We start from the raw sequence: 56,159 nt of genomic DNA on the forward strand, positions 1-56,159 counted from the left end.
ACTTCGTGCCCGGCGCCCACCATCTTCTGGCGAGCACGATCGGCGAGCAGCCCTGGCGCTTGATCAGCTTCGCATTGGCCGCCTTCGTGCTGTTCGGTCCGGGCTTGCGCTTCTATCGCAAGGGCGTGCCGAACCTCGTTCGGCGCACGCCGGACATGAATTCCCTGGTGGTGCTCGGCGCGACGGCCGCGTTCGCTTATTCGACCGTCGCCACCTTCATGCCCGGGCTGCTGCCGGCCGGAGCCAACCACATCTATTTCGAAGCCGCCGCCGTGATCGTCACCCTGATCCTGGTCGGACGCCTGTTCGAGGCCCAGGCGAGGGGCCGCACGAGCGAGGCGATCAAGCGTCTGATGACGCTGCAGGCGAAGACCGCGCGCGTGGAGCGGGCGGGCGTCGTCCTCGAGGTTCCCGTCTCCGAGGTCCTGGTCGGCGACATCGTCGTGGTCCGGCCGGGCGAACGGGTGTCGGTGGACGGCGAGGTCCTGGACGGGGCCTCTTACGTCGATGAATCCATGATCACGGGCGAGCCGATCCCGGTCGAGAAAGGTCCGGGCGCCGCTGTGGTTGGCGGCACGGTCAACAAGACCGGGACTTTCCGCTTCCGCGCCACCAAGGTGGGCGCAGCCACCCTGCTCGCCCAGATCGTGCGGATGGTGGAGGCCGCCCAGGGCGCCAAGCTGCCGATCCAGGCTCTCGTCGACAAGGTCACCAGCTGGTTCGAGCCGGCTGTCATCGTCGGCGCTGTCCTGACCTTTGCCGCCTGGCTGGTCTTTGGCCCCAGCCCGGCGCTGAGCTTCGCGCTGGTCAACGCCGTGGCGGTGCTGATCATCGCCTGCCCGTGCGCCATGGGCCTGGCGACCCCCACTTCGATCATGGTCGGCACCGGCCGCGCCGCGGAGCTGGGCGTCCTTTTCCGCCGTGGCGAGGCCCTGCAGAGCCTGCGCGACGTCCAGGCGGTCGCCTTCGACAAGACAGGGACACTGACGCTCGGTCGGCCGGTCCTGACGGATGTCCGCGTCACGGATGGATTCGCGGAGTCCGATCTCCTGCGCCTGGTGGCGGCGGTCGAAAGCCGCTCGGAACATCCGATCGCCCAGGCGATCGTCGAGGCGGCCCAAGCCCGCGGCCTGCAGCTGCCCGAGACGTCCAGCTTCGAGGCCCTTCCCGGCTTCGGCGCTGAAGCGCTCGTCGATGGCCGGCGGATCCAGGTCGGCGCGGACCGCTTCATGGCGAAACTCGGCGTCTCGGTCGCCGCTTTCGCCGCCGACGCGGATCGCCTCTCGGGTGAGGCTAAGACGCCGATCTACGCGGCGGTCGACGGCGAGCTCGCCGCCATCCTCGCCGTGGCCGATCCGATCAAGGACACCACGGCCGAGGCCCTGGCGATGCTGCACGCAGCGGGTCTGAAGGTGGTGATGATCACCGGAGACAATCGGCGCACCGCGCAGGCAGTCGGCGCGGCGCTCGGCTTGGACGAGGTGGTTGCCGAGGTGCTGCCCGATGGCAAGGTCGCCGCCGTGAAGAACCTTCAGCAGCGCTATGGTCGCGTGGCCTTCGTCGGCGACGGGGTGAACGATGCCCCGGCCCTGGCGAGCGCCGACGTCGGGATCGCCATGGGGGCCGGAACAGACATCGCCATCGAGAGCGCCGACGTGGTGCTGATGCGCAGCGACCTGCGCGGCGTGACCACGGCGATCGCGCTCAGCCGTGCGGTGCTGCGGAACATCCGCCAGAACCTCGCCTGGGCGTTCGGGTACAACGTGGTGCTGATCCCCGTCGCCGCCGGCGCCCTTTACCCCGCCTTCGGCCTGCTGCTGTCCCCGATGGTGGCCGCTGGCGCCATGGCGCTGTCCAGCGTCAGCGTCCTGACGAACGCGCTTCGCCTGCGAGGCTTCCGCGACGCCGCCTTGCAAGGAGCACGGCCATGAACATCGGTCAGGCCTCGAAGGCCTCGGGCGTCACCACCAAGATGATCCGCTACTACGACGAGATCGGCCTGGTGCGCCCCGCGAGCCGGACCGACTCCAACTATCGCGAGTACGACGCCCGCCAGATCAACGAGCTTCGCTTCATCAAGCGCGCGCGTAGTCTCGGCTTCTCGATGGACGAGATCACGCAACTGCTGTCGCTGTGGCGGGATCGCGAGCGGCCGAGCCGCGAGGTCAAGGCGATCGCCGACCGACACGTCGCCGATCTCGACGCCCGGATCGCCGAAATGCAGGCCATGGCGGACACCCTGCGGCACCTGTCGCACTGCTGCGCCGGCGACGATCGTCCGGACTGCCCCATCCTTGCCGACCTGACGGCCGGGGCCGAGCCGACCACGCCGCTCGAGCGAGTGAAGGCAAGAGCGCGATAAGCTTAGCTGCGGCAGAGACAGGCGAACTGACAAAACTCGGAACTGCGAGCTTCAATACAGAGTTGACGGATCGCTCACCCGTTGTTGCGGGGAGAAACATTCCCATCGCTGTAATCTTGCGCAGGAACGGCCAATGTCACACAAACTATCCCATGGCTGGAGGGATGTTCCCATCCAGGAGCTGGCCAGTCAGTATCTCGCCCAAGACGGTCTAACATTCGATTTCGATGCCGGTCGCGAGCGCTACGACTATCAGGTCTCGATCGGGGATGAGGGGAACGACGCCCTCGTCGGACGCGGCGACCGCGATCACTTCTGGGGACTTGGCGGCAACGACCTGCTGAGCGGGGACCGCGAAAACGACGTGCTCTATGGCGACTCCGGCGCCGACACCCTCAGCGGGGGCGACGGCGCTGACCGGCTCACGGGCGGCATGGACGGAGACCGGCTCTATGGCGGCAGGGACGCTGACGCCCTGATGGGCGGCATGGGCAACGACTACCTGGACGAGGGCGCGGGCCATGGCGACCTGGAGGGCGGGATGGGCGACGACACGCTGGTCGGCGGGCTCGGACCCGACGCCTTCGCGGTCGACCCCACCAGCGGCGACGATGTGATCCGCGACTTCACCGCGGGTCCCGGCATGTTCGACCACCTCGCGCTGCGGGACCTCCGGTGGGAAGATCTGAGTTTCGAAGACACCCCTGCGGGTGTGCGTGTCAGCTGGCAGGGCGGCTCCGTGCTGCTGGAGGGCGTGCGTCAGGCGGATCTCGCGCAGGACGACTTCATGTTCGCGAACGCGCCGGATCTTCCGCCCGCCTCGCGCCCGGCGACGGCGCCGACCCCCGAGCGGCCCACAGCCAGCGTCGAGGGTCCGGACCCCAGGCACGGAAACCTGCCTGGCGAGCGTTTCGACCAAGCCGCCGACGCGGCGATGCGGGATGGTGATGTCGCGCTCACCTTTACAGGCGACGAAAGCTATCAGGTGCTTGTCGGCGAGCGGGAAGCCGATCACCTGACCGGCGGGGAGAGCGTCGACAACATCTTCGGTCGGGATGGCGCCGACACTCTGCTCGGCGCTGGCGGCGACGATGTGCTGCAAGGTGATGCTGGCGACGACCGACTGGAAGGCGGCGACGGCATGGATCGCCTCGATGGCGGCATGGGCGCCGACACCCTGATCGGCGGCGCCATGGTCGACGACATCATGGGCATGGAGGGCGCGGACTCGATCGACGCCGGCGCCGGCCACGACATGATCGAAGGCGGCATGGGAAACGACACCATCACCGGCGGCACGGGGGCCGACGCCTTCATCGTCGATCCGCACAGCGGCTTCGACGTCGTCACCGATATGGAAGTCCGCGGTGAGGCGCAGGGCGCGTTCGACCACCTCGCGCTGCGCGATATCCGGCCGGATCAGGTGTCCGTCGTGGATCGCGCGGAAGGGGCGTTCGTGTCCTGGAACACCGACCGCGACGCCGATCCGGAAGGCGGCGTCCTGCTGCTGGGCGTGTTCAGGGCCGATCTCCGGCAGAGTGACTTCATGTTCATCGACGAGCCCGGCTTCGTCCCGGGGATCAGCACCGCCGGTTCGGATTGGATTTTCCCGGCATGACGTGGGGCGGGTCGTCGCTTGACGCGCGGCGGCCCGCTCACCGCGAGTTGGCGACAAAGGTGGGGACGCCGGCACCGCGGGAGCCTGCAAGGCGTTCGCTCATGTGCCGACGATGCCTGCGTTTAGCGGCCGGGAGCGCTCAGCGGCCGGGAGGGCTCAGCGGTCCTCATGCTCCATCGCGACTGACACGAGTTCTGCGCCGCATGTGGCAGCCGCCCCTTCAATTTCCGTTCGCTGTTTGGATCCTCGAAGTCGCGCAGATTGCGCGCTCAACCGAACAGCGGCGTGAAGGCTTGCCCTTCCGCGCCTCAGGGATCATTTTCGCCTGCAGAAAGGACCGCCTTCTGCGCCATTGGCCCACCTTGCTCGCGTTCGTCGCGGCGATGCTGCTCGCATACGCCGGCGGACCGACTTTGGCCAAGACCGCGGCCTGCGATCCCTGCCCGCCGGATTGTCCGATGATGGCGGACGCCGCCCATAAGCCGTCTTCAGACCCTGCCGGGCAGAAGGAGAAAGCGCCTTGCGAGCGCAGCGTCCTCTGCCCCGCTGCGGTCGTTGTCGGGCCGGCTCCCATGGCGCCGGTCGAAGTCCAGCAAAGCGCGACCCTGATCGCCGTCCGCTGGACCGACTCTCCGCCGGCGCCATCTCGCCCGCCTGACCGAAGTCTAAGACCGCCCATCCACGCCTGATCCCCTGATCCCGGCTCGCCCGTGCGAGTCGTCGCAGGCGCATGCGCGCCGTTCCAGGAGATCAGAGCATGTCAGCTCGAAGAGGTTGGTTGGCCATCGTGGCCGCCGCCTGCGTTACGACCCCTGCTGTTGCGGGGCCCCTGACCTACGAAGAGGCGCTCGCGCGAGCGCGCCAGACGGCTCCTGCGCTTGCCGCCGCCGACCTCAAGGCGCGGGCGGCCCGGAGCAGCGCGGTCGCGGCGGGACGTCTGCCAGATCCTCAGCTGAGGTTCGGCGTGGAAAATTACCCGATCTCCGGCCCCATGGCGGGCCGGTTCGGCGCCGACGAGATGACCATGGCGACGGTCGGCGTCATGCAGGAGTTCCCGAATGCCGGGCGGCGGCGCGCGGAGGCTGCGGGCGCCCGCGCCGATGTCGCCATGGCGGAAGCGCAACGGGCGGTCACGACGCGTGAGGTCCAGCTCGGCGCTGCGTTGGCTTGGGTCGATCTGCATTACGCCCAGAGCCGCTTGGCGGCCTTGGATGCGATCCTGCGGCAGATCGAGCCCATCTGGCGCTCGGCCCCGGCCGGGGTGGCGTCGGGCGCGGACCGCGCGGCCATGGCGCTCGGTCCGATCCGCGCGCGAGCCGCCCTGCAGGACCAGCGCGATGAGCTCGCGGCCGCCGCCGGGCGGGCGAAGGCCGAGCTCTCACGCTGGACCGGCGACCTGGACCCAACCGTCGCCGGACCGCCGCCGTCGCCGGACATCGAGCCGGGGAGTCTGCGGGCCGGCCTTGAGGCGCATTCCACACTGCGGGCCTACGACTCGGCGCGAGCAAAGGCGCAAGCCGATGTGGACGTCACGCGGGCGGCAAAGCGGCCGGACTTTGCGCTGGAAGCCAGCTACGGGCGCCGCGACCCGATGTTCGGCGACATGGTCTCGGCGGGCGTGACGGTGCGGCTGCCCCTCTTCGCGGGTCAGCGGCAGGATCCGCTGATCGCCGCGCGGCGCGCCGATGCGGCTCGCGTGGATGCGGAGGCGGAAGTCGCGCGCCGCAGCCTGCGCGCCGGGCTCGACGGAGATCTCGCCGACCACCTGATGCACCATGAACAGTGGATGCGGTCCAAGGATGTCGTTCTGCCCGCGGCACAGCGGCAAGCTGATCTGGAGACCGCCAGCTACGGCGCCGGGCGCGCGGGGCTCGGCGACGTCCTGCAGGCGTTCACCGAGTTGGCCGAAGCCCGGCTCACCCTGCTCGAACGCGAGGCGGCGGTGGCCCGCGACGCGGTGCGCATCACCCTCACCTATGGAGCCGACGCGCCATGAGCATCCCCATCACGCGCGCGCAGCTGGCGGCCGGGGGCATGATCCTGCTCCTGCTGGGCGGCGCTGGCGGCTACGGCCTCTCGAGGCTGAGCTCATCCGACAAGCCGGCGCCGGCCCCAACCAGCGCCGGCCGCCAGGTGCTCTATTGGTACGACCCGATGGTCCCCAGCCAACGGTTCGACAAGCCGGGCAAATCCCCGTTCATGGACATGCAGCTGGTGCCCAAGTACGCCGACGAGGCGGGGGCGGACGCCGGTGTGCAGATCGATCCGGCGAGGGTCCAGAGCCTCGGCGTACGTCTGGCGACAGCCGAACCGGGGCGCCTGCCTAGCGAGATCACCGCCCCGGGGGTCATTGACTTCAACGGGCGCGACCTCGTGGTGGTCCAGGCGCGGGCCGGCGGCTTCGTGCAGCGTGTCTATGCGCGTGCGCCCGGCGACATCATCGCCGCGGGCGCGCCGCTCGCCGACGTGCTCACGCCGGAGTGGGGCGGCGCCCAGACGGAGTTCCTGGCCGTTCGCCGCACCGGCGATCCGGCCTTGATCGCGGCCGCGCGCCAACGCCTGGCGCTGCTCGGCATGTCGCCCAGCCTGATCGCCTCGGTCGAACGCAGTGGTCGGCCGCAGACGGTCGTCCGCATCACAGCGCCGGGTGGCGGCGTGATCCGAACGCTGAGCGTGCGCAATGGCATGACGGTGAGCCAGGGCCAGACGCTCGCTGAGATCAGCGGGCTGGGGAGCGTCTGGCTCAACGTTTCGGTGCCCGAAGCCATGGCCGGCCAAGTCCGCCCCGGACAGACCGTGACGGTCACGCTCACCGCCTTCCCGGGCGAGCAGTTTGCCGGGCGTGTCTCAGCCATTCTGCCGGAAGCGGCCGCCGAGAGCCGCACCCTGACCGCGCGGGTCGAACTGCCGAACCGCGGCGGGCGCCTGCGGCCGGGCATGTACGGACAGGCGCAGTTCGCGGGCGCCGCCTCGCCCGCGCTGCTTGTCCCCTCCGAAGCGGTGATCCGGACGGGTCGCCGCGCACTCGTCATGCTGGCCCAGCCTGGGGGACGATTCCGTCCGGCCGAGGTGCAGGTCGGCCGCGAGGCGGGAGATCGGACTGAGATTCTGGCAGGCCTCCACGCGGGCGAACAGGTGGTCGCCTCCGGCCAGTTCCTGCTCGACTCAGAGGCCAGCCTTGCCGGCGTGCAGGCGCGGCCGATCCCGTCGACGCCGCCCGCGGCGGCCCCATCGACCGCCTACGAGACGACCGGACGGATCGAGCGGTTGCAGGGCCGGTCGATCACGCTCAGCCACCAGCCGGTCCCGGCCTTGCAATGGCCGGCGATGACCATGAGCTTCACCCTCGCCGACCCGAAGCTGGCCAAGGGTCTGAAGACCGGCGATCCGGTGCGCTTCGCCTTCGACCAGGCCGGCGGCGTACCTACCGTGCGGCGGATCGCCAAGCTGGATGCGGCCGGTTGATCGCCGCCCTTATCCGCGCCTCCGTCCGGGGACGGTTCTTCGTGCTGATCGCGGCCGCCGGCCTGTTGCTGGCCGGGCTCTGGGCGGTCCGCTCCACAGCGGTGGACGCGCTGCCTGACCTCTCCGACGTCCAGGTGGTGATCCGCACCAGCTACCCGGGACAGGCGCCTCAGCTCGTCGAGAACCAGGTCACCTATCCGCTCGCCACCACCATGCTCTCGGTCCCCGGAGCCAAGACGGTGCGGGGCTACTCCTTCTTCGGCGACAGCTTCGTCTATGTGCTCTTCGAAGATGGGACCGACCTCTATTGGGCGCGGTCGCGGGTGCTGGAATACCTCAACCAGGTGCAGGGGCGGCTCCCCGCGTCCGCCAAGCCGGCGCTTGGACCCGACGCCACCGGGGTCGGCTGGATCTACGAATATGCGTTGGTCGACCGCAGCGGGCGACACGACCTCTCCCAGCTTCGCAGCCTGCAGGACTGGTTCCTCCGCTATGAGCTGAAGAGCCTGCCCGGCGTCGCCGAGGTGGCGAGCGTCGGCGGGATGGTCCGCCAGTATCAGGTGGTCCTCGACCCGACCAAGCTCGCCGCCTATGGCGTCACCCACACTGAGGTGGTGGGCGCGCTGCGCAACGCCAACCAGGAAGCCGGCGGTTCGGTGCTCGAGCTGGGCGAAGCCGAATACATGGTCCGCTCAGGCGGCTATCTGGCGAGCCTCGACGACTTCCGCGCGGTGCCGTTGCGCGCGGCGGCAGGTGGCGTGCCAGTGCGCCTGGGAGATGTCGCCACGGTACAGGTTGGCCCGGAGATGCGGCGCGGCATCGCCGAGCTGGATGGCCAAGGCGAGGTGGCCGGCGGCGTGGTGATCCTGCGTTCTGGAAAGAACGCCCGCGAGACCATCGGGGCGGTGAAGTCGAAGCTGGCCGAACTAAAGGGCAGCCTGCCGGCCGGCGTGGAGGTCGTGACGACCTACGACCGGTCGCAGCTGATCGACCGCGCCATCGCCAATCTGACGCAGAAGCTGGTCGAGGAGTTCATCGTCGTCGCGATCGTCTGCGGCCTCTTCCTGTGGCACGCGCGCTCGGCGCTGGTGGCGATCCTCACCCTGCCGCTCGGCGTGCTGGCGGCTGTCCTGGTGATGCGCGGCCAGGGCGTGAACGCCAACATCATGTCGCTGGGCGGCATCGCCATCGCCATCGGCGCCATGGTCGACGCCGCCGTGGTGATGATCGAGAACGCGCACAAGCACCTCGAGCGGTGGACTCATGAGCATCCGGGCCGGACGCTCCGCGGCGAGGCCCGTTGGAAGGTGGTGACCGAGGCGGCCGCAGAGGTCGGGCCGGCCCTGTTCTTCAGCCTGGTGATCATCACCCTGTCCTTCGTGCCGGTGTTCACACTTCAGGCGCAGGAGGGCCGGCTCTTCGCGCCGCTGGCTTTCACGAAGACCTACGCCATGGCGGCCGCCGCGATCCTGTCGGTGACCCTCGTGCCGGTGCTGATGGGCTACCTGATCCGCGGTCGCATTCCCGCCGAGCAGGACAATCCGCTCAACCGGGCGCTGACCCGGGCCTACCGGCCAGCGCTCGACTGGGTCCTGCGGCGCCCTAGGACCACGCTGTTGCTGGCGGCCTTGGCCTTCACCACGACGGCCTGGCCGCTCAGCCGCCTGGGCGGCGAGTTCCTGCCGTCGATGGACGAGGGCGACCTGCTCTACATGCCCTCAGCCCTCCCCGGGATTTCGGCCGCCAAGGCCGCCGAGCTGCTGCAACAGACGGACCGGCTGATCCTCACGGTGCCTGAGGTGAAGACCGTGTTCGGCAAGGCCGGACGGGCGGAGACCGCCACGGACCCCGCCCCGCTGGAGATGTTCGAGACCACCATCCAGTTCAAGCCACGCGACCAATGGCGGGCGGGCATGACGCCTGAGAAGCTGGTCGAAGAACTCGACCGGACCGTGAAAGTCCCCGGTCTCGCCAATGTCTGGGTGCCGCCGATCCGCAACCGGATCGACATGCTGGCGACCGGGGTGAAGAGCCCGATCGGGGTGAAGGTCTCAGGACCAAACCTCGCCGAACTCGACCGCATCGCCGGCCGCATCGAAGCGGTCGCCAAGACCGTGCCGGGGGTGAGCTCCGCCCTCGCCGAGCGCTTGACCGGCGGACGCTACGTCGATGTCGACATCGACCGCGCCGCCGCCGCGCGCTTCGGGCTCAACATCAGCGACGTGCAGGCCATCGTGTCTGGCGCAATCGGCGGCGAGACCGTCGGCGAGACGGTGGAAGGCCTCGCCCGCTATCCGATCAGCGTGCGCTACCCGCGCGAGCTGCGTGACAGCCTGGAAGGCCTACGTTCGCTGCCGATCGTCACGCCGGCCGGGCAGCAGATCACGCTCGGAACCGTCGCCCGGGTGCAGATCGCCGACGGCCCGCCGATGCTGAAGACGGAGAACGGCCGCCCCTCAACCTGGGTCTATGTGGACGTGCGTGGACGCGATCTCGCCTCGGTGGTCGGCGACCTGCAGACGGCGGTCGCCCGTGACGTGAAGCTCACGCCGGGGGTCAGCGTCGCCTACTCGGGTCAGTTCGAGTACCTGCAGCGGGCGGCCGATCGGCTGAAGATCGTCGTGCCGGCGACCTTGGCTATCATCTTCCTCTTGCTCTACCTGACCTTCGGCCGCTTGGACGAAGCGGCGCTGATCATGGCCACCCTGCCGTTCGCGCTCACCGGCGGGATCTGGGCGCTTTATCTGCTCGGCTATCACCAGTCGGTGGCGACGGGGGTGGGCTTCATCGCCCTGGCCGGCGTCTCCGCCGAATTCGGCGTGGTGATGCTGATCTACCTGAAACACGCCCTGCAGGAGCGTGGTCCCGATCCCACGCCGAGCCAGGTCGCCGAGGCGGTGCGCGAAGGGGCGCTGCTTCGGGTGCGGCCGAAGGCGATGACTGTCGCAGTTATCCTGGCGGGCCTCTTCCCCATCCTGATCGGCCATGGCGCCGGTTCGGAGGTCATGGGCCGCATCGCTGCGCCCATGATCGGCGGCATGCTCACCGCCCCCTTGCTTTCCATGCTCGTCATCCCGGCAGGGTACCTCCTGCTGCGGCGTCGGCGCACGGATCCCCCAGCTTCAACCCCTAAAGGAGACTACCCATGAAGCGCGCTTATCTCATCGCCGGCGTCGTCAGCGCCGTTCTCGCTCTGGCCGCCTGCGGCCAAAAGACCGAGACCCAGGCGGAAGCCTCCACGGCCCCGGCCGAACCTGCCGCGGCGCCCGCCGCCACCGACAGCATGGCGGGCATCAACATGGCTTCGGCCGAGGCCGCCAAGACCGCCAAGGGGACCGGGACCGTCACCGCCGTGGATGCGGCGAGCGGCGCCATCACCATCAACCACGGGCCGATCCCGGAGGCCAACTGGCCGGCCATGACCATGGCCTTCAAGGCTGCGCCGGCCCTGACCCAAGGGCTCAAGGCCGGCGACAAGGTCGCCTTCGACTTGAAGCTCGAGAACGGCGGCGGCGAAGTCACCGCGATCCAGAAGCAGTAGGCGCCGCGCCTGTCGGACCACGGGGGATGGCTCAAGCTCAGCGCACCTGGGGGTGAGCCATCCCATCTGCGGCTGCGATGGCCCAGCGCCTGCCTTGGTGCGCGGATTGCGCCGTCACACCAGGTCTCGGGCAATCTCGATCAGGGTCCAGGCATAGGCCCCCACGGTCGGTATCGCAGTCGTGGCGACCCCGAAGGCGCGTCCACCAGCGCCTTGCGGGTAGCCGTGCAAGAAGGTCACGCGGCCGAGGCCAAAGAGGGCTACGGCGCACGCAATATAGGCGAGCGGCGCCTCGCCGGAGGTTGTGGCGAGCGCCAAATGGCCAACCACCGCAATGAAGGCCTGCTCTAGGGTGTTCTGCAGAAAGGCCGCTGGGACTGCGAGGCGCGCGCTCGGCTGGCTGTACGCGGAACCGGCGTTGTCCTCGACGGAGGTGAACCGCACCTTCGCCACCATGCGCACGGCCAGAACGACCCACAGCGCGATCAGCAGGTCGGCTTTCAGCGCAAACGCGAGGCGCTCGGCGAGGTCCTGCGGAAAGGCGAGGCGTCGGGGGAGCCCCACGCAGGCGAGCACCAGGGTTGATCCGCAGACGGCGAAGGCTAGGAGCGCTCCGAGTTTCACGGTGCGCTGTTCCTTTGGCAGATCAACCCTTGGCCGCGTGGGCGGCTTGGTCATTGCGGTGACCTCTTCGCGCGGGCCCAAAGCCGATAGGTGTCCCCGAAGATCTCAGGGTGATCGAGCTCATGGCGATGCAAGGCGCGAAGATCACGCAAGGCGCCCGAGCGGGGGTTCTGCGCCAAGTATCGCGTCCGGTCGGCGGTATGGCCGAACTGGACGCCGAGGAACTCGAGACCCGCCACCCCGAACATCTCCCCGATCTGAGGCAGGGTGAAACGGTGCTCGTTCACGTGGAACAGGAGGTCACGACAGTCTGAAAGGGTCCAGAAGTCAGACGCGGGGCTCATTACGGCCTCCAGCGCGGGTGGCGCACCATCGAGCATCAGGGAACGGCGGAGCGCCCGGATGCCATCCGCGTCGTCGCGATATCCGGCGCGCGCAATGTGGGCGCGCGCTTCGATGACCGCACGTCGACCGATTTCGCTGTAGAGGCCAACGAAGAGGAGCCCAGATGAGCTCAGCAGCCCGGCAAGATTCCGCAGCCCCTGCGCCGGATCCTCCATGTGATGGAGCACGCCGAAGCTGTCGATCAGGTCAAAACGTTCCTCCAAGGCCGCTAGGTCCAGGATGTCCGCCTGCAGGTGTTCCACGTCGGTGAGCCTGTACTCCCGAGCCTTGCGCATGGCGTAGCCGAGACTGGCGGCGCTGAGGTCCACCGCCAGGATGGAGGCCCCGCGATAGGTCGTCGCGACCCGCATGGTCTCCAGCCCGGTGCCGCAGCCGGCGATCAACACGCGGGGGCGGGCAAGATCGGGAATGTCGCCGGCCGGCAGGTCAGGCAGGGCGTTCTGGACAGCCCTTCGGAAGGGCAGCGGCTCGCCGAGGCTGCAGCGCGTCCAGCGCGGGTAAGGGTTCTGCTCGTACTGTTGCTGGACGGCCCGCGAGACGACGTCCGTGGGAGGCTTGAGGACGGGCAGTCGGTCGCGCAGCTCGGCTTCCTGGTCCGGCTCACTGAGCTGCTCGCGAAGGAGGTCGGCGAGAAACGGCAGGGCGGCGCCCCGGAGCCGCGCAGCGAGCGGGGTTGCGGCGAGCGGACGATAGGCGGCGACGATCGCGATCTTGGTGAGATCGCCCGGCTGCTGTCCGAGGTCCTCGCGGTCGAGGGCCGTGATCAGGCTGCCGACGCGAGCCTGCTCGGCCGGCGCCGCGAATAGGACGTACTCGTTGAGGAACGCCTGCCGGGCGAGACCGATCGCAATGCTGAGCTCCTCCTCAAGGGGTTCGGCCGCCCCCTCCGTGAGCCTCAAGAGATCGGACCGCAGCTGGACAAGCACGAATTCGATGGCCACGTCGGGCACGGGAGCGGTGGCCAGCAAGGTTTGAAATAGGTGATCCTGGATGAGCTGGGAGGCTGTCGTCGCCTCGCGCTCCAATGTCTCTGCGAGCTGACCGGGCGCCCCGGCGATACTTTCGAGGAGACGATCAATCTCTGGCTGCTGCCGCAACACTGCGATGGCGGCAGTCGCCAGATTGCGGGGGTTGACGTCCGGGCGGTCGAACAGCTGCAGCAAGATCTCTCTGAATGCCGGCGTCGGGGGCGCTAACCGAGTGTGGCGGAGTGCGCCAGCAAGGCGCCGCCAGGCCTCGGCGTCGCCGGGCGCGGCCTCCACGGCCTGGGCGAGCAACGCCAGCCCTTCCATGCCGTGACCGAGTTGCAGGCGCGCAAGGCCGAGGTTCGCCAGCAAAATCGCACGCAGGGGGTGCCCCGCCGGCGTCGCCTTTCTACCCCTATGGAAGTGTTCCGCAGCTCCCGCGGCGTCGCCGCTCTGCAGGCACAAGAGACCTAGCCCATTGAGGGCGGTCGGCAGTGCGGGCGCTCGTTTCAGTGCAGAGCGGTAGCAACGCTCCGCGTCGGACCGTCGTCCGATCAGACGATAAGCGTCGCCGGCCGCAGCAAACGCCTCTGCGAAGTCTGGCTTGAGAGCTGCGGCCCGTTGGAAGAACGTCGCCGCGATCTCGTAAGCCTGCAGCCGTCGATGGGCTTCACCGAGATTGAACTGAATGAATGGGTTCTTCGGCTGCCCACTCGCCGCCTTTTCAAACCATGCGACCGCGTCGTCTGACCGCCCACGGTTCAAAGAGACCGTACCCAGGACATTCAGCGCTGAGGGATCCGAGGGCCTTGCCGCGAGAACCTTTCGAGCGTGCTTCTCTGCCTCAGGCCATCGGCCTGCGTTCACGTGCGCCACCGCCTGCTGCAGGTCGACCACCGCCTGAGGTGGCCCCGCAGGCGTCAGGCGCGGCGGCGGAGGCGGGAACCGTCTCATGCACTGATCAAGCGGCGCTCAGCGACCGCGCCTCCCTCAAATCGGCCCTGGCATCGCGAATGATCGACCACGCAGATTGGAGGAAGAGCCCCGAAATGATCACCGCTACGACGAGATCGGGCCAAGCGGTCTTGGTCCAGAACACCAGGCCTGCGGCGATCACGACGGCGAGGTTCCCCAGGGCGTCGTTGCGGGAGAAGAGCCAGACGGCGCGAACATTGGCGTCGCCGGCGCGGTGGGGGATCAGGATGAGCGCCGCCGCAACGTTCGCCACCAGCGCGATCATGCCGAATACGCCCATGAGCTCGGCCTCTGGCTGGTTCAGCACCAGCACGCGATAGGCCGTGTTCAGAAGCACCCCGACGCCGAGCGCCGCCAGGAACAAGCCTTGGATAAGCGCAGAGCGCGCACGCCAGACGAGCGACCAGCCGATCGCCAGCAGGCCCAGGAACGTGATGAGCCCGTCGCCCATGAAGTCGAGGGCGTCCGCCTTCAGCGCCTGCGAGCCGGCGACGAAGCCGGCGACGATCTCCACCAGGCCGTAGCCGGCATTGATCAGCACCACGATCCAGAGCGCCCGCCGGTAGGCGGGCGTGATATGGCTGAGGTTCTTCGGGAGCTCATCGTCATCCGCCGTCGCCGAAGGCTCCGCGCGATCGATGTGATAGCCAAGGTCGGTGACCGTGGCCTCTACGGTCGGCACAAGCTTCGCGGCATCGTCGACCTTCAACGTCATCATCGAAGACGCGATGGAGACACGCGCTTCCTGGACACCAGGCAGCTTGGCCACCGCCGACTGGATCTTTTCCGCGCAGCTGGAGCAATCCATGCCGGTCACACGGTACCGGAGGGACTCTGCGGCGGCTGTCGTGTTCGACATGTATTTTCTCCCGATGTGGCCACTCTAATTGCTCTAGCGGCTTGAGGATCAAGCCGTTGCGGCGGCTCTCCCGAGCCTCGCGAAGCCGGCTCTTGATCCTCTAGTGACTTGAGCATGTATCGTGCTGTTAAGACCTATTCGCAGTCGCACTCAGGACGCTTCGATGCCGGCGCTCGCACGCCTCTTCCTCGCGGTCGCCCTTCTCATGGCCGCCCAACTTCCCGCCACCGCCGTTGCCCAGGACGCGCCGCCCTCCGCGGCCGTCGCCTGGCGCCTGCTGGACTATATTGCGGTGGATTACCCCGGCGCTGTCTCCGACGGCCGGATCGTAAGCGAGGCCGAGTATGCGGAGATGCGGGAATTCTCCGCCTCTGTGCGCAGCCGCATCGCCGCCCTGCCGGCGAGTTCCGCCAAACCGCAGCTCCTGGCAGAGGCGAACGCACTCGTCGGATCCGTGGATCATCGTGCCGAGCCTGCCGAGGTGGCGCGCCGGGCCCGAACCCTCGCGGCCGATTTGCTAAAAGCGTACCCCGTGCCGCTCGCGCCGCAGCAGGCCCCAAACCTGGTCCGGGGTGCGGCCCTTTACGCCGAGCAGTGCGCGTCCTGCCACGGCGCCGTCGGCAGGGGTGACGGCCCCAACGCCAAAGGCCTTGATCCTCCGCCGATCGCCTTCACCGACGTGGCGCGCGCCAACGAGCGGAGCCTCTTCGGTCTCTATCAGGTGATTGGCCAGGGGCTCGACGGCACGGCCATGCCCAGCTTCGCCCACCTGTCGTCCGACGATCGCTGGGCGCTGGCGTACTATGTTGGGACCTTCGCCTATTCCCGAGAGGCCGAGCGCGCCGGCGAGCAGGCGTGGCGCGCGGGGTCGCAGCTGCACGCCGTCGTCCCCGACCTACAGGTCCTGACCCAAACGACCCCCGCAGCTCTGGCGGCCCGCGTAGGCGAGCCGCAGGCCACCCAGATCATGGCTTATCTGCGCCGCCATCCTGAGGCTGTAGCGCCGAAGTCGGATGGCGGGCTGGACGTCGCCCGCCGCAAACTCGCGGAAAGCCTGAACGCCTACGAGGCGGGCGATCGCAAGCGGGCTGAGGAGCTCGCGCTGTCGGCGTATCTTGACGGGTTCGAGCCTGTCGAACCTCTGCTGCGCGCGCGAGACGGCGCCCTGATGGCGAAGGTCGAGGCGTCCATGGGCGAGCTCCGGGCCAGCCTTGCCCGCGGCGCGCCGTCGGCCGAAGTGGCCGCGCAGGTCCGAGGGCTGGATGGGTTGTTCGATGAAGCTGCGCGGGCGCTCGCGCCGGAGCAGGCCAGCGCCGCCTCAAGCTTCCTCGGCGCCTTCACCATTCTGCTGCGGGAGGGAGTCGAGGCGCTTCTGATTGTGATCGCGATGATCGCCTTCCTACGGAAGGCCGAACGCCACGACGTACTGCCCTACGTCCACGGCGGCTGGATCGCCGCCCTTCTGGCGGGGGGGCTGACCTGGGCGGCGGCGACCTACCTCATCTCCATCAGCGGAGCGAGCCGCGAACTGACCGAAGGGTTCGGGTCCTTGGTCTCCGCAGTCGTGCTGATCTCGGTGGGGGTGTGGATGCATGGGAAGGCCCAGGCGGGCGCGTGGCAGGCGTATATTCGCGACAAGCTGTCGGCGGCGCTGTCAAAGCGGTCGGCCTGGTTCCTGTTCCTGTTGGCCTTCGTCGTCGTCTACCGGGAAATGTTCGAGACCATCCTGTTCTACGCCGCCCTCTGGAGTCAGGGGGGGCAGCTCGCGATGGTGTCCGGCGCCGGCTTGGCGGTCATCTGCCTGGCGGTGATCGCCTGGGCGCTGCTGAGCTACAGCAAGCGCCTGCCCATCGCGCAGTTCTTCTCCTACAGCTCGATCCTCATCGCCGTATTGGCCGTGGTGCTCGCCGGGAAAGGCGTGGCGGGTCTGCAGGAAGCGGGGATGCTCGATGTCCGGCCCCTGGCGGCGCTGCCCCGAATTGAGGTGCTCGGCGTGTTCCCGACCTGGGAAGGGCTCCTAGCTCAGCTGCTCACGCTGACCGTCGTGGTGGTCGGGTTCTGGGCAGCGGGCCGGCGCGCCCAGGCCGAGGCGCGGGTCTAGGGCACATTCGCCTGGAGTTCATCGAGCCAGATACGGGCGGAGCCGTCCGACGGGGCGCGCCAGTCGCCGCGCGGGGAGAGGTTGCCGCCCGAGATCACCTTGGGGCCGTTCGGCATCGCTGAGCGCTTAAACTGGCTGATCTCGAAGAAGCGGAACAGGAACACGCCTAGCCAGTGCTTTATGGCCGCCAAGTCGTAAGCGTTGCGCGCCTCGGCGGGGAAATGCGCCGGCCAATGCCCAGCATCGCGGTCCTTCCAGGCGTGCCAAGCGAGGAAGGCGACTTTCGACGGCCGCAGGCCGTAGCGGGTAATGTAGTAGAGGTTGAAGTCCTGCAGCTCGTAGGGCCCGACCTTGGCCTGGGTGCTCTGGATCGCCCCCGAGGCGTCGGCCGGCACCAACTCCGGCGAGATCTCCGTGCTCAGCACCGAAAGCAGCGTCTGGGAGGCGTCGGCGTCGAACTGGCCTGTGGTCGCGACCCAGCGGATCAGGTGCTGGATCAGCGTCTTCGCCACCGAGCCATTGACGTTGTAGTGGCTCATCTGGTCACCCACGCCGTAGGTGCACCAGCCGAGCGCCAGCTCCGACAGGTCGCCCGTCCCGAGCACGAAGCCGCCGCGCTGGTTGGCGAGCCGGAACAGGTAATCCGTCCGCAGCCCAGCCTGAACGTTTTCAAAGGTCACGTCGTACACCGGTTCACCCACGGCGAAGGGGTGACCGAGGTCGGTGAGAAGCTGGCGTGCGGCCGGCTTGATGTCGATCTCTTCCCCGGTGACGCCGAGCGCCCGCATCAGTCGCCAAGCGTTCGACTTCGTGCCCTCGCTGGTTGCGAAGCCCGGCATGGTGAAGCCGAGGATGTCCGAGCGGGGCTTGCCGAGCGCGTCGAAGGCCTTGGCCGCGACAATGAGAGCGTGGGTGGAGTCCAGGCCGCCGGACACGCCGACCACAATGTGCCTGGACTTGGTGGCGTCGAGGCGTTTGGCGAGTCCCTGGACCTGGATGTTGAAGGCCTCGTAGCAATCCTTGTCGAGGCGCGCGAGGTCGTCCGGTACAAACGGGAACCGGTCAATCGCGCGTAGCAGACCGACGTCCTGGAAACTAGGCTTGTGGTGGAATTCCACCCGGCGGAAGCAGGTCTCAGGACGCCCTGACGCCACGGCGGCGTTGTTGAAGGTAGGTGTGCGCATGCGCTCAAGGCGCAGGCGTTCCACGTCGACGTCGGCCACGGCCATCTGCGCCTTGGCGGGGAAGCGATCCGTCTGGGCGAGCAGCACGCCAAGCTCGTGGATGGTCGCCTGACCGTCCCAGGCGAGGTCCGTTGTGCTCTCGCCCGGTCCGGCCGCCGAATAGAGATAGGCCGCCTGGCAGCGCAGCGACTGGGACGCACAAAGCAATGCTCGGTCGTCGGCTTTGCCGACCACGATGTTGGAGGCGGACAGATTGCAGAGGATCAGCGCGCCCGCGAGCGCGGCCTGGGTGGACGGCGGCGTCGCGGCCCAGAAGTCCTCACACATCTCCATGTGGAAGACGAAGTCCGGCAGATCGGCCGCCGTGAAGAGAAGGTCCGTCCCGAATGGAACGGATTGGCCGGCGATCTGCGTGTGCAGCCCGACAACGCCTGCGCCGGGAGCAAACCAACGGTTTTCGTAATACTCCCTATAGTTCGGCAGGAAGCTCTTCGGCACGACGCCCAAAATCCGCCCGCGAGAAATTGCGATCGCGCAGTTGTAGAGCCGGCCATTGTGGGCGACGGGGGCGCCGACGATCAGCACCGGGGACAGCGCGGTGCTCGCCTCGACCAAACGTGCGAGCTCGAGCTCCACGCGGCGCACCAGGGTGTCCTGCAGCAACAGATCGTCGATGGCGTAGGCCGACAGTCCCAGCTCCGGGAAGAGCATGAGGTCGACGGCGCGGGCATGGCCATCTTTCGCAAGGGCTAAGGTTTCGTCGGCGTTGAAGCCGGGGTCGCCGACCGCTACGCGCGGCGTGCAGACGGCCACACGCACCAAGCCTTGCGTGTGAATGGCATAGAAGTTCGAGGTCACGGGTGCTCACCTCCGCTGTCACCCGGAGCAAAGCCGCGAGGGGCGGGAGCGGTTGCGGCGTGGGCTGCCCAGAGGGACGTCGCCTCAGATCCTTGGCTTGAACGGAGCGGCTGTTGGGAGGCCGGCTGGCGCAGCCGCCACGTTCAAGCCCGGGCTTGCAAGGTCGCCTAGCTTTCGCCCGCAAGCGAGGGAGCTTTCATGCTTTGGGTTTTGAGGGTGGCCTATGCCCCGGGGTTCATGTTCGGGTTCATCGGCGCGGGGCTGGGGCTCGTCGCGAGCGGTCGGTCCTTGGCCTGGCTTGCTCCGCTGCTCGGCGCCGCTATCGCGGTTTCGTTCCTCGTGGAGCGGGTCATTCCCTACGAACCGATCTGGAACAGACCGCGCGGGGATAGCCGCCGCGATGTCCTGCACGCGCTGGTCAACGAAGCCAGCGTCTACGCCGGCGCAGCGCTGATCCCTGTGCTGACCCTGCTGTCGCCGGCCGCGGGCCTCTGGCCGGCCGCCTGGCCGATCTGGGCTCAGCTGGTGCTTGCGATCCTCGTGGCGGACCTCGGGATCACCCTTTGCCATTACTTCAGCCACAAGTTCCAATGGCTCTGGCGCTTCCACGCCGTCCATCACTCAGTGAAGCGGATGTACGGCTTCAACGGCCTCATGAAGCATCCTGTGCACCAAGCCGTGGAGACGCTCGCCGGGACTGCGCCCCTGATCCTGATGGGCATGGCGCTCCAGATCGGCGTCCTTCTCGGTTTCGCGGTCGCGATCCAGCTCCTGCTGCAGCATGCCAATGTCGACATGCGGCTCGGACCGCTGCGCTACGTGATGGCCTGGGCGCCCGTGCATCGCTTCCATCACCAGAAGTGGCCCGGCGTCGGCGACGTGAACTTTGGACTGTTCACCTGTCTCTGGGATTATCTTTTGCGCACGGCGTACTACGATCGCAGCAAGCGCCTCAGCTCCGACGACATCGGCATCGGCGATCAGCCGAACTATCCGACGGACTATGTCGCCCAGCTGGCGGCCCCGTTTCGGAAAATCAGCTGAGACCAGGCGCTCGCCGGCCTAGGCGCTGGGCGTCGCGAGGTGGAGTTGGCTGGCGGTCACCCCGAACGTGGCCTTGAGGGTGCGGGCGAGGTGCGCGGCGTCGGCGAAACCCGCAGCATGCGCGGCGACCGTGGCGTCACGGCCAGCCAGGAGATGCTCGGCGGCCAGGCGAAGCCGCCGCCAGAGCAGGAAGCGCCGATAGGGCAAACCGACCTCCTCTGCGAAGAGGTGGCGGAAGCGCTCAGGAGACAAGCCCGCGACGGCGGCCGCCCGCTTGAGGGGCGTAGGCCCCTCCGATAGATCCTCCTCGAGCACAAGCATCGCCGCCTGGAGGCGCGGATCCAGGGGCCGGGGCGCAGGCGTGGGCGACGACAGCCACCTCGCCCAAAACTCTTCCCCCGGCGCGCCCCTCAACACGGCAAGAGACCGCGTTTGCCGGATTTGCCGCAGCTTGGCTTCCAGCTCCGCCGCCGCGTAGCGCGAGGGCTCCAGGAAGATGAGCTCGGCCGAAGGCGACGCCACGAGGCGATGGGGCGCCAAGGGATCGATCAGGACGCAGTCAGCGGAGACGCTGCGTCCCTCGGCATCGTGGACCGTGAGCGGCTCGCCGCTCAGGACGGCCTGTGCGGCGAAATGACGGTGGGCGGCGGCGTCGCCCACCGCGCCGCGCCAGACTGCCCATGTCGCCCCCAGCTCCAGTGCACCGGCCCAGCCCGGCTTATCCTTGCCCCCGGCAGGCCGACTCATAAGCGATTCCACAGTCCGATCCATGGAGCGGTCAGAGCGCCGTCGGGCGCCATCAGTTCAGGCCAACGCCGCGCATGATGAAACGGCTGCGCGGCAAGGCCGGCAATCGCCCGAAGTCGAGCCCGAGGTCCTGCTGGGGGACCTCGTAGCGAATCCTTCGGGTCAGCACCTCGAAGGCGCGCTCCATGATCTCAACTACGATCCACTCGCCCGGGCAGCGGTGGCCGGCCAGATGGTCACCGCCTCCCTGCGGCACGAAATCGAACGGACCGGGCGGATGGGCGGCGAACCGTCCGGGTCGAAAGGCGTCCGGATCGGCCCAGGCGGACGGATCGTGGTTGGTGCCGTACAGGTCCAGGATCACCTGCCGGTCCGCCGGGAAGCTGAGGCCGCGCCAGGTGAAGGGCTGCCGCACGCGCGCGATGAGCGACGGGAAGAACGGGTAGAAGCGGCGCACCTCCTGGATGAAGGCGTTGCGTTGCACCGGTCCCTCACGCGCTACCTGCGCCGCTTCCGGATGGGTGTGCAGGGCGTGGGCGAGCAAGACCACGTAGACAGCGGTCGCGACGGTGGGACGCAGCACGTTGGCGAGCTCGACGGCGGCGATGTTCGCCGCGAGCAGCTCGCCGTTGAGCTCCCGCGCATGCGCGATCCGGAAGGCGGCGGTGTCCTCATCCGGCGTCTGCCCGCCGTCCCGGATCGCCTCGACGACCCGCGAGAGCCAATGATCGACCTTGCGGCGCGCGTAGCGGGACCAGAGGTGTCGAGGGCCGCGCGCGCCGGCCGCATCGAACAGGGCTCGGAGTTCTCGCGCGCGGCCCTGGACCTCGGCCGCTTCGATCGGCACGCCTGCCCACGCGCACACCGCACGCGTGAGCATCGGATGCAGTTCATCGTAGAAGGTGATCTCGCGGCCGTCCGAGGCCCAGCCCGCCGCGGCGCGCATTAGTTCGGCTTCGAAAAGCTCTCCAAGCACCCTGATGCGCTCAGGCGCCATCAGGTCCATGAACAGCTGCTTGCGGCGGCGATGTGCGTCACCGTCGAGCCCCTGAACGCCCCCATCGCCGAGCAGGGTCTTGCGGATTGGCGAGGGCATGGCGCCTTCTCGCTTGAACCGGTCCACGTCGTAGAAGAGTGCCGCGGCTTCCGGTCCTTTCAGGCAGATCGTGTCCTTGAAGAGGACATGCGTTTCGAAGCCGTCTGCGCCGATCCGATCGCACTGTTTGGAGATGAAGCGATAGGGGTCAGTCACTAGGGCTAGAGTGGCGTCATGCGGCGGCTGGTGGCGGGCGGTCATGAATGCCCTTTCGCTGGCGGACTGGATGGGGCGGTGGCGGAGGCCTGCCGGCCAAGCGAGGTGAGCAGCAGCCATGCGACACCGACGGTGATCGCGGTGTCTGCGAGATTGAAGGTCGGCCAATGGAAATCGCCGATGTGGGCGTCGATGAAGTCGGTCACTGCGCCGAGGCGGACCCGGTCGACGATGTTCCCTAGGGCGCCACCGACAATCAGCGCGAGCGGCGCCGCCACGGCGAGACGGCGCTCGCGCCACATCCATGCCATGAGCCACAGCGCGACTGCCGCCGTGCCGGCGACCAGCAGCCAGCGCCCAAGTTCGCCTGAGCCGGCGAAGAGTCCGAACGTGACGCCGGTATTGGACCCGAGCTGCAGGTTCAGAGACGGCCCCAGGGTCGCGGGCTCCGTGAGGTGGGCGCGCGCTATGAGCTTGGTGGCCTGATCGGCCGCGAGCACGCCGAGGCTAAGGGTGAGTCCAAGCGTCCTGTGCATCGAGGCTCCTTTTGCTGCTCAGCCTTCCACCTCTAGCTGCTAGAGGATCAAGCCCGATCTGGCGCCGCTCGAGCGCGCGAGCGGATCGGCCTGCGCCGGCGGCCCGCTGACAGAGCTTCAGGGAAGCGCGCTCGGTCCAGCGCCGCCGCAAAGGGACTGCGCAGCCCAACGTCGCGACGTGCGAGCCACTGCAATCGCTGGCAGGACTGTAGCAGTGCTTGCTGAAGCACAGCAATTTCAGGGCTTGTCCCGATGGCCCAGCAGGCGCAGGGCGTTGAACACTACGAGGAGCGTCGACCCTTCGTGGAAAACAACGGCGGCGCCGATCTTTAGGCCGAAAATGGTGGCCGGGATCAGGAAGGCGACCATCCCAAGGCTCACGAGCAGGTTCTGCTTGATGATGGCGCTGGTCTGACGGCTTAGGCTGACCGCGAAGGGCAGTCGCCGCAGGTCGTCCGCCATTAGGGCGACGTCTGCGGTCTCGAGCGCCACGTCGGATCCGGCTGCGCCCATCGCGATCCCCACGGTCGCGTTCGCCATGGCCGGCGCATCGTTGACGCCGTCCCCGACCATCGCGACGCCGCCTGCTTGCTCGCGAAGGGCCTTGATGAAGGCGACCTTGTCCTCCGGCATCAGTCCGCCGCGGGCGTCGGTCAGACCGAGCTTGGCGGCGATGGCGTCAGCAACGCCCTGATTGTCGCCCGACAGCATGATCATGCGCTTGACGCCCAGCCGGCGGAGGGCGGCGATGACCTCTGCGGCGCCCTCGCGCGGCGTGTCCTGTAGGCCGATCACGCCGAGGTAGGTCTCGCCGCTCCGAACTACCATGACGGTCCGCCCTGAGCTGGAGAGCCGCTCGACTTCACTGCGCACCTGCTCGGGCACGGGCGCCCCCGGAACGGTCTCGAAGAGCTTGAGCTTCCCGATGAAGACGTCTTCACCGCCAAAGCGCCCGCGGACACCTTGTCCGGTGATGCTCTCCACCGCTTCGGCGCGTCCGGGCGGGCCAGGCAGCCTTTCAGTGGCCGCCGTGACCACCGCTGCCGCAAGCGGATGGTCGCTCAGCCCCTCGACCGCCGCCGCCGTCTCAAGGAGCCGCGCTTCGTCGCCCCCCACGGCAGGCACGACGTCGGTGACGCGGGGGCGTCCCTCCGTCAGGGTGCCGGTCTTGTCGAACGCCAGAGCCTGCAGCCTCCCAAGGTTCTCCAGCGGCCCGCCCCCCTTCACGAGGACGCCGCCGCGTCCTGCGCGAGCCACGCCGCTGAGGACGGCGCTCGGGACGGAGATCGCCAAGGCACAGGGGCTGGCGGCGACCAGGACCGCCATCGCCCGGTAGAAGCTCACGCTGAACGGCTCATCGACCACGACCCAGGCGAACATCAGGGCGAAGACACCCAGGAGGACGGCCGGGACAAAGATCCGTTCGAACTTGTCGGTGAAGCGCTGCGTGGGCGAGCGCTGCGCCTCGGCCTCGGCGACCATGGTGACCACGCGAGCTAGGGTCGACTCACCGGAGAGGCGCGCCACGCGCACCTCCAGGGCTCCAGCCCCATTGATGGTGCCCGCGAACACCTTTTGCGCGGCATCGGCCGTTTCGAATGCGATGTCGTGGCCCGCCGCGCGCTTGTCGACCGGCATGCTCTCGCCGGTGACGGGGGCCTGATTGACCGAACTCTCGCCTACGACGACGACCCCGTCGGCCGGCAGCCGTTCGTTGGGCCGAACCATGACGATGTCGCCGATCTCAAGCGCCTCGACGGGGACATCTTCGAAGGTGTCGCCACGCTTGCGGCTTGCGCGCTCCGGCGCCAGTTCGGCCAGCGCCTCGATGGCCCTGCGAGCCCGCCCCATCGCGTAGTGTTCCAGTGCATGGCCTAGGCTGAAGAGCACGAGCAGCAGGGCGCCTTCGGCCCACTCGCCCAACGCCGCCGCACCCGCCGCGGCGACCAGCATCAGCGTGTCGATCTCGAAGCGGCGCTTACGGAGATTTTCGAGCGCTTCGCGCAGCGTGAAGTAGCCGCCGAACCCGTACGCCAGGAGATAGAAGGCCAGCGGGATGGCGCCCTCAAGGCGGAAGGACGCAAGCCAGCCGATCAGCAACACCACGGCGGACAGCCCGGCGAAGACCAGTTCCGTCCGCTCGCCGAACGGGCCACCGTGCTTGTGCTCGTGTCCCTCTCCCGGCTTGTGCTCGTGGCCCCCGTGCTCGCCCTCCTTCGCGGAGGACTTGCGTCGTGCGGCTTCCGCGTTTGACTGCCCAAGGGCGGCCGCGCGCTCCAGCAGGTAGGCCTCCAGGGCGACGGGCTCGACCTTCGCGGGGTCGAACTCGACCAGGACCGCGCCGGTCACGCCCACATCGGCGTGGAGCACCCCCGGACGGCCTCGGAGGTCGTCCGCCAGGGTCCGGGCGGCGCGGGCATGCAGCGGCTGGCTCAGGCGAAAGTTGGCGTGGCCGGAGGCGCTTGCGAGGCGGGCGCCCTGCTGCACGGCCAGGGCGCGAACCTGGGACGCAGAGATTCGGGCTGGATCGAAGTGCACGCAGAGCACCGCGTCCTCGCGGCCCTGCACATGCGCTTCGGCGACCCCGGGCCGTGAGGCAAGGACCTCCGCGAGTTGCTGCACACAGCGCTCGCAAGCCTCCGCGGCGGCCGGCAGCAGGACCGGGATCTCGAGACGAAGCTTGTCTTCAGCCACAGCGCGTCCTTTCAACTTTCCGTCGCGGGCTCTGCGCGGCTCTCGGCCGCGTCCCGTAGAATTTCCAGCCCGCCCTTCGCCGCGATCAGGGCCACCAGCACGCCCACGACCAAGTCCGGCCAGGCCTGGTTCAGCCACATGATCAAGGCCCCGGCGACGAGGATGCCGCCGTTGGACGCGAAGTCATTGAGGCTGAAGGTCTCTGCCGCGCGCATGTTCACGTCGTCGCTTTGCGCACGGCGCAGGAGGAATAAGCAAACGAGGTTCACGCCCGCAGCGACGAGCGCCAGGGCCATCATGGTCCAACCGACGGGCTCGGTTCCGAGCCACCAGCGGCGGATCACGTCCAGAAGCACGCCGCCCGCGAAGATCAGCAGCATGATACCGGAGACCCCCGCCGCTCGGCGTTTCCAGACGGCGGCGCGGCCGACGGCCAAGAAGCTGATCGCGTAGACGGCGGCGTCTGATGCGTTGTCAACGGCGTTGGCGATCAGCGCGCTCGAGTCGGCGAGCAGACCGGCTAGGCCAAGGCTGACGAACAGCGCTGCGTTGAGCACGAACACCCAAAGCAAGGTCCGCCGTTGCGCACGGTCGACGTCGCTCAATGCGGCCATGTCTCCTTGGCAGTTGACTTCGGAGACCTCCCTCATTGCTCGGGGCCGATGGGGTGCGCGCCCGCGGGTGCGTAGTTGACCCGGATGCGACCGATGAGGTCCGCGGGCACTCCGAGGCGAGCGGTATAGGCCGCTGCTGCCGGATGCCGGCCCACGAGGGAGCCGCGCCATCGGACGTGCTTCAACGCCAGCAGGCCGCCCTGCCGGTCGAAGGCGGCGACATCCAGGTGGCCCCCAGTGGGGAGCCTGGACGTTGGGCGGCGGCGCACCAAGCCGCGGACCACGGCCGGATGTTCGCCGACCCGCAGATAGCCGGTGAGGATCTTTAGCGGGCCTCCTTCGACGAGCTCGACGGCTGGGGTCGGCTCGGCCAAGGCCGCGCCGGACGCCGCAGCGATCAAGCCCGTGGCGAGAGTCGCTACACGGCAGAACCGCTGGGCAGCCCGGGGGCCCGGCCGTGGCGCGCCTCGCACCCGGCCGCTCCGGACCTTCAACGGGCCTCGTTCCATTCCGCTCATGGTGTCAGTCCTCAATCCCTTCGGCGCTCCGATGTCGGACCGCCTGGGCGGCAAACGTCGGCAACACCAACAGGGTCAGAGCGGTTGCTGTGAGCAGACCTCCGATGACGACTGTGGCGAGAGGCTTTTGCACCTCAGCGCCTGCGCCGTGTGCGATGGCCATGGGGATGAAGCCGACAATGGCGACAAGAGCGGTCGTCAGGACAGCGCGTAGCCGGCTAGACGCACCTTCGATGGCTGCATCCTTCGGGAGCAGCCCTGCTGTCAGGCGCTCGCGGATCGCCTGCATCAGGACGAGCCCGTTCAGTGTCGCCACGCCCGACACCGCGATGAACCCCACAGCCGCGGAGACGGAGAAGGGCATGCCCCGCAGGAGCAAGGCGACGGCGCCGCCGACGAGGGCGAGGGGAACGCAGGCGAAGACGAGGGCCGCCTCCGCAAACGAGCCAAGCGCCATGAAGAGCAGAATGCCGATGAGCACGAAGACCACCGGGATCACCAGTCCTAGCCGTTGTTCGGCACGCTGCAGGTTCTCGAACTGACCGCCCCAGTCGAGGTAGACCCCGGTGGGCAGGGCGACTTTCGCGACGCGCTGCTGGGCGTCGCTCACAAATCCGCCGAGGTCGCGGCCTCGAACGTTGGCCTGCACCACCATCCGCCGGCTCCCGTTCTGCCGGCTGATCTGGTTGGGGCCTTCTGCTGTGTCGATGCGAGCCACGGACGCCAGAGGCACCACGGCGCCGGAGGTCGACACGACTGGCAGAGCTGCAAGGGCGGCGGGATCGTTGCGCGCCGCTTCCGGCAAGCGCACGACGACATCGAAACGGCGGTCGCCCTCGAAGATCTGACCCGCCTCAGCGCCCCCAATGCCCGCCGAGACGGCCTCACTCACGTCCGCCGCCGAAAGGCCGTAACTGGCCGCAGCGAACCGATCGACTTTGATGGTCAGGGTGGGCAGGCCGGAGGCCTGCTCGACCCGCACGTCCGCCGCGCCGGGGGTCTGCCGCAGGGCGGCGGCGACCTGATCGGCTGTTCGCTGCAACGTTCCGAAGTCGTCCCCATAGACCATCACAGCCAGGTCCGTGCGGACACCCGAGATCAATTCGTTGAAGCGAAGTTCGATCGGCTGGCTGAACTCGAAATTATTGCCGATCTGTTGGCCCGCCGCCTTCTCGATTCGTTCGATCAGTTCCTCTTTCTGAAGTCTCGGGTCCGGCCAGGCCTTGCGATCCTTCAGTACGATGACGCTGTCGGAGATGTTGGGCGGCATGGGATCCACCGCCGCTTCTGCGGTGCCTGTGCGGGAGAACATGGTCTCCACTTCCGGCTGAGCCTTGATGGCGCGCTCAAGCGCCATCTGCATGGCGATGGATTGCTCCAGAGAGGCCGACGGCACACGCAGGGCCTGCATCGCGATATCGCCTTCGTCCAGGGTCGGGATGAATTCGCGGCCGAGTGTGAAGAACGAGATCACGCCAACGAGCAGCGCCATGCCCGCCGCCATGAGCACCATCCTTGGTCGCGACACCGCCGCTCCGATCGCCGGCTGGATGCGCTGGCGCGCCCAGCGAAGGATGCGAGTCTCGTGCTCCTCCACCCTTCCGTCTGGGCCCGAGTGCACCGACTTAGGATCCCGCACGAGCAAGGCGGCCATGGCAGGCACGAAGGTGAAGGACAGGATGAACGCGCCGACCAGGGCAAGCATGACCGTCGCGCCCATGGGCTGGAAGGTCTTGCCTTCGACGCCTTCGAGGGTGAGCAACGGGGCGAACACGAGCAGGATGATGAGCTGACCAAAGGCGGCGGGCTTGACCATCTGCCGGGCGGCCTCAACCGCCGCGCCGAGACGTTCGTGTCGGGTCAGCACCCGACCCAACGCGGCACGGCGCTGGCTGAGCAGTAGCAGCGTATTCTCGATCACGACGACGCCGCCATCGACCATCAATCCGAAGTCGAGGGCACCGAGGCTCATCAGGTTTCCGCTGATCCCGAACCGGTTCATCCCGATCACCGCGAACAGGAAGGAGAGCGGGATCATCAGCGCCGTGATTGTCGCCGCGCGAATGTTGCCGAGCAGCAGGAAGAGGATGACGATGACGAGAAGCGCGCCTTCGGTCAGGTTGCGCGCAACGGTCTTGATGGTCGAGTTGACCAGCTCGCTTCGGTTGAGCACCGGAATCGCGACCACGTCGGGCGGAAGTGAATCATCCACTTCTGCCAGCCGTTCCGCCGCGGCTTGAGCGACGGTGCGACTGTTGCCCCCGGCGATCATCAGCGCGGTGCCGAGAACGGCCTCGTGGCCGTCGCGACTGGCGGCGCCGAGCCGCAGGCCCTGTCCGATCTCCACGGTCGCGACGTCTGCGACCCTCACGACCAGACCATCCCGGTTCACCACCGGAGCCTGCGCCAGGTCCTGAATGGACCCGGCGAGGGCGTCGCTTCGCACGACCAGGGCCTCGCCCGCCCGCTGAACGAAGCCTGCGCCAGCCTGGGTGTTTGCGCGCTCGAGCGCCTGCACAAGATCGCCCAGACTGAGCTTGTAAGCTGACAATCGGGCGGGGTCCGGGCGGACTGCGTACTCCTTCACATAACCCCCGACGGTATCCACGCCTGCCAGCCCCCGGGTGGAGCGCATCTGCGGCGCGATGATCCAGTCCTGCACCGTGCGCAGGTAGGTCGCCCTCTGCTGCGGAGTCGCCAGCCGCTCTCCCTCGGGCGTGAGGTAGACGCCATCCGGCTGCCAACCCGGCCGCCCAGCCCGCGCCTTCGCCTGGTCGAAGGCCGCGTAGTCGACAGTCCACATCAGGACTTCGCCGAGCCCGGTGGTCACGGGGGACAGCGCCGGCTCGACACCCTCGGGCAGGTTCTCCTGTGCTTCTCTCATCCGCTCGGCGACCTGCTGGCGAGCGAAATAGATATCAGTCTGGTCGGTGAAGACGGCTGTGATCTGGCTGAAGCCGTTGCGCGAGAGTGAGCGGGTACTCGTCAACCCAGGGATCCCCGCGAGGGCGGTCTCCAGCGGATAGGTGACCTGCCGTTCGATCTGCTCGGGGGCGAGCGAAGGCGCGACGGTCGTGATCTGGACCTGACGGTTGGTGATGTCCGGGACTGCATCGATCGGCAGCCGGGTGAGTTCGAAGAGCCCGAGGGCAGCCACAGCGGCGACAGCAAGGATCACGAACCAGCGGAAGCGTACGGACGCTTCGATCAAGGCTTTGAACATGGGATGTCCTAGTGTCCGTGCTCGGCTTCGCCCTTGGCGAGTTCGGCTTTCAGGAGGAAGGCGTTGGCCGCGGCGACCCGCTCCTCGCCGCCCAGCCCGCGGAGGATCTCGGTGCGGCCGCCGGCTTGGCGCCCAACCAGCACCGGTGTGGCACGGAAGCCGCCGTTCACCGCCACGAACACGACGCTCGAGCCCTCGATGCTCTGAACGGCATCGCTTGGCACTGTCAGCCCGCCTGCCTCAGCGCCGGTGATGACCGCGCCCGTCACCGCCGAGCCTGCCGGGGGGAGCACGCCTCCAGCCGCGCGTGCGCGGATGACCGTCGCACCCGTCTGCTCGCCGGCAGCCGTCGCAACTCCGACGATCACGGCGTCAAATTCGCCCGTGGGCCCTTGGACCCGAATCCGGGATCCTGCGCGAACGCCGGTGGCGACACTCGGCGGTGCATTGAAGACCAGTTCGACCCGGTCGGGGTCGATCACGTCGGCGACGACGCCGCCCTGCGTGACGAAGCCGCCAGGCCCGATCGCGACAGAGGTGACGACGCCGGAAATCGGGCTGATGACGGTCAACCGGCCCGCAGCGTTGGGCCTACCCGACGCCGAGGCCCGCGCCCGGGCCGCGCGCGCCGCCGCTTCGGCGCTGAGCGCTTGAGCTCGCGACGTCTCGACCTCTTGCCGCGCAACGATCCCCTGGGAGCCAAGGCTCTGGTCACGCTGATAGGCGCGTCGCGCGGCGTCGGCCGCTGCGGCTGCAGCGTCGGCGTCGGCTCGGAAGGTTGCGGCTTCGCCGCTCACCAAGACCGCAAGGCCTTGGCCGGCGCGGACCGATTGCCCGGCGGCTACGAGAACCCGTTCCACGCGGCCGGCCACAGCCGCTCCAACGCTGGCCCGGGCATCAATCATCGGCTCGACACGCCCGGAAAGCCGGACTTCGCCGCCGCCGCCACGCGTGACCGCGACCAGCTGAATTCCGGAAGCGCGGATCTGCGTCGGCGTGAGCGCAACGACTCCTTCGGGCGCTGCGGCGCCCTCTTCGCTGTGGCCTTCTTCCTCCGCGCCTTCTTCCGCGTGCTCCTCGCCAGCGGCGGGAGCCGCGGGCTTGCTCATCATGTTCGACAGGACGAACCCGCCCCCGCCGGCCAGCATCACTGCGGCCGCGACCGCGCCATATAGGCGCGCATTGTCCCTCTTCATTGTCATCATTGTACTCCGGGGGTGGCGTCGCCGCTGAGCCGAGCTTGCGCGGCCTGGGCGCTGATCCGCTCGACGGCGGCTGCAATGGTTTGGGCGCGCGCTTCAGTCAGGGCGCGGCGGGCGGCGACCAGTTCGGCGAGCGGGAGTTTGCCGGCCTCGTACCCGATGCGGGCGAGACGATAGGCTTCTTCGGCGGTGCTCTCGCCCTCGCGGGCTGCCGCGAGCCGGGTTTCGGCCGCTGAGATGCGCGCCGTGCTGGTGCGGACGGCGGCTTCGGCGTCGAGCCTGGCCGCGTTCAGCCGGGCCTCGGCGGCTGTCTGTTCAGCCCGAGCGGCGGCGATATTGCCGCGGTTCTGATCGAACAGCGGCAGGGGCACAGAGACGCCCGCGACGAGCGCGGTGGCGTCGTCCTCTTGGAAACGGCGCAGGCCGACGGAGAGGGTCACATCCGGAATGGCTCGACGTCGTTCAACGCTAAGGCGTCGCGCCGCCGCTTCTCGCTCAGCCTGTGCAGCGAGGAAGGCCGTCGTCGCGTTCGCTGCGGGATTGGCTCCGGAGAAGAGTGGAGCTTTCGCCTCGAGTAGGCTGACCGGGATCGAGGTGATTGGCGCCGACGCCCCGGCGAGGGCTGTCAGATTGCCGAAGGCAGTCGCACGCGCAGCCTGGGCTTCGTCCACCGCCGCACGGGCGGCTTGCACCGCCGCCTGAGCCTGGAGACGCCGCAGGTCGGCCTCCCGTCCCGCCGCGACCAGGGCTGTGGCGATGCGCGCATCCTCTTCCGCGAGGCTTCGCGAGTCATGGGCGAGTTTCAGTCTCCGTTCGGCCGCCTCGGCATCAGCATAGGCGGCCGCCAAATCGAAGGCGTATTCCGCTTCGATCCGGCGGGCCTGGGCGCGAGCCGCCTCGACTTCCGCACGCCCAGCCGCGACCCGCGCCGAGCGCTTGCCGCCAAGCTCGACAGTCTGACCGATCGTCGCGGTGGTCTCCGACAGGCTCGTCCCGCGGAAGGGACCGGAACCGGAGAAGTTTTCGATCTCGAGTCCCACGCTCGGGTTGGGGATCGCGCCTGCCTGCCTTGCGAGCCCTTCGGCCCGAGCGATGTTGGCGCGCGCCTCGGCGAGACGGGGGGCGGTGGCCTGCGCCTGGGCCAGCAGTGCGGCGAAGGGCGGCGCAGGTTCGGCCATAGCGGCGCCGGCTGCGCCGAGGCTGACCAGCAAGAGCAGTCCCGCCAAAGGCGAGCTGCGGAAGTCGGGTTTCATGGTGTCCCTCTTGAACGTGACGGAATGAGCGCGTCAGCGCGCGAGCCGTCAGGCTCTGGGAGGTCGGATCAGCCCGAACTTGGGATCGGAGATCGGCACCCGGTTGCGCACGAACGGGTGGGCAACCGCCAGCAGCGGAGCGGACAGCTCGCCGGCGGCTAGCGTGGCCGGTACGTAGGGCGCGCTGTGATGGCAATGTCCGTGGATGCAGATGCCGCGTCCCTCGTCGAGAGGCGGTGGACCAGCATCGTCGGCGGGGGCGGCGGCGACAGGCAGTTCAGCCGCAACGGCGCTCAGGCTGCCTTCGTCGCGGCAGATGAGGCCGTCGAGACCCGGCCCGAGCGTGAGCACGGTCAGCACGAGCGCAGCGAGCACCATGCCGACCTTCCGCCACCAGGGTGAGGTCCATTCCATCGCCCGTCCCTATATCGAGGCTGACGAGCGCTGGGAATGCGTTACAAAATCACGTTCGGCTTTCGCCGCGCGACGCTCTTCACGGGCCTGAGCGGTGATCTGCCAAGCGGAGCGGAAAAAGACCGCTGCCAGCAGCACGCCCACGATCACGTCCGGCCAGCGCGACCCTGCCACAGTGACAGCCACGCCGGTGGCTGCCACGGCAAGGCATTGGATGAGGTCATTGCGCGTGCAGAGCCAGACGGACCGGACGTTGGCGTCGCCCTCGCGGAAGCGCACCAGTAACAGGGCCGCCAGGAGGTTGGCGGCTGCGCCGAACAGGCCCAGGCCGGAGATGGCGCCGCCTTCCGGCGAGGCCCCGGTGAGCGCGCGCCAGATGGCCAGGCAGAGAATGCCGGTCGCCATGATCGCCAGACTCGCACTCTTGATGAAAGCAGCGCCGGAGCGGACCTGGACGCTCTTGCCAATCACCCACAGGCTCAAGGCGTAGGTGGCCGCATCGGCTGCGAAGTCGAGCGTGTTGGCCGCCAGCGCAGCCGAGTCGGCGAGCCAGCTGCCGATGGCTACGACGACAAAGCCTACGACATTGATGGCGATCACGGCGGTGAGGGCCCGCTTGTAGGCCGGAGACGCGCCATCGAACGCAACAGCGGTTCCGCAACCACAGCTCGCGGCAGTCGGCTCTTCGGAGGTCGAACAACTGGACATGCCGCCACCCTGCATCCTCTAGTGGCTGGAGGATCAAGCACCTATTTTCACGACACGACAGGAGGCCGCATGCCAGCGCTCACAATCGGCAAACTCGCCAAGGCGACGGACGTGAAGGTCCCGACGATCCGCTTCTATGAGCAGATCGGGCTTCTGCCCGAACCCGACCGCACGGACAGCGATCGCCGCATCTACGATGATAGAGCCGTGCGCCGGTTGGCGTTCATCAAACACGCGCGCCAGCTTGGCTTCTCCGTCCAGGCCATCCGCACCTTGCTCGACCTAGCCGATCATCCGGATCACGCCTGTGACGACGCAAACGACCTCGCAGCAGAACAGCTGACCTCAATCGAGACGAAGATCGCCCAGTTGCAGGCGTTGCGCTCCGAGTTGAAGCGCATGGTCGATGCCGGCTGTCGTGGCGTGGCCGGCGAATGTCGCGTCATCGAGACCTTGGCTGATCACAGCCTCTGCGCTCACCACCACGGCGCAGCGGATCGCATGGCCGTCTGAGATGCTTGGCTGCTCACATTTTCATGGAACCAGATCTACGCTGAAGGCTGTCGCCGCGGCTCTCGCGGAGGCAGAACAAGTTTGCCTGGCCGCGGGCGATCGATGGACCGCGTCCCGCCGCAGGACATATGAGTTGCTCGTCCAGGCCGGCGGGCCGGTGAAGGCGTACGATCTGATTTCCGCCTACGCGACTGAGGGAGAGCCGGTAGCAAAGCCGCCGACCGTCTACAGGGCACTGGAATTCCTCACCGGCAAGGGTCTCGTTCATCGCATCGAGAGCCTGAACGCCTTCCTTGCCTGTGACGCTCAGCACGATGGCGCAGCAGCCGAGTTCCTGATCTGCGACTGCTGTGGCCGGGTAGAAGAGCTTGATGTCGGAATGCAGGACTTGGCAGCTGCAGCGGTCAACGCAAGGGGATTCAGGCCAACGCGGATTGTGCTGGAAGTGCACGGAACCTGCGCCGGCTGCGTCTGACGCGCTGCTAGTCAGGTGGTGCGGGCGGTCGGACTCGAACCGACACGTCTCTCGACTGCGGATTTTGAATCCGCCGCGTCTACCATTTCGCCACGCCCGCGGCGGTGATCTATCTATCTTCCAAGCTGGCGTTCGCCAAGTCGTCGCTGGGGCGTTCGCCCGCGACGTGAGACCGGGAAGGTTGCTTCCGGACGCTGGTCTTGGTCACATTTATAGCTGCCGTGTCGAGGCGGGTCTTGATGTGAGAGGCATAGAACTTCTCGATCATGTCGACGCTCGTCCGACAGTTCTTCGCTACCTGATAGATGTCGGCCCCCTCCATGAGCCGCAGGCAGATGTAGGTATGGCGCAGGCTATACGCGGTCCGCAGGTTGCCTTCCCGATCGTGCTTGAGCCCGAGCTCGTCGAGAACTCTGTTCAGCAGTTGCCGCTGCACCTTGCCGAAGATTGGGCTGACTGGTTCCGGAGTGTTGCGCTCTGAAAGCCTCTCGAACGCCGGCACCGCCTCCGGCAGGCTCTTGCAGTAGCCGGTGCCGCGCTTTCCCCTGACTTTGATCTCGAGAATGCGCTGCCCTGTCGCCTCGTCATTGATGATGCCGACGTCCCGGTACTGAAGCCGCGAAGCTTCGTCGGGCCGGAGGCCGGTACTGGCCATGAACACCACGTAGTCGTGGAACTGCTCGCATTCAGCTCGCCAACGCTGCTTGAGCGGCCGGCGAGCACGCTCCAGCGTCGCATCGTGCAGAAGCTTGTACTCTTCGGGTGAAAACCAAGCGCGATGCGCGATCTTCCCCGACGATTTGTACGGGGCGCTCATATCCGGAAGGGCGGCAATCCAGCCCTTCCGGTTTGCAGCCTTCAACACCTGCCGTAGTGTCACGATCTCCTTGTGCAAGGTCGAACGCGAAGGTGGCTTCTCGATCCGGCGTCTCCGGCCACCGACCTTGCTCTCTTGGGGCGCCATCGGGTTAAGTCGGTGGAGCCGGTAATCCTGGATCATGCCAGCGCTCACGTCGGACACGGGAGTGTCTCCGAAGAACGGGATCAACCGAAGACGCAGGTGGGCGGATTTTTGACTGACGTAGTCAGGGTTCCGCTCGCCCTGGGTGAGCACCTGGTACTCAGCAACGAATGCTTCTGCGGCTTCGCGGAAAGTCTTGCCTTTCGGCAAGCGGGTAGCCGCAGTCGCGATCGATTCCATCGCCAGTGACCTATTTAGCCGCAAGCTGCGGGCACCCAGACGGTCCTCAGCAATACGGTCAAACGCCCATTCCCGAGCGACGGTCATCGCCGTGTCGAGGCGGTCCTGGTGGGTGGATGCTCGGTAGTTCCGGCCGCTGAGATAGATGGCGCATTGCCAGAAGCGGCTGTTCTCGCGCCTGTAAACGTGAAGTCGGCCGTCGAGAAGGGTATGGCGTTCGGCGGACATGTCTTTGGCTCCTGCTGAGCAGGTGTGCAAGACATGTGAAAGTCTGAAGGCCTTCTAAGTCGCTGATTCTGCAGCGAAAGATAGACGCCCCTGGCTTTTGAGTCTGCCGCGTCTACCATTTCGCCACTGGGGCCAGCGGGGCGCGCAATCTAGCGGCCCGGGCCTGGGCGTCAACGGACGGCTCGGCGATCACGATTGCACTGGCGCGGCGCCGCAGGGGCTTGCATCGCAACCCCCTGGCCCGTAACTGATAATCGTTCGCAGCGCGTCCAGGGGCGGCGCCTGCGCCCTTACGCCTGGGACCCGTTTCTTGATGAACGACCAATCGCCGGTGATGACCAACGGCGCCGCGCCCGGCACGGGCGGGCGCGAGATTCCGCTGAGCCAGGCGCGCCTTGGCCAACGCGGGGTCATCGCGCGCGTCCACGCCCGTCCGGACGTGACCCACCACGGCCTCGCCGCCGACGAGCTGGAGCGCCGCCTTCTGGAGCTCGGCTTCGTCGAGGGGGCCGCCGTCGAAGTGATCCATGAGGGCCTGATCGGCGGCGATCCGATGGCGGTTCGCCTGGATGACATGCGCGTGGCCCTGCGCCGCCGCGATGCGGCCGAGGTGACCATCAGGCTCGACGAGGCGGCCCGATGACCGCCCAGAGCGCGCGCATCGCGCTGATCGGCAATCCCAACTCCGGCAAGACCGCCCTGTTCAACGCCCTGACCGGCAGCCGCCAGAAGGTGGCCAACTATGCCGGCGTGACGGTGGAGAAGAAGGAAGGGCTCGTCACCACAGCCAGCGGCCGCACGCTTTCGGTGCTGGACCTGCCCGGCACCTATTCCCTGCGCGCCCGCAGCCCCGACGAGGCCGTGACCCGGGACGCCGTGCTCGGCCGGCTGGCCGGCGAGGCGACGCCCGACGTCCTCGTCTGTGTGGCCGACGCCACCAACCTTCGCCTCGTCCTGCGCCTGATCCTGGAGCTGCGCCAGGTCGGCCGGCCGATGGTCCTGGCCCTCAACATGTACGACATCGCCCAGCGGCAGGGCCTGCGGATCGACATCGAAGGGCTCTCGCGGGAGATCGGCGCGCCGATCGTGACCACCGTGGCCACCCGCAAGCGCGGGATCGACGAGCTGGTCGCCCAGCTGGAGGTCAAGGTGGCGGCCATGGACGCCGCGGGCGAGCTGACGGGCCAGAACGAATGGCGCGAACCTACCGCCGCCGAGATCCGCGAGGCGCACGCCAAGGCGCAGCGGATCATGAAGACCTATGTGCGCCCGCCGGAACATCCCGACACCATGACCGGCAAGGTGGACGCGGTCCTGCTCCACCCGCTGGCGGGCCTGGCCATCCTCTTCGCCCTGCTGTTCGTGATGTTCCAGGCGGTATTCGCCTGGGCGGGGCCGCTGATGGACGGGACGGAGGCCGGCATCGCCTGGCTCGGCGGCGCAGCCGCCACGGTCATTCCCGACGGCCTGGTCCAGAGCCTGATCGTCGACGGTCTCATCGCCGGCGTGGGCAGCGTGCTCGTCTTCCTGCCCCAGATCCTGATCCTCTTCCTGTTCATCATCCTCCTGGAAGACTTCGGCTACATGGCCCGGGCCGCCTTCCTGATGGACAAGATCATGGGCGGCGCCGGCCTGCATGGCCGCGCCTTCATTCCGCTCCTCTCCTCCTTCGCCTGCGCCATTCCCGGCGTGATGGCGACGCGGGTGATCGATTCGAAGCGCGACCGCCTGACCACCATCATGGTCGCCCCGCTGATGACCTGCTCGGCGCGGATCCCGGTCTACACCCTGATCATCGCCGCCTTCATTCCGGAACGGACGGTGTGGGGCTTCGCCAATCTGCAGGGGCTGGTGATGTTCGGCCTCTATGCGACGGGCATCCTGAGCGCGCTGGCGGTCTCCTTCGTCGCGCGGCGGCTCTTCTGGCGCGGCCAGGTCGAGCCGTTCCTGATGGAGCTGCCGACCTACAAGACCCCCGATCCGATGAACGTGCTGCGGAACCTCTGGCTGCGGGCGGAGATCTTCATCAACCGGGCCGGCCGGATCATCCTGCCGCTCAACATCCTGATCTGGGTGCTCGCCACCTTCCCCGCGCCGCCGGAGGGCGCCGAGGGTCCGGCCATCGACTACAGCTTCGCCGGCCAGCTCGGCCACATGGTCCAGCCTCTGCTGGCGCCGATCGGCTTCAACTGGCAGATGAGCGTGGCCCTGATCCCCGGCATGGCCGCGCGCGAGGTCGCCGTCGGCGCCCTGGGCACGGTCTATGCGGTGGCCGATGCGGAGGAGCATGTCGGCACCCTGGCCGGCGCGCTCAGCGTCGACTGGACGCTGGCCATGGGGCTGTCCTTCCTGGCCTGGTACGTCTTCGCTCCGCAGTGCGCGGCCACCCTGGCCGTGGTGAAGCGGGAGACCAACAGCTGGCTGTGGCCGAGCGTGATGTTCGTCTACCTGGTGGCCCTGGCCTATCTCGCGGCCTTCGGCGTCTACAACGCCGCCGTGGCCCTGGGCTGGGGCTGACCCCCTCTAGCGCAGTCCGCCGCCACCCTCGCCGGCCAGAACGCCGGCCGCCCCCTGCAGCCGCAGCAGCAGCCGCTTGAGCAGGGCGACCTCCTGCGGGGCGAGACCCGAGATCAGGGCGGCTTCGTAGGCGAGCGCCAGAGGGGCGATCTCGCCGTGCAGCCGGCGGCCCTCGGCGCTCAGGGCGACGACGTGGGAGCGGCCGTCGCGGTCGTTCTCCGAACGCTCCACCAGCCGGCGCTTGGCCAGGCCCTGGGCCGCGCGGCTCACGGTCACCTTGTCCATGCCGGTGCGGCCCACGATGGCGCTCTGATTCATCGCCCCGTCCTCGGCCAGCACGCAGATCAGGCGCCACTGGGGGACCGTCAGGCCGAAGCGGTCCTCATAGGCTCGGGCGATCAGTCGGCTGACGGCGTTGGAGGCGACCGACAGGCGGTAGGGAAGATAGTCGTCGAGCTTGAGCCCGGCGCCGCCGTCGACGGGCTCCGGAACGGGCCGAGCGGTCATGCGGGCGGGCCTCCTCACCAATGGGGTCATCCTATCGAGTGGGCGGCCGGAAGGCCTCTCACAAGAGGCGGCGCGGCCGCGGTCGCCGGGCGATCCTGCGGCGCCCTGCCGGCGGCCTGCCCGTGGCGGCGCCGGCGCGGCCTGCCTCCGCTGCGGGCAGTCGGGCGGAGAACACGTCTCCCGGTTGGATTTCCCTGGGCCGCGCCGGCGCAGATTCGGCGGCCGCCTAGCTGGCGCCCTTGGCCAGGCGGGCGACCAGCCGCACGCCGGACTCGAAGGCGCGCGGCTCATAGACGTGGATTTCGACCCGGATGTCGCCGCCCGCTTCCGTCTCCCACATGTAGTTGCGCTCGAAGCACACGGCGCGGCCCATGGGACTGAAGCCCTCGAAGGTGTCGCCCCAGGGGGTGCATGGGGCGAGCGCGTGCCAGCCGAGATCGCAGGCCTGGGCCATCTCCTCGTGCGCGGCGGCTTCCAGGTCGGCCTGTTTGACGGGATCGGTGATCTTGGGCCTCCCTACGGCTCTTCCTTGTAGATGCCCACGACCAGCGGCTCGCCCTCGGCCATCCGCGCCCGGTACATGCCCGAGGTGTTGTAGCTCCAGGCCATCTGGCCGTCGGGCGCCACGGCGATCACGCCGCCGTCCCCGCCCAGGGCCGTCAGCTTCTTCTGGATCACCTCGTCGGCGGCGGCCTGCAGGCTCATTCCCTTCAGCTCGACGAGGGCGCAGATGTCCCGCGCCACGGTGAGACGGATGAAGTACTCGCCGGTTCCCGTGGCCGAGACGGCGCAGGAGGCGTCGGAGGCGTAGGTTCCCGCCCCGATGATCGGGCTGTCGCCCACCCGGCCCCAGCGCTTTCCCGTCGTGCCGCCGGTGGAGGTGCCGGCTGCCACATGGCCGGCCCGGTCGAGGGCGACGACGCCCACGGTTCCGTACTTGCCTTCGTCGTGGGCCAGCGCCGCGGCCTCGTCCGGCTTCGTCGCGCCCTGCGGCTTGGGCGGCACCGGCAGGCCGTGCTCGGCCAGGAACTTCTCGAGCGAGCGCCAGCGCCGCTCGGTGTAGAAATAGCCCGGCTCCACCTGCTCCAGGCCCTGTTCGCGGGAGAAGGTGTCGGCGCCCTCGCCCATCAGCATGACGTGCGGCGAGGCCGTCATCACCTGGCGGGCCAGCGAGATGGGATGGCGGGTACGGGTCACGCCCGCCACGGCGCCGGCCGAGAGCGTCGCCCCGTCCATAATCGAGGCGTCCAGTTCGTTGCGGCCTTCAGCGGTGAAGACGGCGCCGCGCCCCGAATTGAACAGCGGATCGTCCTCCAGCAGGTGGATGGCGGCCTCGATGGCGTCGAGGGCCGAGCCGCCGTCGGCCAGCACCTCGGCCCCGGCCCGCGTCACGCGCTCCATCGCCGCGCGGTAGGCGGCCTCCTGTTCGGCGCTCAGGTCGGCGCGCTCGATCACGCCGGCCCCGCCATGAACCACGATCGCCCACTTCGGCGCCGCCATCGCATTCCCCGTCATCACCATGGTCGCCAGCAGGGCCAGGCCGAACATCCGCATGAAGCTTGCTCCTTCCGCACGCCGGCCACCCTGCGCGGCATCTGGGCGCCCCGTCTAGCACATGGGCGGCCGTCATCCAGTCGGCGCGGCCGCCGGCCGCTTGGGGCGAGACAAGGCCGACCTGGCCTGATAGCTAGGGCCAAGGCTGCTCCTCCCTCAGGAAACCGATGCTTCGCAAGACCTATGACTGGGCCATGCGCATGGCCGGCTCGCGCCACGCGCCCGCGGGCCTCGTCGCCGTCTCCTTCGCGGAGAGCTCCTTCTTCCCCGTCCCGCCGGACGTGATGCTGGCGCCCATGGTGCTGGCCCGGCCGGATCGCGCCTACTTCTACGCCTTCCTCTGCACCCTGGCCTCGGTCGCCGGCGGCGTGCTCGGCTACGCGATCGGCTTCTACATGGAGCCGCTCGGCCGCTGGCTGCTCGCCCTGATGGGCCACGGCGAAGGCCAGGAGGCGTTCGAAGCCTGGTACGCCCAGTGGGGCCTCTGGGTGATCCTGATCAAGGGTCTGACCCCCATCCCCTACAAGCTGGTGACCATCGCCTCGGGCCTGGCGCAGTTCTCGCTCTTCACCTTCATCTGGGCCTCGGTGGTCACCCGCGGGGCGCGCTTCTTCCTTACCGCGGCCCTGCTCAAGCACTTCGGCCCGGCCATGCGCGCCGAGATCGAGCGACGGCTCCTGCTCTACACGACCATCGGCGTGATCCTGCTGGTCGGGGCGATCGTCCTGGTCAAGGTCGTGCTCTGAGCGGAGTGGCGCAGCCGGCGAATTTCGAGTTCAATCGGCGCAAATGATCCCTGGCCTCCGCCCCCTACTCGACCGCTGGCGCCTGAGCGCGCTCGCCGCCTCGGCCGGCATGCTGGCCATCGCCCACGCCTTCGAGACCTTCGGCGGCCTGGCGCCCTGCGCGCTGTGCCTGCGCCAGCGCGAGGTCTACTGGGTCGCCATCGCCGTGGCGCTCGCCGGCATGATCCTGACCCGCCTGCGCGGCGGCGAGCGGTACAAGGCCCTGTTCAACCTGGTTCTCGGCCTCATCTTCGTCGTCGGGGCGGGCGTGGCCGCCTATCACGCCGGCGCGGAGTGGAAGTGGTGGCCCGGCCCCACCGCCTGCGCCTCGACGGGCGGAACCGTCGGCCTCGATGCGCTTTCGGCCCTGGCCCAGGGCGCGCAGGTCAAGCCGCCGGCCTGCGACGAGGCGCCCTGGGTCTTCGCCGGCCTGTCCATGGCCGGCTGGAACGTCCTGATCTCCCTGGGCCTCGCCGCCCTCAGCGTGACGGCCGCCCTGCACGAAAGAGGCAAGCGATGAGCAAGCCGATCCCCCCGCGCCCCGGCGCTTCCGCCGTCCGCGCCCGGTTGGCCGAGATCCTGCGCGTCGACCACGCCGGCGAACTGGGGGCCGTCCACATCTATCAGGGCCAGCGCGCCGTGCTCGGCGCGGCCAAGGGGCGCGAACGCATCGCCGCCCAACTGGAAGAGATGGAAGGCCATGAGGCCGTCCATCTGGCGCGGTTCGACGCGCTCCTGAACGAACGGAAGGTCCGCCCGACCCTGATGACCCCCGTCTGGCGCGTGGCCGGCTTCGCCCTGGGCGCGGGGACCGCCCTGATGGGGGAGAAGGCCGCCCACGCCTGCACCGAGGCGGTCGAGAGCGTGATCGAGCAGCACTATGCCGGCCAGATCGCCGAGCTCTCGGAACAGGAGCCGGAACTCGCCGCCCAGCTGTCGCAGTTCCGGGACGAGGAGCTGGCCCACCGCGACCTGGCGGTGGAAGAGGGCGCGCATCAGGCGCCGGGCTATGCCGCCCTGTCGGCGGTGATCCGCGCCGGCTGCCGCGCGGCGATCAAGCTGAGCGAAAAGGTCTGACGGCCTCCGTCTGAGGACGGCGCCGACTTCCCGGCATTGACCCTCTCTCCCTCAGGGTCCAGATTTCGAACGGACCGGGACCAGGGGGACGTCATGGCGGGATCGCAGGACCAGGCGGCGGAGCCGCGCGCGTGAACCTCCGCGTCTATGTGCTGGCCTTGTCCACCTTCGCCTTCGGATCGGGGGCGCTGATCTTCGCCGGTCTTCTGGAGCCCATGGCCGCCGACCTGGGCGTTTCCGTCGGGGCGGTCGGCCAGCTTCAGACCACCTACGTTCTGACCTCCGCCCTGGCGGGACCGCCTCTGGCCTTCCTCGCCGGACGCTTCGAACGTCGCGGCCTGCTTCTGACGGCGCTGGCCGTGGCCGTGATCCTGAACCTGGCCTGCTACCTCACCGCCTCCTTCCCGGCTCTCCTCGTCCTGCGCGCCGTCCTGGGGGCCACGGCCGCGCTCGCCGGGCCCGCCGCGTCGGCGGCGGCCAGCGCGCTCGTGCCGATGGAGCGTCGCGGATCGGCGCTGGCCGTCGTCACCGGCGGCATGACGGTCGCCTTCCTGATGGGCATCCCTCTGGGCAGCGTGGTCGGCTCGGCCTTCGGATGGCGGACGGCCTTCCTGCTCTCGGCGGCTCTGGCGGCCTTCGCCTTCGTCGCCATCCTCGCCTACCTGCCGAAGGTCCGGCCGCCGGGCCCGCAGGCGGGCGAAGGCTTGCGCGCCGGGCTGGTCCTGCCGCTCTTCGCCTCCACCTTCCTGGCCTTCGGGGCCGACATGACCATCACCACCTACATCGCGCCGATCCTGCGCCTGCAGGCCGGCGTGACCGGCGCCGGCGTGGCGGCCTTCCAGATGCTGGTGGGGGTGGGCAGCTTCCTGGGCCTGACGCTCGGCGGACGCGCCGCCGACCGCCAGGCCGGCGGCCTCAGCGTCACCCTCGCCTTCGCAGGACTGGCCGTGGGCGCAGGCCTGCACGGCCTGGAGCTCTCCGGCGGCGCGCCCGAGGGCCTGCCCACCTACCTGGTGGTGGGCCTGACGGTCCTGATCGGTTCGACCTCGCTCTTCTCGGTCATGCCGGTGATCCAGTCGCGCCTGATCCAGCGTGCGCCGGCCGCCGCGCCCCTGGCGCTCGCCTTCAACGGCTCGTCGGCCGCCCTGGGCCAGGCCTTCGGCGGCGCGCTCGGCGGCCTGCTGATCACCCAGGCCGGCGCGCCTTCGGTGACCTTCGCCTCGGCCGTCATCGCCGTGTCCGCCGCGGGTTTCTGGTGGCTCACCAACGGCCGCGCGCAGCCTTCGCCAGCCAAACTCGCCGCATCGTGAGCGGCGGACGTGCAGCTCTCGCCCCACAGGCGAGGCTCGGTGCGACCCAAATAGGACTCACATAGAACTCCCGCCATTCTTGGGAGTTCGAATATCATGAGTCATCGACCGGTTATTCTGTTGGTCGACGACGACGTCACATTGTTACAGGCGATTGCGCAAATACTGGGCGCTGAGAGCTTTGAGGTTGTTTTGGCGGATCAGCCAAATCTGGCCACGCAATTCCTCAATAATTTGAACGTCGACCTCGCCATTGTGGATATCTTCATGCCCGAACGCGACGGCGTCGAACTCATCCGCGACATCAAGGCGCGCCGGCCGGACCTGCCCATCATCGCCATGTCCGGCGGCTGGCGCAGCATCAATCCCGACACGGTCCTGGAAATGGCCCGCGCCCTCGGCGCCGAGGCTGGCCTCATCAAGCCGTTCGACCGCGCCGCCCTGCTGGCGACGGTGCATAAGGCGCTTCGCGACCGAACCCCATCTGGTTGAGGAGCGGCGCGGCGACCGCAGGGCTCGCCGCGCCGCAGCCAACCTATCGAGGCGCCGAACCCGTCGCCTGCATCGCCGCGCCGATGCGGGCCCGCAGTTCGGCGTCCTGCTGCGCCGCCTCTGCAATCTGGTTATATTCCTGCGGCGTGATGCCCGCTTCGGTGACGGCCTGCCCCATCTCGTTGGCGGCTTGCTGTTGCACCTGTTGACGCTCCTGCTCGCCCGAGGCGGACTGGAGCTTGCCGGCGTACTTCTTGTTCAGCTCGCCGACGGCGTTCATGGCCACCGCGAAGCTCTGCACCTGATCATCGCTGAAGGACGAGGCGCCAGGCGCCGACCTCTGAGGCTGGGGGGCCTGGGACGGTGCGGCCGTCTGGGCGAGGGCAGGCGCCGCGAGGCCGATCGCGAGGGCGCTGGCGAGTGCGATCGAGGGCATACGCATGGCGGATTCCTTCTTCCGTTGGGTCTGGCCCGACGGTCGCCGGGCTATTTCAGCCTACGAAATAGTTTGTCCACATCAAGGCCCACGAGAAGGCCGAAATCCCTTTCGGACCTGGCTTCCTCGACCTCGAACTCCTTCACACCACTATCGAAAAATGAGGCCTAAGCCTCCAGCTCGATGTCCCAGTAGAGGTAGTCGAGCCAGCTTTCGTGGAGGTAGTTGGGCGGGAAGCGGCGGCCGCGTTCCTGCAGCTCGAAGGCCTGCGGCCGGCGCGGCGCCATCAGCGGCCGGATGCCGGCCTCCTGCGGCGTGCGCCCGCCCTTGGCGAGATTGCAGCGGGCGCAGGCGGTGACGATGTTCTCCCAGCTCGTACGCCCGCCCCGCGACCTCGGCACCACGTGGTCGAAGGTCAGTTCCTCGGTGGAGCGGCAGTACTGGCAGGTGAAGCCGTCGCGCAGGAAGAGGTTGAACCGGGTGAAGGCGGGCGGCCGGTCCTGCGCCACATAGTTCTTGAGCGAGACGACGCTCGGCAGGCGCATGGAGAAGGAGGGGGAGCGGATCTCGTGGTCGTAGGTGGAGACCACGTCCACGCGGTCGAGGAAGACCGCCTTGATCACCTCCTGCCACGGCCACAGCGACAGGGGATAGTAGCTGAGCGGCCTGAAATCCGCGTTCAGCACGAGGGCCGGCCATCCCGATGGCGGATGCTGGATCACCTGCATCGCCGGGACTCCGGACGGGGCGGAGAGGCTCCGCCGATCGGGTAAGCACAGAGACTGAAGACGAAACTCCCCTATCTCGTGTGGGCGTCGGGCTTGGACCCCCGACAGGCCAGATCATAGGCGCGATTCTGTGACGGCTCCATTGCGTCCGCTCAGCCGCCTCTTCGGCCAAACAAAAAGGGGGCTCCGGCGGGAGCCCCCTCTGCGCGACTGGAGAGTGTCGCAGGCGTTACGCAAAGGCGCTCAGAAGCGCGCCGACCATGACCAGGCTCGCCACGACGAACAGGGCGGGAGTCAGGCGGTCGAAAACACGTTCGGCGGCCGAGATGGAAGCGAGAGACATGACACACACCTTTCAGTTTGAACCCCGGGGGAGCGGGGACGTTTCTCATTTGAACGATGCTAAGATAGCGCACATCTGAACGTCGTCAAGATGCATCTTTACGCCGATCAGATGCAGTTTTAGACTGGGTCGCGATGAGAGAATCTGCAGCCGCCGAAACGCGCCCCTATCACCATGGGGACCTGCGCCGCGCCCTGGTCGAGGCCGCCTGCCGGCTGCTGGAGACCGAGGGGCCGGGCGCCCTGTCGCTGCGCGCCGTGGCGCGGGAGGCCGGGGTGAGCCCGGCGGCCCCCTATCACCACTTCAAGGACAAGAGCGAACTGCTCGACGCGGTCGCCCACGAGGGGTGGGAAAAGCTCGACGCGGCCTTCGAGGCCGTGCGCAGGAGCGGGATAGCGCCTGGCCACCTCGTGCGGGAGCTGGGCGTGGCCTATGTCTGTTTCGCCCGCGAACATCCGGCGCTCTACCGGGTGATGTACGACTGCTCGCGCGACAAGGCCGACATGCCGGCCCACGTGCACGAGAACGAGGAAAGCGCCTATCGGCGGGTGAAGGAGACCCTGATCTCCGCCGGCGCCGATCCGGCCGACGAGGTCGGCCTGGAACTGGCCACCATCGCCTGCTGGTGCGCCGGTCACGGCCTGGCCGAGATGGCGAGCTTCAAGCAGTTCGAGCCCCTGAAGGAAGCGCTGGGCGGGGAAGAGGCCTTCCTGCGCGGCGTGCTCGAACATCTGGGGGTGTTCGCCCGCGGGCTGCAGCGCTAGATCCCAGGGGGTGAGCGCCCCCTTCGTCACCCGCTTCGCCCCCTCGCCCACGGGCTATCTGCACCGGGGGCATGCGTTTTCGGCCCTGACCGCATTCGAGGCCGCAAGGGCGGCGGGCGGGACCTTCCTGCTGCGCATTGAGGACATCGACGCCACGCGCGTGCGGCCGGCGTTCGAGGCGGCGATCTTCGAGGACCTGGCCTGGCTCGGCCTGTCCTGGCCCACCCCGGTCCGCCGCCAGTCGGAGCACATGGCCGACTACGAGGCGGCGCTGGAACAGCTGCGCGCGAGGGGCCTCGTCTACCGTTGCTTCCGGACCCGCAGGGAGATCGCCCAGGCCATGGCCAGCGCCCCGCACGGCGCGATGGAGCAGTTCCGCGGCGCGCCCCTCCCCCCCGAGGAGGAGGCCGAGCGGCTGGATCGCGGCGAGCCCTTCGCCTGGCGCCTGTCGCTGGCGGCGGCCGAGGCGCGGCTGGGCGGCTTCGATCGACTGAGCTTCGTGGAGGAAGGCCGGGGACCGTCGGGCGAGCACGGAAGCATCGCCGCACGGCCGGAGCTCGGCGGCGACGTCGTCCTGGCGCGAAAGGATGTGGGCGTGGCCTATCACCTGGCCGTGGTCGTCGACGACGCCCTGCAGGGCGTCACCCACGTGATCCGCGGCCAGGACCTGTTCGAGGCCACCCATGTGCAGCGTCTGCTTCAGGCGCTGCTCGATCTGCCGACGCCGGTCTATCGGCACCATCGGCTGCTGGTGGGGCCGGACGGGAAGCGCTACGCCAAGCGCGACCGGGCCGAGACCTTGCGGGCCCTGCGGGAGGCCGGCGTCACCCCCGCCGAGCTGAGAGCGGAGATGGGACTTTGAGCGACACGCCCGCGCCGGCGCCGGCCGAGACGTCGACGGACGGACGCGCCCTGGCGGTCCTGGTGTTCGGCGCGGCCGTGATCGGCCTCGTCCCCATACTGGTGCGCCTGTCCGACACCGGCTCGGCCGCCGCCGGCTTCTGGCGGCTGACCTTCGCCCTGCCCCTGCTAGCCCTGATGGCGCGGCGAAGCGGTGCGAAGCTCAGCCCCGGACCTTCCCGGCTGGCGGTGGCGGCGGGCGTCATGTTCGCGCTGGATCTCGGCTTCTGGCACTACGGCATCGCCATGACCTCGGTGGCCAACGCCACCGTGCTGACCAATCTGACGCCGGTGGTGGTCACCGCCTTCGCCTGGATCTTCCTGCGCCAGACGCCGCGGCGCCTGTTCGTGGCCGCGGTCGCCCTGGCGATGGCCGGCGCCTTCACCATGGCCGCGGCCAAGGGCGGCGCGCCGGGCCCGAACCCGACGCTCGGCAACGCCTCGGCGGCGCTGACGGCCCTCTGGTACGCCTTCTACTTCCTGGCCGTCAGCGCGGCCCGGAAGACGGAGGCGGCCAGCCGCATCATGTTCTGGTCGAGCCTGACCGGAGCGCCCCTGCTGCTGATCGCCGCCAAGCTGCTGGGCGAGACGGTCATCCCGGGGAGCCTCGGCGGCTGGGCGGCCTGCGCGGGCCTGGGCGTGCTGCACGTCGCCGGCCAAGGCGCCATCGCCTGGGCGCTGGGCCGCCTGCCGCCGGCCACGGCCTCCGTCGTGGTGCTGATCCAGCCCGTGGTCGCCGCCATCGCCGGCTGGCTCCTGTTCGCCGAGGCGCTGGGCCCCCTGCAGGCTGCGGGCGGCGTCGTGACCCTGGCCGGGGTGGCGCTCGCCCAGTGGAGCGCGCGGCCGCCCCGCGCGCCGGCCGCGAACGCGCCGAAGCCCGCCTAGTCCGACAGCCCGTAGGCCTGACGCGCCTGCTCGATGGCCGCCAGCTTGGCTTCGAACGGGCCCCACCGGTCGTCGAGATCGATGCTGGCCCAGATCATCTCGTTCTCCTGGTGGATCAGCTCCTGCGGCTCGGGCGCCTGGAAGTAGGGGTCCGCCAGCGCCTCGGGCCGCGCCGGCGCGTAGGCCTTCAGCGTCTGACGGAAGGCGGCGAAGCCTTCGCCTGCATAGAGGTCGCCCCGCACGCCCGCCAGGGCGCGTCCTTCGTCGCCGCCGAACCAGTCGAAGAAGAAGGGCTCCCAGCGCAGGCGTTCGCCCCCGGCGGCCAGCGCCTGGAAGGCGGCCTGGGCGAGTTCGGCGTCGGCGTCGGCGCCGCGGCTTTCGACACCCAGGCGCCGCCGGATGGCCCGCGCCAGTTCCTGCCGGTAGGCCGGGGCGAAGAGGTTCAGGGCGGCGACCAGGCTCTCCTCCTCGCCCACCAGGCTCAGGCAGCCGCCCAGCTGGCGCAGGTTCCAGAAGACGGCCTCGGCCTGGCGTCCGAAGCTGTAGAGCCCCGACTGGTCGAAGTAGGCGGCGACGAAGTTCGGGTCGTTGTGCGGGAGGAAGCGGTAGGGACCGTAGTCGAAGCTCTCGCCGGTGATGTTCATATTGTCGGTGTTGAGCACGCCGTGGACGAAGCCGGCCGCCATCCAGGCCGCCGTCAGCCGCGCCATACGCCCCGTGACCGCCTCCAGCAGGGCGGCGGGCCGGTCCTTCGCGCCGTCGAGTTCGGGATAGTAGAGGGCGATGACGTGGTCGATCAGGGCCTCGATCCGGTCGGGCCGCTCCTCGAAGGCATGCCGCTGGAAGGTCCCGAAGCGGACGTGGCTGTGCGACAGGCGCACCAGCACCGAAGACCGTGTCGGACTGGGTTCGTCGCCCCGCTCCAGCGCCTCGCCCGTCTCGATCAGCGAAAAGGAGCGCGAGGTCGGCACGCCCAGCGCCTCGAGCATGGCGGTGGCCAGCACTTCCCGGACGCCGCCCTTGAGCGTCAGCCGTCCGTCGCCGAAGCGGGAATAGGGCGTCTGGCCCGAACCCTTGGTCCCGAGGTCGAGCAGGCGGCCGGTCCCCTTCTCGCGCAGCTGGGCGAAGAGAAAGCCGCGGCCGTCGCCGATGTCGGGGTTGTAGGTGCGGAACTGGTGGCCGTGATAGCGCATCGCCCGAGGCTGGCCGAAATTGTCCGGCAGGGGCTGGAAGCGGCCGAAGTGGGCGATCCATTCCTCGTCGCTCAGCCCATCCAGGCCGACCGTGGCCGCGGCGCGGTCGTTGCGGTGGCGGAGCAGGGTCTGGGGAAAGTCGGCCGGCTTCACCGGATCGGAGAAGGCCTCGCCCAGGGCGTCGAACTGCGGGTCGGGGCGATAGTCGTCGCTGATCGGCATGGTCGCCCTCCGGCGGGTCAAAGGAGATCGGCGGCCCAGGCCTGCGCATTCCGCGCCGCGCCGACCACCGGCGTTCCCGAAGAGAAGCGCCGCAGGTCGGCCAGAGTTTCGGCGAAATCCGGCGCGGAGGGATCGGCGTCCTGGCTGACGACCAGGGCTTCGACGGCCAGTCCGCGGGCGCGGACCACCTGCAGCGCCGTGAGATTGTGGCTCATCGATCCCAGATAGGAGCCGCCGACCAGCAGGACCGGCAGGCCGAGCGCCGCCATGAGGTCGAGGTTGAGCCCGTCCTCGGCCAGCGGCGACATGACCCCGCCGGCGCCCTCCACCAGCATCAGGTCGGCCTGAGCGCGCGCCAGGGCCTGCCGGCAGAGGTCGGCGAGCGTCCCGAGCCGCAGATCCGCGCCCTCGCGCCTTGCGGCCATGGGGGGCGAGAGGGGCGCCGCGAAACGCAGGGGCGAGACGCCTTGCAGCGTCTCGTCAGTCAGCGGCTGGCCCATGGCCGCCAGCAGCCGGCCAGGATCGCTGTCGACCCAGTCGGCCGCGTCGACGCCGCTGACCACCGGCTTGAAGGCCGCAACGCGCAGGCCCCGCGTGCGTGCGGCCGTCAGGAGGACGCAGCCGACATAGGTCTTGCCGACGTCCGTATGGGCGCCGGCGACGAAGAGGGCGCGCATCAGGCGGTCTCCAACAGTGAGCCGACCGCGCGGGCCAGCCGGTCGATCTCGGCGTCGGGGTGGCCTGCGGTGAAGGCGAGCCTCAGGCGGGCCGTCCCGGCCGGGACCGTCGGCGGACGGATGGCGACGGCCAGGAAGCCCTGGTCCTCCAGGGCCTGCATGGCGCGCAGCGTCCGGTCGGCCTCGCCCAGCAGGATCGGCACGATGGGGCTCTGCGCCTCCGGCAGGCCGAGGGCGCGGGTGAAGCGGCGCGCCTTGGCCAGCGGCGCGGCGGTGAGGGCCGCGTCGGCGCGGACGATGTCCAGCGCCGCCAGGGCGGCCGCGGCGCTCGCCGGGGGCAGGCCCGTCGAATAGACGAAGGTCCGGGCCCGGGTGCGCAGCAGGTCGATGACCGGGGCGCTCGCACAGACATAGGCGCCGTAGCCCCCCAGCGCCTTGGACAGCGTCCCCATGGCGAGGTCGACCTTGGCGTCCGGAAAGAGGGCGGCGGTCCCCCGCCCCTGCCCCACCACGCCCAGGCCGTGGGCGTCGTCGACCAGCAGCCAGGCGTCGTGGGCGCGGGCCAGGTCGCTGATCGCATCCAGCGGCGCCACGTCGCCGTCCATGGAGAAGACCCCGTCGGTGGCGATCAGCACGTGACGCGCCGAGCCCCGCGCCTCCGCCAGCCGCGCGGCGAGATCGGCCACGTCGTTGTGCGCGAACCGCACGATCCGCGCGCCGGAGAGCTGGGCGCCCGCCCAGATGCAGGCATGGGCCAGTTCGTCGACGAGGACCACGTCGGTCGCGCCGACGACGGTCGGGATGATCCCGGCGTTGGCCAGATAACCGGAACCGAAGACGCAGGCGGCCTCCGCGCCCTTGAACGCCGCCAGGGCCGCCTCGAGCTGCGACAGCAGGGGATGATCGCCGGTCACCAGGCGCGAGGCGCCCGCGCCGGCCCCGAAGCTGCGCGCCGCTTCGGCCGCCGCGGCCGTGACCTGCGGATGGTGCGACAGGTTCAGGTAGTCGTTGCAGGAAAAGGAGAGCAGCCGCCGGCCGGCGCGCTCGACCCAGATCCCGTCCAGCCGTCGCGTCGGCTCGAGCCTGCGCCGCAGGTGGGCGGCGTCCAGTTCGGCGAGCTTGGCGGCGGCGAAGGCGGAGAGGCTGTCGGTCACGGCCGCGGTATGCACGAGGCCAGGGCCGCGTTAAAGCCGCCTTCCGGCGAAGGAGGCTTAAGATGAGCGACTGGTTCGACCAGGGCGCGCCGCACGTCTGGCGGCCCTATTGCCAGATGAAGACCGCGCCGGCGCCGCTGCGGGTGGCCCGCACAAGCGGCGCCCGCATCGTCCTGGAGGACGGCCGCGAGCTGGTGGACGGCATCGCCAGCTGGTGGACCGCCTGCCACGGCTACAATCACCCCCACATCGCCCAGGCGATCACCGACCAGCTCGCCAGGGCGCCGCACGTCATGTTCGGCGGTCTGGCGCACGAGCCGGCCTACCGGCTGGCGGCGCGGCTGTCGGCCCTGCTGCCCGGCGACCTCGACCACGCCTTCTTCGCCGAGAGCGGCTCGGTCTCGGTGGAGATCGCCATGAAGATGGCGATCCAGTTCCACATCAATGAGGGCCGGAGCGGCCGCTCGAAGTTCGTCAGCTTCCTCGGCGGCTATCATGGCGACACGCTCGCCACGATGACCATCTGCGATCCGGAGGAGGGCATGCACAGCCTCTTCTCCGGCGTCATGCCGGCCCAGCACGTGGTCCCCCTGCCCCGCGACGCCGCCAGCGAGGCGGCGCTCGACGCTCTGCTGGCGGAGAAGGGGCAGGAGATCGCCGCCCTCATCGTCGAACCGCGCATCCAGGGCGCCGGCGGCATGCTGGTGCATGACGACGCGGTGCTGCGCACCCTGCGCCGGCTGGCCGACAGGCACGGCGTCCTGCTGATCTTCGACGAGATCTTCACCGGCTTCGGCCGCACCGGCGACCTCTTCGTCTGCGAAGGCGCAGGCGTGATCCCCGACATCGTCACCCTCTCCAAGGCCCTGACCGGCGGAACACTGCCCCTGTCGGCGGCGGTCGCCCGTCGCCGCGTGTTCGACGCCTTCTGGTCGGACGATCCGTCGGCGGCCCTGATGCACGGTCCGACCTACATGGCCAATCCGCTCGCCTGTGCGGCGGCCAACGCATCGCTCGACCTCTTCGAGACCGGCGCCTGGAAGGCCGACGTCGCCCGGATCAACGCCGGCCTGGCCGAGGGCCTCGAGCCCTGCCGCCAGGCCGCCGGCGTGGTCGACGTCCGCACGCTCGGGGCCATCGGCGTGGTGGAGTTCGAGACCGCCGTCGACGCCGGCGCCCTGTCTCGACGCTTCGCCGAGCTGGGCTGCTGGATCCGTCCCATGGGCAAGGTGGTCTATCTGACGCCGCCCTTCGTCATCTCCGAGGCGGAGCTCGCGCGCTTGACGGGTGTCATTCGCCAGGTCCTGGGCGTGGGATAGGCAGGCGGCATGGACAAGCAGGCCATCCTCGACAGCCTCGACCTGGTGGCGGAACGCAGCCCCGACCCGGCGCCCCAGGTCTATGCCCGACTGTTCGCCCGCCATCCGGAGATGGAGGCCCTGTTCGTCCGCGACGTCACCGGCGACGTCCGCGGCCAGATGCTGGCCCAGGCGGTCGAGGTGCTGCTGGACTATCTCGGCCCCCGCGCCTTTGCGGTGAACCTGCTGCGCACCGAGGTCCACAACCACGACAATATGGGCGTGCCGGGCGAGACCTTTCCGGCCTTCTACCGCGCCATGGCCGAGGCCTTCGAGGCGATCGGCGGGCGCGACTGGACGCCCGCCATGACCGCGGCATGGCAAGAGGTCGCGGAGGCCTTCGGCGAGATCATCGCCGCCGAGGCCCGCACCGTCTGACGCCTCAGGCGAGCGCCGCCTTCAGCTTCTGCGCCGTCTCCTTCACCGCCTCGCCGATGGCCGGGGAGATGTCGGGCATGATGAAGAAGTCGTGGACCAGGGCGCCGTATTCCACGTGCTCGGCCTGCACGCCGGCGCGACGCAGAAGCTCGGCATAGTCGCGTCCCTCGTCCTTCAGCGGATCGAACCCGGCGGTGACGACGAGCGCCGGCGGCGTGCGGGCGCAGTCGGCGGCGCCGAGGAAGGCGCGATGGGCCTGGGCGTGGCCCTTGGCCGCCAGGCACTTGTCGAACCAGGCGATGGCCGCCTTGGTCAGGATGGGTCCGTCGAGCGCCTGACGCGAGGCGGTGTCCTGCTCGGGCCAGATGCCCGGATAAAGCAGAAGCTGGAAGGCGAGCTTGCGCTCGGGATCGTCGCGCAGGTCGATGGCCACCGAGGCGGCCAGATTGCCGCCCGCCGAGTCGCCGCCGACGGCGATCCTGGCCTTGTCGAAGCCCAGTTCGTCGGCATGGTCGAAGGCCCACCTGGTGGCCGCCAGGGCGTCGTCGTGGCCGGCCGGGAAGGGGTTTTCCGGGGCCAGGCGATAGTCGACCGCCAGGACGCGGATCCCCGCCAGGGCCGCCAGACGCCGGCAATGGCCGTCATGGCTTTCCAGGTCGCCGATCACGAAGCCGCCGCCATGGAAATAGACGAGGCCCGGCGTCTTCGGCGGCGCGCCGGCCGGGGTGTAGAGCCGCGCCGGGATGTCGCCCTCGCCGCCCTTCACCCACAGGTCCATGGCGGTGACGTCCTGAGGGGACTTCTGGTCGGCGGCCTTGCGCTGCATGCGGTAGCCGACCCGGACCATGTCCGGCGGCAGGGCGTCCAGCGGCGGGGCGGCGGGCTGGCCCTCGGCGGCCTTGGCCTGGGCGTCCAGCATCGCCTTGATCTGGGGGTCCATCATGGGCGTCGTCCTCGAAGAATGAAGTCCTGCGCCGGCCTCTCGCGCGGGCCGGTCGCGAAAGCGGCCCCCGGAGCTTCCGGGGGCCGCGAAGGTTTCGGAGCGGTCTGACCTATTCGGCGGCCTTGGGCGCCCAGCCCATGATCGCCTTGACCTCCAGGAATTCGTGGAAGGCGAAGTCGCCCCACTCACGCCCGTTGCCGCTCATCTTGTAGCCGCCGAAGGGGGCGGTCATGTCCGAGGCGCCGTTGATCGACACCTGGCCGGCGCGCAGGCGCGTGGCGATCTCGCGGGCCTTGGCGAGGTCGGCGCCGTTCACATAGGCCGCCAGGCCGTACTCGGTGTCGTTGCCGATGCGCACGGCGTCGTCGACGCTCTCATAACCCATGATCGACAGCACCGGGCCGAAGATCTCTTCCTGGGCGATGGTCATGTCCGGCTTCACATTGGCGAAGACGGTCGGCTTGACGAAATAGCCCTTGTCCAGGCCCTCGGGGCGGCCGGGGCCGCCGGCGACCAGGGTCGCGCCCTCGTCGATTCCCTTCTGGATCAGGCCCTGGATCTTTTCGAACTGGGTCTGGGAGACCACCGGGCCCAGCATGGCGTTGCCGGTGGGGTCGCCGACCGTGATCTGCTCGGCCGTCTCCTTGGCCACGGCGATCGCCTCGTCCATCCGCTTGGAGGGGACGAGCATGCGGGTCGGCGCGTTGCAGGACTGGCCGGAGTTGTTCATCACATGGCGGACGCCGGCGGCGACGCTCTTCGTGAAGACGTCGTCGTCCAGGACGATGTTCGGGCTCTTGCCGCCCAGCTCCTGGTGGACGCGCTTGACCGTCGGGGCGGCGTTCTTGGCCACTTCGATGCCGGCGCGGGTCGAGCCGGTGAAGGACACCATGTCCACGTCCGGATGGCTGGAGAGCGGCACGCCCACGCCTAGGCCGTCGCCGTGGACCATGTTGAACACGCCCGCCGGCACGCCGGCCTCATGCATGATCTCGGCGAAGATCTGGCCGCTGAAGGGGGCCACTTCGGAAGGCTTCAGCACCATGGTGCAGCCGGTGGCCAGCGCCGGGGCGACCTTGCACATGATCTGGTTGAGCGGCCAGTTCCAGGGCGTGATGAAGCTGCACACCCCGATCGGCTCCTTGCGGATCATGGTGGCGCCGCGGTCTTCCTCGAACTTGAAGTCCTTGAGGATGTTGATGGCCGTGGCCAGGTGACCCATGCCGGCCGGGACCTGGGCGCGCTGGGCCAGGCTGGCGGGGGCGCCCATCTCCTCGGTGACGGCGGTGGCCAGGTCGCCGAAGCGCTTCTGGTACTCGGCCAGCACGCGCTGCATGACGTCCAGCCGCTCCTCGCGGCTCGTCTGGGACCAGGTCTCGAAGGCCTTCCGCGCGGCCTTCACCGCCTTGTCCACGTCGGCCGCGCCGCCGAGCGCGATCTTGCCGGCCACGCCTTCGGTGGCGGGGTTGATGACGTCCAGGGTCTTCAGCTCGACGGGCTCGACCCATTGGCCGTCGATGTAGAACTTCAGGTACTCGCGCATGCCGTCCTCCTGGACCCTAACGTTTCTTGGCGCCGGGCCCGACCGGCCCGCACGGTTTCAAACAGGCATTTTAGTGATCGGCGTTCACCTTGGAAGCGTCAATCCGGCGGGAACATCGATCCGGCGGCGGCGCCTGGCGCCGGCCCCACGGGCGTCAAGTTGAGGCGCCGCAGGATTTGCTGCAACCGCCCTTGCGCGCTTTCTGGCCTCCCTTGCGCCTTGCCCGCAGCCCCGTGCGCCGGTAAAGCCCGTGACAGTTCCTTTGCGGGAGAGACCCATGGTCGCCATTCTCACCATCCTGGCCTTCCTCGTCGTGATCGGCGCGCTGAACGCCTACGAGTTCGGCCGGATCGACTGATCGGCATGAGCCGCTCCGGAGACGCGGGCCTTGGCTGAGCCCGAACGGGGCGCGGCCCTGGTGACCGGGGCGAGCCGGCGGATCGGCCGGGTGCTGGCGCTGACCTGCGCCGACGCCGGCTACGACGTCGCCATCCACTGCCGGACCATCGACGACGACGCGGAATCCGCCGCTGCGGAGATTCGCGCCCGCGGGCGGAAGGCCGCCCTGTTCACCGCCGATCTGCGCAAGGAGGCCGAGACGGCCCCTCTGGTCGGCAGCGTCGAGGGCGAGCTCGGTCCGGTGAGCCTGCTGGTCAATTCCGCCTCGGTGTTCGAGGAAGACGCCTTCGCCTCGATGAACCGTCATTCCTGGGACCTGCACATGGAGACCAATCTCCGCGGGCCCCTGGTCCTGGCCCAGGCCTTCGCCCGCCGGGTCACGGCCGAACGTCGCGGCCTGATCGTCAACATCCTG

51 protein-coding genes and 1 tRNA gene (2 of these 52 cut by a window edge) are annotated in these 56,159 nt (G+C 68.9%); 25 read left to right on the plus strand and 27 right to left on the minus strand.

Translation table 11 applies throughout. The features are described 5' to 3' along the window. The 8 genes from H2041_RS07130 to H2041_RS07165 form a co-directional block, all read left to right on the plus strand. On the plus strand, nucleotides 1-1,931 hold the 3' portion of the coding sequence (locus H2041_RS07130) for a heavy metal translocating P-type ATPase (protein ID WP_293411160.1). It extends 553 nt beyond the left edge of the window; the window shows 1,931 of its 2,484 coding nt (coding positions 554-2,484); its start codon lies beyond the left edge, outside the window; it ends in the stop codon at nucleotides 1,929-1,931. Then, a complete protein-coding gene (gene cueR, locus H2041_RS07135; RefSeq protein ID WP_257817678.1) occupies nucleotides 1,928-2,362 on the plus strand; it encodes a Cu(I)-responsive transcriptional regulator in 435 nt (144 codons plus the stop codon). The genes H2041_RS07130 and cueR overlap by 4 nt, the downstream gene beginning before the upstream one ends. A 133-nt stretch (nucleotides 2,363-2,495) precedes the next feature. Continuing rightward, nucleotides 2,496-3,980: a calcium-binding protein gene (locus H2041_RS07140; RefSeq protein WP_293410952.1), complete on the plus strand. Its 1,485-nt coding sequence runs from the start codon at nucleotides 2,496-2,498 to the stop codon at nucleotides 3,978-3,980. A gap of 203 nt (nucleotides 3,981-4,183) precedes the next feature. Further along, nucleotides 4,184-4,669, plus strand: coding sequence for a hypothetical protein (locus H2041_RS07145; protein WP_293410955.1), 486 nt, complete (start codon nucleotides 4,184-4,186; stop codon nucleotides 4,667-4,669). Between the two features lie 98 nt (nucleotides 4,670-4,767). Then, nucleotides 4,768-5,976, plus strand: coding sequence for a TolC family protein (locus H2041_RS07150; protein ID WP_257839065.1), 1,209 nt, complete (start codon nucleotides 4,768-4,770; stop codon nucleotides 5,974-5,976). Beyond that, nucleotides 5,973-7,445: an efflux RND transporter periplasmic adaptor subunit gene (locus H2041_RS07155; RefSeq protein WP_293410957.1), complete on the plus strand. Its 1,473-nt coding sequence runs from the start codon at nucleotides 5,973-5,975 to the stop codon at nucleotides 7,443-7,445. Before H2041_RS07150 ends, H2041_RS07155 begins: the two co-directional genes overlap by 4 nt. Beyond that, nucleotides 7,442-10,594 carry an efflux RND transporter permease subunit gene (locus H2041_RS07160; protein ID WP_293410959.1) on the plus strand — a complete coding sequence of 1,051 codons (3,153 nt, stop codon included), beginning with the start codon at nucleotides 7,442-7,444 and terminating at the stop codon, nucleotides 10,592-10,594. Before H2041_RS07155 ends, H2041_RS07160 begins: the two co-directional genes overlap by 4 nt. Then, nucleotides 10,591-10,986, plus strand: a complete 396-nt coding sequence (locus H2041_RS07165; RefSeq protein ID WP_257835900.1) for a copper-binding protein — start codon at nucleotides 10,591-10,593, stop codon at nucleotides 10,984-10,986. Before H2041_RS07160 ends, H2041_RS07165 begins: the two co-directional genes overlap by 4 nt. Nucleotides 10,987-11,100: 114 nt before the next feature. Here H2041_RS07165 and H2041_RS07170 read toward each other — a convergent pair whose 3' ends face one another. The 3 genes from H2041_RS07170 to H2041_RS07180 form a co-directional block, all read right to left on the minus strand. After that, nucleotides 11,101-11,664, minus strand: coding sequence for an MAPEG family protein (locus tag H2041_RS07170; RefSeq protein ID WP_293410962.1), 564 nt, complete (start codon nucleotides 11,662-11,664; stop codon nucleotides 11,101-11,103). Then, complete coding sequence (locus tag H2041_RS07175) at nucleotides 11,661-13,877, minus strand: tetratricopeptide repeat protein (RefSeq protein WP_293410965.1); 2,217 nt, start codon at nucleotides 13,875-13,877, stop codon at nucleotides 11,661-11,663. Before H2041_RS07175 ends, H2041_RS07170 begins: the two co-directional genes overlap by 4 nt. Nucleotides 13,878-13,941: 64 nt before the next feature. Next, nucleotides 13,942-14,814: a cation transporter gene (locus H2041_RS07180; protein ID WP_293382899.1), complete on the minus strand. Its 873-nt coding sequence runs from the start codon at nucleotides 14,812-14,814 to the stop codon at nucleotides 13,942-13,944. 163 nt (nucleotides 14,815-14,977) lie between these two features. Here H2041_RS07180 and H2041_RS07185 point away from each other — a divergent pair, with 163 nt between their 5' ends. Further along, the gene (locus tag H2041_RS07185; protein WP_293410969.1) at nucleotides 14,978-16,915 is read left to right on the plus strand and encodes a cytochrome c/FTR1 family iron permease; all 1,938 of its coding nucleotides are present in this window, start codon (nucleotides 14,978-14,980) and stop codon (nucleotides 16,913-16,915) included. On the opposite strand, the gene H2041_RS07190 is transcribed toward H2041_RS07185, so the two are convergent. Next, the gene (locus H2041_RS07190) at nucleotides 16,912-18,957 is read right to left on the minus strand and encodes an NAD(+) synthase (protein WP_293410971.1); all 2,046 of its coding nucleotides are present in this window, start codon (nucleotides 18,955-18,957) and stop codon (nucleotides 16,912-16,914) included. The two genes, H2041_RS07185 and H2041_RS07190, sit on opposite strands and share 4 nt — an antisense overlap. Before the next feature lie 198 nt (nucleotides 18,958-19,155). Between H2041_RS07190 and H2041_RS07195 the strand changes: the two genes are divergently transcribed. Continuing rightward, complete coding sequence (locus H2041_RS07195) at nucleotides 19,156-20,001, plus strand: sterol desaturase family protein (protein WP_293410974.1); 846 nt, start codon at nucleotides 19,156-19,158, stop codon at nucleotides 19,999-20,001. An 18-nt stretch (nucleotides 20,002-20,019) separates the two neighbouring features. On the opposite strand, the gene H2041_RS07200 is transcribed toward H2041_RS07195, so the two are convergent. The 11 genes from H2041_RS07200 to H2041_RS07250 form a co-directional block, all read right to left on the minus strand. Next, complete coding sequence (locus H2041_RS07200) at nucleotides 20,020-20,748, minus strand: helix-turn-helix domain-containing protein (RefSeq protein ID WP_293410976.1); 729 nt, start codon at nucleotides 20,746-20,748, stop codon at nucleotides 20,020-20,022. A 52-nt stretch (nucleotides 20,749-20,800) separates the two neighbouring features. Then, entirely contained in the window at nucleotides 20,801-22,045 is a 1,245-nt protein-coding gene (locus tag H2041_RS07205) for a cytochrome P450 (protein ID WP_293410978.1), read from the minus strand. Continuing rightward, the gene (gene lspA, locus H2041_RS07210; protein ID WP_293410981.1) at nucleotides 22,042-22,536 is read right to left on the minus strand and encodes a signal peptidase II; all 495 of its coding nucleotides are present in this window, start codon (nucleotides 22,534-22,536) and stop codon (nucleotides 22,042-22,044) included. The genes H2041_RS07205 and lspA overlap by 4 nt, the downstream gene beginning before the upstream one ends. Nucleotides 22,537-22,773: 237 nt before the next feature. After that, nucleotides 22,774-25,230, minus strand: coding sequence for a heavy metal translocating P-type ATPase (locus H2041_RS07215; RefSeq protein ID WP_293410983.1), 2,457 nt, complete (start codon nucleotides 25,228-25,230; stop codon nucleotides 22,774-22,776). 11 nt (nucleotides 25,231-25,241) lie between these two features. Next, nucleotides 25,242-25,844 carry a cation transporter gene (locus H2041_RS07220; RefSeq protein ID WP_257835910.1) on the minus strand — a complete coding sequence of 201 codons (603 nt, stop codon included), beginning with the start codon at nucleotides 25,842-25,844 and terminating at the stop codon, nucleotides 25,242-25,244. Between the two features lie 32 nt (nucleotides 25,845-25,876). Beyond that, nucleotides 25,877-26,218 (minus strand): hypothetical protein, encoded by a 342-nt coding sequence (locus H2041_RS07225; protein WP_257835911.1) that lies wholly within the window; start codon nucleotides 26,216-26,218, stop codon nucleotides 25,877-25,879. A 148-nt stretch (nucleotides 26,219-26,366) separates the two neighbouring features. Further along, a complete protein-coding gene (locus tag H2041_RS07230; RefSeq protein WP_293410989.1) occupies nucleotides 26,367-29,585 on the minus strand; it encodes a CusA/CzcA family heavy metal efflux RND transporter in 3,219 nt (1,072 codons plus the stop codon). Between the two features lie 8 nt (nucleotides 29,586-29,593). Continuing rightward, nucleotides 29,594-30,790, minus strand: a complete 1,197-nt coding sequence (locus tag H2041_RS07235; RefSeq protein WP_293410992.1) for an efflux RND transporter periplasmic adaptor subunit — start codon at nucleotides 30,788-30,790, stop codon at nucleotides 29,594-29,596. Then, nucleotides 30,787-32,040 carry a TolC family protein gene (locus H2041_RS07240; protein ID WP_293410994.1) on the minus strand — a complete coding sequence of 418 codons (1,254 nt, stop codon included), beginning with the start codon at nucleotides 32,038-32,040 and terminating at the stop codon, nucleotides 30,787-30,789. The genes H2041_RS07235 and H2041_RS07240 overlap by 4 nt, the downstream gene beginning before the upstream one ends. A 48-nt stretch (nucleotides 32,041-32,088) precedes the next feature. Beyond that, nucleotides 32,089-32,418 (minus strand): hypothetical protein, encoded by a 330-nt coding sequence (locus H2041_RS07245; RefSeq protein ID WP_257835913.1) that lies wholly within the window; start codon nucleotides 32,416-32,418, stop codon nucleotides 32,089-32,091. A gap of 45 nt (nucleotides 32,419-32,463) precedes the next feature. Further along, on the minus strand, nucleotides 32,464-33,162 hold the full coding sequence (locus H2041_RS07250; protein WP_293410997.1) for a cation transporter: 699 nt from the start codon (nucleotides 33,160-33,162) through the stop codon (nucleotides 32,464-32,466). A gap of 69 nt (nucleotides 33,163-33,231) precedes the next feature. On the opposite strand from H2041_RS07250, the gene H2041_RS07255 reads away from it, so the two are divergent. Continuing rightward, nucleotides 33,232-33,675, plus strand: coding sequence for a helix-turn-helix domain-containing protein (locus H2041_RS07255; RefSeq protein WP_293411000.1), 444 nt, complete (start codon nucleotides 33,232-33,234; stop codon nucleotides 33,673-33,675). A gap of 1 nt (nucleotide 33,676) precedes the next feature. Then, nucleotides 33,677-34,150, plus strand: coding sequence for a Fur family transcriptional regulator (locus H2041_RS07260; protein WP_293411003.1), 474 nt, complete (start codon nucleotides 33,677-33,679; stop codon nucleotides 34,148-34,150). A gap of 16 nt (nucleotides 34,151-34,166) precedes the next feature. Here the strand turns inward: H2041_RS07260 and H2041_RS07265 are convergent. After that, nucleotides 34,167-34,250 (minus strand) — tRNA-Leu (locus tag H2041_RS07265). A gap of 9 nt (nucleotides 34,251-34,259) precedes the next feature. Then, nucleotides 34,260-35,579, minus strand: a complete 1,320-nt coding sequence (locus H2041_RS07270; protein WP_293411006.1) for a site-specific integrase — start codon at nucleotides 35,577-35,579, stop codon at nucleotides 34,260-34,262. A gap of 313 nt (nucleotides 35,580-35,892) precedes the next feature. Between H2041_RS07270 and H2041_RS07275 the strand changes: the two genes are divergently transcribed. Both H2041_RS07275 and H2041_RS07280 read left to right on the plus strand, forming a co-directional pair. Beyond that, on the plus strand, nucleotides 35,893-36,222 hold the full coding sequence (locus H2041_RS07275) for a FeoA family protein (protein WP_293411008.1): 330 nt from the start codon (nucleotides 35,893-35,895) through the stop codon (nucleotides 36,220-36,222). Continuing rightward, nucleotides 36,219-38,096 carry a ferrous iron transporter B gene (locus H2041_RS07280; protein WP_293411011.1) on the plus strand — a complete coding sequence of 626 codons (1,878 nt, stop codon included), beginning with the start codon at nucleotides 36,219-36,221 and terminating at the stop codon, nucleotides 38,094-38,096. The genes H2041_RS07275 and H2041_RS07280 overlap by 4 nt, the downstream gene beginning before the upstream one ends. A 6-nt stretch (nucleotides 38,097-38,102) precedes the next feature. Here the strand turns inward: H2041_RS07280 and H2041_RS07285 are convergent, their stop codons facing one another. The 3 genes from H2041_RS07285 to H2041_RS07295 all read right to left on the minus strand — a co-directional run bounded on the left by H2041_RS07285 (nucleotide 38,103) and on the right by H2041_RS07295 (nucleotide 40,157). Beyond that, on the minus strand, nucleotides 38,103-38,603 hold the full coding sequence (locus H2041_RS07285) for a MarR family winged helix-turn-helix transcriptional regulator (protein ID WP_293411013.1): 501 nt from the start codon (nucleotides 38,601-38,603) through the stop codon (nucleotides 38,103-38,105). A 226-nt stretch (nucleotides 38,604-38,829) separates the two neighbouring features. Next, the gene (locus H2041_RS07290; RefSeq protein ID WP_293411014.1) at nucleotides 38,830-39,057 is read right to left on the minus strand and encodes a hypothetical protein; all 228 of its coding nucleotides are present in this window, start codon (nucleotides 39,055-39,057) and stop codon (nucleotides 38,830-38,832) included. A 62-nt stretch (nucleotides 39,058-39,119) separates the two neighbouring features. After that, a complete protein-coding gene (locus H2041_RS07295) occupies nucleotides 39,120-40,157 on the minus strand; it encodes an isoaspartyl peptidase/L-asparaginase family protein (RefSeq protein ID WP_367133139.1) in 1,038 nt (345 codons plus the stop codon). 167 nt (nucleotides 40,158-40,324) lie between these two features. Here H2041_RS07295 and H2041_RS07300 point away from each other — a divergent pair, with 167 nt between their 5' ends. From H2041_RS07300 to H2041_RS07320, 5 genes are all read left to right on the plus strand, one after another. Continuing rightward, on the plus strand, nucleotides 40,325-40,903 hold the full coding sequence (locus H2041_RS07300) for a YqaA family protein (RefSeq protein WP_293411017.1): 579 nt from the start codon (nucleotides 40,325-40,327) through the stop codon (nucleotides 40,901-40,903). 43 nt (nucleotides 40,904-40,946) lie between these two features. Beyond that, complete coding sequence (locus H2041_RS07305) at nucleotides 40,947-41,462, plus strand: disulfide bond formation protein B (RefSeq protein WP_293411020.1); 516 nt, start codon at nucleotides 40,947-40,949, stop codon at nucleotides 41,460-41,462. Next, nucleotides 41,459-42,019, plus strand: coding sequence for a demethoxyubiquinone hydroxylase family protein (locus H2041_RS07310; protein WP_293411022.1), 561 nt, complete (start codon nucleotides 41,459-41,461; stop codon nucleotides 42,017-42,019). The genes H2041_RS07305 and H2041_RS07310 overlap by 4 nt, the downstream gene beginning before the upstream one ends. Nucleotides 42,020-42,150: 131 nt before the next feature. Next, nucleotides 42,151-43,329, plus strand: a complete 1,179-nt coding sequence (locus tag H2041_RS07315; RefSeq protein WP_293411025.1) for an MFS transporter — start codon at nucleotides 42,151-42,153, stop codon at nucleotides 43,327-43,329. A gap of 96 nt (nucleotides 43,330-43,425) precedes the next feature. Next, nucleotides 43,426-43,821, plus strand: coding sequence for a response regulator (locus tag H2041_RS07320; RefSeq protein WP_293411028.1), 396 nt, complete (start codon nucleotides 43,426-43,428; stop codon nucleotides 43,819-43,821). A gap of 43 nt (nucleotides 43,822-43,864) precedes the next feature. Here H2041_RS07320 and H2041_RS07325 read toward each other — a convergent pair whose 3' ends face one another. Continuing rightward, nucleotides 43,865-44,263: a DUF4168 domain-containing protein gene (locus H2041_RS07325; protein WP_293411030.1), complete on the minus strand. Its 399-nt coding sequence runs from the start codon at nucleotides 44,261-44,263 to the stop codon at nucleotides 43,865-43,867. 161 nt (nucleotides 44,264-44,424) lie between these two features. Continuing rightward, complete coding sequence (locus H2041_RS07330; protein WP_293411032.1) at nucleotides 44,425-44,985, minus strand: HNH endonuclease; 561 nt, start codon at nucleotides 44,983-44,985, stop codon at nucleotides 44,425-44,427. Nucleotides 44,986-45,462: 477 nt separating this feature from the next. On the opposite strand from H2041_RS07330, the gene H2041_RS07335 reads away from it, so the two are divergent. Genes H2041_RS07335 through H2041_RS07345 form a run of 3 tightly spaced genes read left to right on the plus strand, consistent with a single transcriptional unit; the run spans nucleotide 45,463 to nucleotide 47,877 of the window. Further along, nucleotides 45,463-46,092 carry a TetR/AcrR family transcriptional regulator gene (locus H2041_RS07335; RefSeq protein ID WP_293411035.1) on the plus strand — a complete coding sequence of 210 codons (630 nt, stop codon included), beginning with the start codon at nucleotides 45,463-45,465 and terminating at the stop codon, nucleotides 46,090-46,092. A gap of 10 nt (nucleotides 46,093-46,102) precedes the next feature. Then, on the plus strand, nucleotides 46,103-46,954 hold the full coding sequence (gluQRS, locus tag H2041_RS07340; protein ID WP_293411037.1) for a tRNA glutamyl-Q(34) synthetase GluQRS: 852 nt from the start codon (nucleotides 46,103-46,105) through the stop codon (nucleotides 46,952-46,954). Next, nucleotides 46,951-47,877: a DMT family transporter gene (locus tag H2041_RS07345; protein ID WP_293411039.1), complete on the plus strand. Its 927-nt coding sequence runs from the start codon at nucleotides 46,951-46,953 to the stop codon at nucleotides 47,875-47,877. Before gluQRS ends, H2041_RS07345 begins: the two co-directional genes overlap by 4 nt. Here the strand turns inward: H2041_RS07345 and H2041_RS07350 are convergent. The 3 genes from H2041_RS07350 to bioF are packed head-to-tail and all read right to left on the minus strand — an operon-like array spanning nucleotide 47,874 to nucleotide 51,123. After that, nucleotides 47,874-49,292 carry a protein adenylyltransferase SelO gene (locus H2041_RS07350; RefSeq protein ID WP_293411042.1) on the minus strand — a complete coding sequence of 473 codons (1,419 nt, stop codon included), beginning with the start codon at nucleotides 49,290-49,292 and terminating at the stop codon, nucleotides 47,874-47,876. The genes H2041_RS07345 and H2041_RS07350 overlap by 4 nt on opposite strands. A 17-nt stretch (nucleotides 49,293-49,309) precedes the next feature. Next, complete coding sequence (bioD, locus tag H2041_RS07355; RefSeq protein ID WP_293411045.1) at nucleotides 49,310-49,969, minus strand: dethiobiotin synthase; 660 nt, start codon at nucleotides 49,967-49,969, stop codon at nucleotides 49,310-49,312. After that, on the minus strand, nucleotides 49,969-51,123 hold the full coding sequence (gene bioF / locus H2041_RS07360; RefSeq protein WP_293411048.1) for an 8-amino-7-oxononanoate synthase: 1,155 nt from the start codon (nucleotides 51,121-51,123) through the stop codon (nucleotides 49,969-49,971). The genes bioD and bioF overlap by 1 nt, the downstream gene beginning before the upstream one ends. 62 nt (nucleotides 51,124-51,185) lie before the next feature. Here bioF and H2041_RS07365 point away from each other — a divergent pair, with 62 nt between their 5' ends. Further along, the gene (locus H2041_RS07365) at nucleotides 51,186-52,442 is read left to right on the plus strand and encodes an adenosylmethionine--8-amino-7-oxononanoate transaminase (protein ID WP_293411051.1); all 1,257 of its coding nucleotides are present in this window, start codon (nucleotides 51,186-51,188) and stop codon (nucleotides 52,440-52,442) included. A 9-nt stretch (nucleotides 52,443-52,451) separates the two neighbouring features. Then, nucleotides 52,452-52,859, plus strand: coding sequence for a globin (locus tag H2041_RS07370; RefSeq protein ID WP_293411055.1), 408 nt, complete (start codon nucleotides 52,452-52,454; stop codon nucleotides 52,857-52,859). A gap of 4 nt (nucleotides 52,860-52,863) precedes the next feature. Here the strand turns inward: H2041_RS07370 and H2041_RS07375 are convergent, their stop codons facing one another. Next, nucleotides 52,864-53,802 (minus strand): alpha/beta hydrolase, encoded by a 939-nt coding sequence (locus tag H2041_RS07375; RefSeq protein WP_293411057.1) that lies wholly within the window; start codon nucleotides 53,800-53,802, stop codon nucleotides 52,864-52,866. Between the two features lie 109 nt (nucleotides 53,803-53,911). Further along, complete coding sequence (locus H2041_RS07380) at nucleotides 53,912-55,345, minus strand: aldehyde dehydrogenase family protein (protein WP_293411059.1); 1,434 nt, start codon at nucleotides 55,343-55,345, stop codon at nucleotides 53,912-53,914. A gap of 388 nt (nucleotides 55,346-55,733) precedes the next feature. On the opposite strand from H2041_RS07380, the gene H2041_RS07385 reads away from it, so the two are divergent. Further along, nucleotides 55,734-56,159, plus strand: partial view of an SDR family oxidoreductase gene (locus tag H2041_RS07385; protein WP_293411061.1) — the 5' portion only. Its footprint extends 309 nt past the window's final position; only the first 426 of its 735 coding nucleotides appear in the window; its start codon is at nucleotides 55,734-55,736; its stop codon lies off the right edge, out of view.

The sequence above is a fragment of the Phenylobacterium sp. genome, assembly GCF_013911965.1.
In the GTDB taxonomy this organism is placed as follows: Bacteria; Pseudomonadota; Alphaproteobacteria; order Caulobacterales; family Caulobacteraceae; genus Phenylobacterium.

Bases quoted from the DNA above. Each gene is read 5' to 3' on its own strand.
- H2041_RS07145 (WP_293410955.1), top strand. From the start codon at position 4,184: ATGTGGCAGCCGCCCCTTCAATTTCCGTTCGCTGTTTGGATCCTCGAA.
- H2041_RS07330 (WP_293411032.1), bottom strand. From the start codon at position 44,985: ATGCAGGTGATCCAGCATCCGCCATCGGGATGGCCGGCCCTCGTGCTG.
- H2041_RS07295 (WP_367133139.1), bottom strand. From the start codon at position 40,157: ATGCGGATGTTCGGCCTGGCCCTGCTGGCGACCATGGTGATGACGGGG.
- H2041_RS07230 (WP_293410989.1), bottom strand. From the start codon at position 29,585: ATGTTCAAAGCCTTGATCGAAGCGTCCGTACGCTTCCGCTGGTTCGTG.
- H2041_RS07375 (WP_293411057.1), bottom strand. From the start codon at position 53,802: ATGATGGACCCCCAGATCAAGGCGATGCTGGACGCCCAGGCCAAGGCC.
- H2041_RS07255 (WP_293411000.1), top strand. From the start codon at position 33,232: ATGCCAGCGCTCACAATCGGCAAACTCGCCAAGGCGACGGACGTGAAG.
- H2041_RS07350 (WP_293411042.1), bottom strand. From the start codon at position 49,292: ATGCCGATCAGCGACGACTATCGCCCCGACCCGCAGTTCGACGCCCTG.
- H2041_RS07335 (WP_293411035.1), top strand. From the start codon at position 45,463: ATGAGAGAATCTGCAGCCGCCGAAACGCGCCCCTATCACCATGGGGAC.
- cueR (WP_257817678.1), top strand. From the start codon at position 1,928: ATGAACATCGGTCAGGCCTCGAAGGCCTCGGGCGTCACCACCAAGATG.
- H2041_RS07270 (WP_293411006.1), bottom strand. From the start codon at position 35,579: ATGTCCGCCGAACGCCATACCCTTCTCGACGGCCGACTTCACGTTTAC.
- H2041_RS07370 (WP_293411055.1), top strand. From the start codon at position 52,452: ATGGACAAGCAGGCCATCCTCGACAGCCTCGACCTGGTGGCGGAACGC.
- H2041_RS07260 (WP_293411003.1), top strand. From the start codon at position 33,677: ATGCTTGGCTGCTCACATTTTCATGGAACCAGATCTACGCTGAAGGCT.
- H2041_RS07275 (WP_293411008.1), top strand. From the start codon at position 35,893: ATGAACGACCAATCGCCGGTGATGACCAACGGCGCCGCGCCCGGCACG.
- H2041_RS07180 (WP_293382899.1), bottom strand. From the start codon at position 14,814: ATGTCGAACACGACAGCCGCCGCAGAGTCCCTCCGGTACCGTGTGACC.
- H2041_RS07290 (WP_293411014.1), bottom strand. From the start codon at position 39,057: ATGGCCCAGGCCTGCGATCTCGGCTGGCACGCGCTCGCCCCATGCACC.
- H2041_RS07235 (WP_293410992.1), bottom strand. From the start codon at position 30,790: ATGATGACAATGAAGAGGGACAATGCGCGCCTATATGGCGCGGTCGCG.
- H2041_RS07365 (WP_293411051.1), top strand. From the start codon at position 51,186: ATGAGCGACTGGTTCGACCAGGGCGCGCCGCACGTCTGGCGGCCCTAT.
- H2041_RS07140 (WP_293410952.1), top strand. From the start codon at position 2,496: ATGTCACACAAACTATCCCATGGCTGGAGGGATGTTCCCATCCAGGAG.
- H2041_RS07195 (WP_293410974.1), top strand. From the start codon at position 19,156: ATGCTTTGGGTTTTGAGGGTGGCCTATGCCCCGGGGTTCATGTTCGGG.
- H2041_RS07165 (WP_257835900.1), top strand. From the start codon at position 10,591: ATGAAGCGCGCTTATCTCATCGCCGGCGTCGTCAGCGCCGTTCTCGCT.
- H2041_RS07200 (WP_293410976.1), bottom strand. From the start codon at position 20,748: ATGAGTCGGCCTGCCGGGGGCAAGGATAAGCCGGGCTGGGCCGGTGCA.
- H2041_RS07300 (WP_293411017.1), top strand. From the start codon at position 40,325: ATGCTTCGCAAGACCTATGACTGGGCCATGCGCATGGCCGGCTCGCGC.
- H2041_RS07250 (WP_293410997.1), bottom strand. From the start codon at position 33,162: ATGTCCAGTTGTTCGACCTCCGAAGAGCCGACTGCCGCGAGCTGTGGT.
- H2041_RS07320 (WP_293411028.1), top strand. From the start codon at position 43,426: ATGAGTCATCGACCGGTTATTCTGTTGGTCGACGACGACGTCACATTG.
- H2041_RS07380 (WP_293411059.1), bottom strand. From the start codon at position 55,345: ATGCGCGAGTACCTGAAGTTCTACATCGACGGCCAATGGGTCGAGCCC.
- H2041_RS07220 (WP_257835910.1), bottom strand. From the start codon at position 25,844: ATGGCCGCATTGAGCGACGTCGACCGTGCGCAACGGCGGACCTTGCTT.
- H2041_RS07170 (WP_293410962.1), bottom strand. From the start codon at position 11,664: ATGACCAAGCCGCCCACGCGGCCAAGGGTTGATCTGCCAAAGGAACAG.
- H2041_RS07310 (WP_293411022.1), top strand. From the start codon at position 41,459: ATGAGCAAGCCGATCCCCCCGCGCCCCGGCGCTTCCGCCGTCCGCGCC.
- bioD (WP_293411045.1), bottom strand. From the start codon at position 49,969: ATGCGCGCCCTCTTCGTCGCCGGCGCCCATACGGACGTCGGCAAGACC.
- H2041_RS07325 (WP_293411030.1), bottom strand. From the start codon at position 44,263: ATGCGTATGCCCTCGATCGCACTCGCCAGCGCCCTCGCGATCGGCCTC.
- lspA (WP_293410981.1), bottom strand. From the start codon at position 22,536: ATGCACAGGACGCTTGGACTCACCCTTAGCCTCGGCGTGCTCGCGGCC.
- H2041_RS07240 (WP_293410994.1), bottom strand. From the start codon at position 32,040: ATGAAACCCGACTTCCGCAGCTCGCCTTTGGCGGGACTGCTCTTGCTG.
- H2041_RS07280 (WP_293411011.1), top strand. From the start codon at position 36,219: ATGACCGCCCAGAGCGCGCGCATCGCGCTGATCGGCAATCCCAACTCC.
- H2041_RS07285 (WP_293411013.1), bottom strand. From the start codon at position 38,603: ATGACCGCTCGGCCCGTTCCGGAGCCCGTCGACGGCGGCGCCGGGCTC.
- H2041_RS07305 (WP_293411020.1), top strand. From the start codon at position 40,947: ATGATCCCTGGCCTCCGCCCCCTACTCGACCGCTGGCGCCTGAGCGCG.
- H2041_RS07185 (WP_293410969.1), top strand. From the start codon at position 14,978: ATGCCGGCGCTCGCACGCCTCTTCCTCGCGGTCGCCCTTCTCATGGCC.
- H2041_RS07155 (WP_293410957.1), top strand. From the start codon at position 5,973: ATGAGCATCCCCATCACGCGCGCGCAGCTGGCGGCCGGGGGCATGATC.
- H2041_RS07205 (WP_293410978.1), bottom strand. From the start codon at position 22,045: ATGACCGCCCGCCACCAGCCGCCGCATGACGCCACTCTAGCCCTAGTG.
- H2041_RS07245 (WP_257835913.1), bottom strand. From the start codon at position 32,418: ATGGTGCTCGCTGCGCTCGTGCTGACCGTGCTCACGCTCGGGCCGGGT.